This window comes from Pseudomonas sp. PP3 (assembly GCF_905336995.1).
Classification (GTDB): Bacteria; Pseudomonadota; Gammaproteobacteria; order Pseudomonadales; family Pseudomonadaceae; genus Aquipseudomonas; species Aquipseudomonas reinekei.
In genome coordinates this window covers 6,011,165-6,068,162 of sequence record NZ_HG995459.1, presented here as the reverse complement: position 1 = coordinate 6,068,162, position 56,998 = coordinate 6,011,165, and the positions used below count along the sequence as shown (strand labels likewise).

The following is a 56,998-nucleotide window of genomic DNA, read 5'->3' as shown; positions in this document are numbered from 1 at the left end:
CGTGCGGTTGTAGCGGCTGTACTCGTATTGCACCAGCCAGCTCAGGTCGGGGGTCAGTTGCCAGCTCATCGAGGGGGCGAACAACTGGCGATTGCCGCTCACGCCATCGCGGAAGCTGTTCTGGTCCATGTTGCCCATGTTCAGGCGCAGGCTGATGTCCTCGGAAGGGTCGGTGCTGAGGTCGGCGTAAAGGCTGCGCAGATCATCGCTGCCGCCTTGGGCTTCGATGGTTGAGCGACGGCCGAATTCCGGGAGCTTGCTTACCCGGTTGACGATCCCGCCCTGGCTACCACGGCCATACAACACTGCGGCCGGGCCTTTGAGGACATCGATGCGCTCGATGTTATGCAAGTCGCGCATGTACTGGCTGTCGTCGCGAATGCCGTCCAGATAAAAGTCGTTGCTGGCGTCGAAGCCGCGGATGCGCAGGCTGTCGAAGCGGGTGTCGGCGCCGCTGCTGACGTTGGGAATGCCGCTCAGTGCAGTGCCGAGATCATTGGTGCCGTAATCCGCGACGTTAGCGGTTTTAATCGAGTCGATGGCCTGCGGCACATACCGCACCGGCGTGCTGGTACGGGTTGCCGTATTGGTTTCCTTGACGCGCGGGTCATCGGCTTCCACTTCGGCGCTGATGGCGGTGGCAGGCAATGTGGTAGGGGCAGCGTAGGAAAAACCGGCAGACAGCAAGGCAGAAAGCCCCAGGCTATAGGGCGAAATACGAAAAGGGGCAGGCATTGAAGAGCGCATCCGTAGGATTTTTAGGCTATGGCGTTTCGGGCGCTAATGGTAATGCTTGCTATTTGCTTTCGTTAATTGTTCTTGAGTAGTTCCACGGAGTGATTGTTGCCAATTGTGTCTACGTTGACACGAAAGTGGATTGCCAGTGGTTTGGTCTCCAGAAATCACCCGAATCAGTGCGCCAAAATTGACTTGAGAAATGCCACGCGATTGATTGTTTCTGCCACTGCAAGCAAATTCTTAGACGATTTTCGCCTAATTACAGACGATTCATGAAATTGACACATGGTTGAGTGCGCGGCTACGATTCGGCCCAACGCCTGTGGCAAACCGCCATGACTTCAAAACAATAAAAAGGCCCGCCACGAGTAGTCGTGTGCGGGCCTTTTTGTTTGCGGAATGAAAAAAGAGCGCGATAGTGCCGTTTCAGCCGTTCGACACAGCGCGTTTCAACCCGTAATAAGGAAAACAAAATGTTGAACATGCGAATCAGCCTGATCGCTCTGGGGATTTTGAGCGCTACACAGGCCATGGCTAACGACCAGGCCGAATCCAAGGGATTTGTTGAAGACAGCAGCCTTAAAGTGCTGTTGCGCAACGCCTACATGAACCGTGACTACAAGAACGGTAACGACGACAAATCCGAGTGGGGCCAAGCGGCCATCGGTACGTTCTCGTCCGGTTTCACCCAAGGCACCGTCGGTGTGGGTGTGGATGCGTTCGGTCTGTACGCACTCAATCTGGAGCGCAATGAAGGCCGCAGCGGTGCCCAAGGCATCGACTTCTTCAAGCGTGGTTCCAGTGGCGAACCTGCCGACGACTTGTCCAAGGGCGGCGCAGCGGTCAAATTCCGTCTATCCAGCACAACCCTGACCTACGGCGACCAGATGCCGGCCCTGCCGGTGTTGAGCTACGACAACGTGCGTCTGCTGCCGGAAAGCTACACCGGCACCCTGATCACCTCCAAGGAGATCAAGGGCCTGGAGCTGAACGCCGGTCGCTTCACCGCCGAATCGCGTAAAAGCGCGGAAGGCCGTGACAGCGGTGGTTTGAAGTCGATCAACGTGTTGGGCGGCAGCTACCAGTTCACCGAACAGTTCAAGGCTTCCCTGTACGCGTCGGACGTTGAAGACGTGCTGAAGAAGCAATACGTGAACGCCAACTACGTGTTCCCGCTGGCCAAGGATCAATCCCTGACCCTGGACTTCAACGGCTACCGCACCAAGCTCGATAGCGAGTACGTGCGCGAAAACACCATCCCCGGCGAAAGTATCGTCACCGGTGACGACAACAAGATCTGGAGCCTGGCAGCCACCTTCGCCACCGGCCCTCACTCGTTCACGCTCGCGCATCAGCGCAGCACCGGCGACAGCAACCTGGGTTACGCCTATGGCGGCTACCAGAAAGACCAACACCGCGTCGGCGACGGTGGCAACACCATCTACCTGGCCAACTCCTACTGGTCCGACTTCAACGCCGAAGACGAACGCAGCTGGCAACTGGGCTACGGTCTGGACTTCAGCACCTTCGGTGTTCCAGGCCTGAGCTACAACTTCGCCTACGTACGCGGTGACAACATCACCACCTCCACCAGCGAAGGCGGCACCGAGCGCGAAATCTTCAACCAGTTCAAATACGTCGTACAAACCGGCCCGGCCAAAGACCTGAGCATCAAGCTGCGTAGCTCGATCCTGCGCGTGTCGCAGAAGTCGAGCGAGTACAACGTCAGCGGTAACGAAGTGCGCGTGTTTGTGGATTACCCGATCAATATTTTTTGACGATGGGTTGAGCGTTCACGCTTGATAAAAACCCCGACGGGTTCGTAATGCTGTACGTCCTTAACTGAACAGCACTGCGACGGGTTCGGGGTTTTTTGTGCGCGCTTGATGAATAAAGGTGTTTTTGCCGTACCCCTCTTTTGCTCCATTTCATTACTCTATGTAACTAATGATGTTCCCATCCCCATCTTTATCCCCTCCAGCTAACGCCATACATTGAGCTCCAACGCCTCTCCCATCATCCCGACGGGAAGGTCACTGGAGTTTCCCTCATGCCTTTCGTAAGCGTACGCATCACCCGCGATGGCGTTACCACTGAGCAGAAAGCTCAGGTGATCGCCGAGATCACTGAAACACTGGAGCGCGTGCTCAACAAACGCCCTGACCTGACCCACATCGTGATCGAGGAAGTCGACACCGATAACTGGGGTTATGCCGGGATCACCACCACTCAATACCGCAAGCAACTGGCGGAAGAGGGGCAGTCATGACGCCGTCGGTCACCGTCGATTTCGTCTCCGACGTGGTGTGCCCATGGTGCGCACTGGGGGCGACGGCACTGGAGCAGGCGATCGCGAACGTCGCGGGTGAGGTATCGGTTGAGCTGACCTACAAGCCTTTCGAACTGAACCCGACCATGCCCGCCGAAGGCGAGAAAGCGGTCGAGCACTTGATGCGCAAATACGGACGTACCGCCCAGGACGTCGCCAATGGCAAAGCGATGCAGATCGAACGCGGCAATGCCATCGGCTTCAAGTTCGACCTGGAGAAGCGCACCCACTTCTACAACACCTTTGACGCTCACCGGTTGTTGTATTGGGCGCAGGAGGAAGGGCGTCAGGTGGCGCTGAAGAAGATCCTGCTCCGCGCTTACTTCAGCGAAGGCCAGAACCCGAGCGATCAGCCGACGCTGGTGCGGCTGGCAGGAGAAGCCGGGTTGGACGAGGCCCGTGCGCGCGAGGTGTTGGCGTCGGGTGTGTTTGCCGAAGAGGTGCGTGAACTGGAGGCGTTTTACCAACAGCACGGCATCAATTCGGTCCCGGCCATGGTGCTGAACGGTCGTCACCTGGTGTCTGGTTCGCAATCGGTCGAGTACTACGAACAGATGTTGAGACAAATGGCCCAGGCCCCTGCCGAAGCCTGATTCACCCCATTTCAAACCCCACTTTTGTTAGAGGTATTTATCATGAGCAATTCGAAAAAAGTTGTTGTCATCACCGGTGCATCCCAAGGCCTGGGCGATGGCATGGTCAAGGCTTTCCGCGAACTCGGTTACCAGATCGTCGCCACCTCGCGGTCGATCAAGCCTTCCACCGATCCGGACATTCTCACCGTGGCCGGCGACATCGGCGAACCGGAAACCGCCCAACGCGTGATCCGTGAAGCGATCGCCCGCTTCGGCCGCGTCGACACCCTGGTCAACAACGCCGGCATCTTCGTTGCCAAGCCATTCACCGCGTACACCGCCGAAGACTACGCCAACGTGCTGTCGGTGAACCTCAACGGCTTTTTCTACATCACCCAACTGGCCATCAACGAGATGGAAAAACAGGGCAGCGGCCACATCGTCAACATCACCACCAGCCTGGTGGACCATGCCATCGACGGTGTGCCATCGGTCCTGGCATCGTTGACCAAAGGCGGCCTGAACTCGGCGACCAAATCCCTGGCCATCGAATACGCCAAGCGTGGAATTCGGGTGAACGCGGTATCGCCTGGCATCATCAAAACCCCGATGCATGGCGAAGAAACCCACGCCGCACTGGGCGCTCTGCACCCGGTCGGGCACATGGGCGAAATCGATGACATCTCGCAAGCCGTCGTGTACCTGGACAACGCCAAGTTTGTCACTGGCGAAATCCTGCACGTTGATGGCGGGCAGAGCGCCGGTCACTAAGATCCGGTCCTGCAAACCGCAGGAACAACAAAACCCTCGTATTGCTACGAGGGCTTTTGTTTTGGCGGCAGTAAAGGGCCTGGTTGTGATGATCAATTGCGTGATTAGGGTTATTTAAGGAAGTGTCTGACATACAACGTGGTGATCTCTTGTAGATCATTGAGGCTTTTCCATGGCGCGGGGCCACGGAGAAGTCATTGAAGGATTTCAATTGCATCGCGTTCAGATTCGCAGGGGAATGCCGCCCAACCTGCCAAGGGTCGCTTTCGACGTCGACCGCGTGTTCTGCATCTCATTGGATGAGCGCAAGGATCGACGCGAACTCTTTCGGAAAACCGTCACGCGACACCTTTCCAACCCCGTTGAGTTCTACATCGCGCAGCGTTGTGATGACCCTGTCCGGGGTTGCTATGAATCGCATCAAGCACTCGCCGCCATGGCGCTGGCTGAGGGTTGGCAGAGAATTCTGGTCTTTGAAGACGATGCAAAACCCTACACGCTTCGCGCTACTCAAGTGCGATGGGTGAATCGGTTTATTCGCAACAATGATTTTCAGGCACTGCATCTGGGTTACAGCATGGGACGCACCTGGCTGACCTGGTTTCCGTTCATCGCCCGGGGAGAAGTGGTGGCGCTTCACGCTTACATCATCTCGCGCCAAGGCTGCCGGATATTGGCAGAGGCACCGTATCGCGGAACGCCGGTCGATGTCTTGTTCAAGCACCAGATCAAACAACACTGTGTGTTTCCGATGCTCTTCCGTCAGCACGCAGCAACGCACACCGGCAGCGACATCCAAACGGTTGCCACTAACGAGGACGAATGGTGGGAAGGCAATTGGAAAAAACACCGCCGATCGTTGCTCAAGAATATTTGGCGAACGGTGTTCAGGTTGAGGTTCTGAGTTTGAGTCTTGTTGCTGGTGGGGATGGAGAGTCTGTTGAGTGTTGGATTGAACAGGCTCTTATGAACGAGGTGGGATGAAAAGTCCCAGAAACGACAAAGCCCCGCATTGCGGGGCTTTGAATGTGGTGCGGCACCAGGAGTCGAATCGTGAGTCAACTATATGTTTAATATGAAGTTTTGTTATGGGTTTTTAGCTCTCTACCTCTAATTCTATCCCTGTAGAGCGTGGGAATTGGAAGAGGGGCTCCACTCCAATACTTGTTGAATCAGAGTTTATTAACATGCTCGACAGGGACCTTGCACTGAAGTAGGCCTTGTGAGGTACGACCTTAAAGTCGCCATTTTAGGGGCGTCAGCCCAACCTAGGGAAATGCTGCAGCCCCGTGCGGAAGTTTGGCCTACCCTTCTGTTCTGTCCGATAGGTATGTTAGATTTGGCGATATCATAGTGATATTGCACAAGGGAATGAATAAAAATGACAATTAAGGACGTTCTCACAACGCCGCTGGGCGCATGCGACAAAAATCCGAACATCGAATATAGAATCTATATGATTTATTTTACTAGGTTAGAAAATAACTTCTGACTCTATCTTTCAATTTGCCTGGGACATATTAAATGTCGGAATTGGCTGCCCCTCACCCTCATACAGCTGCGCCTACATGGAGTGGGTTCATTTACCAGGGGCATTTAGCTCTCTACCATTCCATAGAATGCTTGCTTAATAAAATGTCGTTTGAATTGCAAATTGATAGCATTGATGATTTTGCGATAATTGAAAATGGCGTTGCAGTTTCTACGCATCAGGTAAAAGCACTGGCAGATAATAAAAGAGCTGCCTATAAGGAGGCTCTCGAAAAAGCTGCGTCCACTTCCAAGTTGTGTGATAAAACTACCAAAAGATATTTTCATACATCCGTACGTCTTGATAATGCCGCTGACTTTATTGGTGATAATGGGCACGTTGTCCAATTTTATACTTACGATGGGCTTCCGTACTGCCATCTTCAAGATGTCGAATTAAAAATAAAATCAAAAATTGAGAAATACTTGGTCTCTGTAGGCTTGCCTTGTAGTGACTTTTTAATAAAGTTAAAGTTCGAAGCTCTGCAAAGCCATATCGCTGCTCAAGTAATATATATACATGCGTGCAATCAGGATGGGTTAATGACCGCCGCCGAGGCTGCGTTCACTCAAACTTTGAAAAGCGCGAAAATTGTTGAGCTACTATGTCTTTCCGCTACCCATGAAGACGACCTTGTATACAAAATGTTCCAGGCACGGATGGCTGTTTGTAAATCGTTGTATGGGTATACCAATACAATGGAAAAAACAGCCGATAAGGCTGTTATCCGAAAAGTTGCGGCTGTTTACGATCAAATTAAAGAATTGGGTGATACTCCATTTACATGGCTTTGGAAGTCGTTATGTTTTGGTTCCTCCACAATGATTGTAAGTGAGAACAGTGTGTATGATTATGTGGATGTGATCTACGATATAGATAGAGCACCACTGAGTGAGCAGAAACCTCCTTACTATAGGTGCTCCGCTGGAGATTTTTATTTGCCGACAGCAATTTCGGCAGACAATGCTCGACGGGAGAGTAGGTTTGCTGAAGATCTCATGGAACAGCTAAAAAGCGATCCAGAATTGATAGATATATTAGTTGAATATCAATGGTTGATCGCAGCCAGAGCAAATATTTTTTCACCCGCCGAGCGCTTTTGTACAGCTACTGGAGCTTCGCGGGATGCGGTAGAAGAAGAGTTTTCGTTGATGGGTAAGGATCGTAATAAAATAACTAAGGCCTTTGATGCAACAATTATTTCAAGGGAAGAAGCGAAGGTGAAGTTGAATGATTAAGGATATTGTTCTACAGGCTGCCTTAAGGCACGAATTTACTTTATTTGACAGCGGCGATGATTCTTACGTTCCGAACGACACCATAGATTACTCGGCAGGAGTAATTTCAGCTAGCCTTGAGGGTATCGGGTATGAGTCTTTAACTTATTTTAGCCAACACAGTGGAGATAGGAAACGATTCCTCGCCGTGGTCGAGTGTACGAATGTTCCATCACCGCAGGTACTGAATAAATTAGTGCTATTACATGCTCCTGAAATTTTTAAGTCTGATCCCGCTTTTGATAAAAACACCGATCTCATTGTGTTGTATAAGTTAAAGCGCCGAGCTGACTTTAATGAAATAGAGGGTAAGGTGTTTGGTATTGAAGAGAATCCATATTACTTTAAAAAATATTTTTTGTATTATAGTGAAGAAGAGCTTAGGTTGTTAGAGGGGCACAGTTTTGACAGCATTTCAGCGGTGGTTATCGATGATAGGATGTTTGCAGATTATCGAGATGAACCGTTGTTGCCCACTATTTATAGTGTCGCGGCAAGAATTTTTATAAAACTTCCTTTTGTAAAGGTTCCGGTTAAGGAAAGCTCGCTGAAGCCGCTTGACATTTATGTAGATGAAGCACTTGCCGAGAAAAAATTGACCGATCTTCATGTCAGAATTTTTAATGTTTCTGCAGCTGGGATTGATGCCGCCAAATTAATCGAGAGTCTGATTCATGAAGAAGTGGAAAATATCCAGTCTTAAGATTGAAAACTTCAAACCATTCGAAAACACATCGATTGATTTTCGAACTGCCTCCATGATTACCTTGGATGGGCCTAATGGTTTTGGGAAAACTAGCATATTTGATGCTTTGGAGCTTTTGTTTACTGGCGTTATACAGCGAATTATAAATACAAATGAAGCAACAGTTGCGAAGCGATCACGCAAAAAACAGTTTGAAGAAAATATATATTGGAACAGAAAAAAAGAAGGCGATATCGCGATTAGAGCGGAGCTCATAAATCAAGACTCAGGGGAGTCAATTTTTCTGGCTCGTGTTGCTAGCGTGGCCGACTTATTGAATCCAGACAATAACGCGCCTGATAATTTTTCTATTTTTAAACTTTACGAAATAAACAGTATCGACTCCAATAGGTTTGGGGAAGATCTTGATTCTAAAGCATTAGAAGATATTCTGGGAGAGAACTTTCTAAAGAACTTCTCTCTATTGAACTATCTTGAGCAGGGGCAGAACAGATATCTTTACTCTACGGATGCTACTGAAAGGAAACGGGGCATTGAACATCTAATTAATACCGATAAGTTGACAGATCAAATATCATATTGCGCTGAATTAGAAAAAATTCTTACGCTATCTTATACTGGGAAGGAGCATACGGATCTTCAGGCGGAGCTGCTTGAGAAAGTTAAGCAGCTTAGTGGTCAATTTCAAGATGCCGAAAATACGGTTGACTTTAAACGCTTGAGTACTGCACTTCCGTCGCCTAGTTGGGATGTTGAGCAGCCGCTATCTGCTGCAAATGATATTGATATTGAAACTCTGATACGTGAATTGCGGGATATATTTAAAGTCTATCAAAATTTTGATGAGGTTTTGATTAGAGAGGCTAATAGTAGAATTGATGAGTTTTTAAAAAGAGAGGCCGATATAAAATTAGCTCTCCAGTTAGGTGCTGAAATAGCTGGATACGAAGAGCTGAAGGTCAAAGACTCGTCAGTAATTGGCTTAGACCATGATATCTTGATATTCAAGAAGCCAGCTTCAGAGATAAAAGAAACAGATCTAGAAAGTCTTAAAAACTCTGTGGATGTGGTTGGTATTAAAAGTCTCATTGAGGCGCGGGATTTAATTCAGACTGATAGTACAGAAAAAAATACTAAGCTTGTAAATTTACTAAATGCTCATGCAGAATTGTTACAGCGACACCAAGAATGTGATGACTTGGAGATGTCCGACTGTCCATTCTGTGGGCTCTCATGGGAGACCTACTCTGCGTTAGAGGAAGCCGCTAAAAATAATGCGGAAAGAATCAGAGCTGAAATAGATGTGTCTGCAAAAAAATTAGAGGAAACAATCAAATCCATACAGGATTCTCTAAACTTTCAGATAGCAGCACTCACGCAGCAACGTGATCTAGTCTCAAAAGATTTCGATAGTGAACTTTTTAAGGCTCTCACAGCAGTGCAAGCTAAGTTTTCTATAATAAGTGAAGTGGTTTCGCAGTTGGTAGGTTATAGTGTATCACAAGAGCTTAAGTTTACGGCTGATGAAGCTGCTTTGCTTTTGCGATATAATGAAACAAAGGACATGATTGCTGCAGTTAAAAAGCCAGAAAGTGATGTTCTTCCTTTGGGTTGGTCATCTATCCTAAAAATGGCTTTCTTAAATACATCAGATATAACCTCGCTAAGTGTCTCGGATTTTGAGAATAAAGAATCCTATCTCAGAATCGCTCATTCAAAGTTCAAAAGCGAAGAATACAAATCTAAAGTGGCAGAGCTTGATAAGCTGAGTGCTAAAATTGCTGCTGGTAAAAAAATAAAAGCAAATATTGTTAAGCTTAGGGGTGAGTTGGATAAAACTGCAAAGCAGTATGCGAAAAAGACTATTGCTGATATAGAATTGTTGTTTCATATTTATAGTGGAAGACTTATACAGAATTATCAGCGTGGTTTGGGTTTGTTTATAATGAGCGGTAAAGGAGACATACTGAAATTCAATACTGCGGAAAAGTCAGATCACGATGCGATTCTATCTATGAGTAGTGGGCAAATAGCCTCGTTAGGCTTGGCGTTCTTTCTAACATTGAATAGAGTGTATGCGCTGAATCCGTTCATATTAATTGACGATCCAGTACAGTCTATGGATGAAATTAATATTGCTTCGTTAAGCGATTTATTAAGGGTTGAGCTTTCCGATCGCCAGATTTTATTGTCAAACCATGAAATGGAAGTGTCAACATATATGCGGTATAAGTTCAAGCGTGCGGGGTTGTCGCAGGCATCTGTTTCTATGTTGCCACAAAATCTGACAGCATAATAATGTGTAAGAAATGTGCCTCAAAGGTTGGTCTTTGAGGTGCATGGCTTAATTATTTTTTGCGCTTTCCCTAAGCGAACTAATATCAAATTTATGGTCAGGCAATAATAATATTTGGTTGAGTTTGATCGAGTTTTTATATTCGTATTTAGAAACCATGCAAGATGTTTTCGCTGCCAAGCCCATGGGTTGTCTATGTGCCAGCGTTTGGCAATCGCTGCTTGAATGGCCTTCGCTTGGCGGAGGTGACGCTGGCGCGTGGAATGCGACCCGGTCAGGACGCCTACAAGGAATAGCTCCATGTCGAATGCCTTGCTCATGCTCGACCACCGATGTAAGCCGAGACCACGTCTGTACGACCGTGCCCCAGTTCATGGCTGATTTGCACACGAGCCTTCTGATCGAGGTGTGGGTCGAGCTGGTAGCAGCTGCCACCGTCGATGGGCGCGGGATGATGGGTGATTTGCTCGTAGCGTTCGCACGCATAGGCTGCCCGCAATTCGTGGAAGCCTTTGAGGTTGTGCTTTTGGAGGATGTCCCGTGCAGGGCGGACAATCCCCTGTTGGAAATCGAGGTAGCTTTCGTCCAGTGCAAGCAGGTTGCGGCTACCGTCTGGCGAGACCTGTTCGGCAAACCTCAGCGCGTCACGGATATGGTCATCTACTGTAACCCAGCGAGGTGCCGACGCGCCTGAGCGACCACCTTTGGTGCCCTCTTGGATGTTAATCCTCCCAAGATGCTCAGCTTCAGATTGCAGGCGCGGAAGGTCGGCCAAGATGGCCTCGCGTAAGCGCATGCCGGTGGCTCTCGCCAACTGAGCGATGGCCGCCGCGCGCGGCATTTGGTGTTTGCAGAGCGCGTCGACGATCTGATTCATGTGTTCGGGGTCTTGGCCTTGTGGCACTGAATGACGAAGACTGGTGCGCCGCATTCCTAACGCCTTGCTCGGGCTCGGCACTTTCACATATTGATCACCGCGAAGCGCGGCCATGGTCCGGTTGACGCTGGACAACCGATTTTGCGCTGTGGCGATGGCTAGCTCACCCAACTCAACTTTTTGACGCAAGTGCCCGGCGTAGTCCAGCAAAGTCTGCCGATCAATCCGCCGCGCATCGTTAAACCCTGGTCCATCCTCCGAACGACACCAGCGTACAAACGCCTGCCATCGATCACTGTGAGCTTTGACCGTGCCGTAATGCCCGCCGCCAAATAGGTCGAGCAACGCCTGCGGTCCGGCGTAACTCAGCTGCCGGCCATATCCAAAATTACGCCCGTCGCGTCTACCTACTAGCGCCATGATCAAATTCCTCTCGAAGCCAAAACATTGAAGCTTTTCCCCACGTCATCCCGCCAAGAATGTTGAGTGTTATCAGGGATCAAGGTCCCTGCGACCTGTGAGGGTTGTCCACTAACGCGGGACTGGCGGGTCTTTACGACCGGGAGCTTGGGCATCTCATGATCTGGCCTCCTGAACACTTCCGAAGACGTGGGCGGGTGGAGGCTGCGCTGGCTGACGAGACCAATGCCGCGAGATCCTAAGTCGGGTGAAGGCAGTGAAGCGATGACCGGGGCATGCCTGACTGTCAGTCAGGTGCAGTCCATTCCGTGGGCTGCGGCACCATCATCTGCATCGCTGTTGCTGGCGACTTCGGTGTTTGTCACGCCGATTGTCACTAGGGGGAATGCCGCAAAGCCTTGTACGAGTTGGGCTGCAGCAGTGGTACAAGCGCCCGTCTCTTTCCGGGAGAAAGAGACGGGCGCAGGTTGGCGCAAGGAAATGGCCAAGCGGATAGGTTGCTGCAAGGCAGCTATGAAAGGGGGAAGTTGCCGCAGTGGGCACACTGGTAAAAGTAGGCATCCATCACATCGCTGTGACCGTGCGAGCCGCCGGACGCTAATCGCACTTTGGGAGAACCACCACGGTGTGGCGTAGCCTTAAAGATTCTGGCTACCTGGGTTGCTGTCAACGACAGCGCTTGCCCGATCTTTTCTACGCCTGTGGATAATTTGGGTCAAGGCTCGAGTTTTCGGGAATTCTGCGGCTGTGGATGAAATTATCCACCGGTGGAAATCAGTGGTTTTCCACAGACAGTTGCGTGGGCTTTAGATTTTTTTAAGTGAGGTCCATCCAAGCAGGGCGGCTTTGCAGCCCTGCTTGGATGGACCCGCGTGGACAAGCGGATCGCTGAGATATGAAGACCGAGCGCTTACTCAGTTGCGCCACGTTTTGCTTTTAGGCGAGTGACGTTCGCTCCTGTCTGGTTCGCGAATTCGTGTGGAGTGACATGCTCCTGCCGGTTGGCCTCCAGGTACCGGCTCCACCAGTTCATGATCAGCCTGCGCTCCTCGATGAACTCGGCCTTGTGGATGTAAGCGGCGCGGACGTTGTTGCGCTCTTTGTGGCTCATCTGCCGTTCAATGGCTGTCTCCGACCACAATCCTGACTCGATCAGTGCGCTGCAGGCCATCGAACGAAACCCATGCCCGCAGATATCGGTTTTGGTGTCGTATCCCATCGTCCGAAGCGCGTTGTTCACGGTATTTTCGGACATGGGCTTCCAGGGTTTGGCATCCCCTGCGAAGACCAATGCGAATTTGCCTGTGAGTGCATGGATTTTTTCGAGTAGCGTCACTGCTTGCGGCGATAAGGGTACTAAATGGATATCCCCTGCCATCTTCGTACCCCTTGTGGAAAAGGGTACTCCTTCCAGCGCGGGGCGAGTGTCCGGTATCTCCCAGGTTCCGCGCTTGAGGTCGAACTCGCTCCAGCGTGCGAAACGCAGCTCGCTGGATCGTACAAATACATGCAGCGACAGCATCACCGTCAGACGTGTAAGTGCCCGGCCTTTATAGGTGTCGATCCGCTCCTGCAGTTCCGGCAGTCGCGATAAGGGTAGAGCGGGGCGATGCACCACCCGCGGGGCCTTGATCGAGCCTTCGAGATCGTAAGCAGGGTTTATGGTGATAAGCCGCAGGCGCTTTGCCTCACGCATGATGCTCTGCAGGTAGTTTTGTACCCTTAAAGCAACGTCTATCGTTCCGCGCTTCTTGATCGCTTCCAAGGGCTGCATGAGGTCATGGGTGTCGAGGTCGACAATGGCGCGAGCGCCGATCAGCGGGAACACGTGGGTTTTGAGGCGGCTCATCACAGTCTTGGAGTGGCCTGGTGCCCACTTGGCCGACATTTCCGTGTGCCAGTCCAGGGCAACGCTTTCAAAGGTTCTGCCTTTGATCACGGCTTCCGCCTTGGCTTGGTGCTTGGTCTCTATGGGATCAATGCCATCCGCCAGCATTCGCTTGACGTCCAAGCGCTTGCGGCGCGCATCGGCGAGGCCAATGACGGGGTAGTTGCCGAACGAGGTCAGTCCTTCGCGTCCGTCAGGTTTGACGTAACGGAGCCGCCAGCCTTTGCGGCCATTGGGTTGGACTAGGAGATAGAGGCCATCGCCGTCGAAAAGCTTGTAGGCGCGGTCTGTAGGTTTTGCCAAGCGGCAAGCTGCGTCGGAGAGCGGAGCTGTGGTGCGCGACATAAGGGTACTCCCTTTTATCGAAGTGACCTGTATCCCAAACTCTACCCTTAAAACGGTTGGAATCCACCAGTTTCTGACGGAAACCGATGGAACGCCAAAACGAAAAAACCCGCCAGAAGGCGGGTTTTTCGGGGGTTCCAGAGATTTTGAAAGCCTTCTCTGGAACCTTGGATGGTGCCGGCACCAGGAATCGAACCCGGGACCTACTGATTACAAGTCAGTTGCTCTACCATCTGAGCTATACCGGCGTGTCAGGGCGACGATTATAGCGATTGGGCAGGTTCTGTAAACCCCTGAATTCTGACTATTTTTGCGCGAGCCTCTGGTGCGCAATTCTGGCGCTCGTTGGTTCTCATCGCGCGTTGTAAAACGTCGTCCCCGGCGGGATGTCTTTGTTGACGAATGACATGGCGCCGATAGTGACGTTGTCGCCGATCGTCAGGGTGTCGGCGATGATGCAGCTGTTGGCGCCGACGCTGACATTGTCTCCAATCACCAGCTCATAACGGTCCAGGCCCAAGGTCTTGATGCCGATGGTGGTGTTTTGCCGAATGAAAAAATTGCGGCCGATTTTGACGTTGCCGGTGATTACTACGCCGGGCAAATGACCGATGCGAAAGCCCGGGCCGATCTGGGCATCGATGCTGATGTCTACGCCGTACTTGAGGTTGAGTTTTCGTTCCAGGCGTTTGGCGTAGCGGCGTGCAAAACTGTTTCCGGAGTAGAAGTACTGGGCCAGCCGGAACATGAACAAGTAGCGCAGGGTATTGTTCTTGCGCGTTCGCTTGAGGATGTTGCTGATCAGGCCTGTGCGGCTGCCGCGTTTTTTCTTGTTGGAGACTTCCGACTGCCAGTGCTCTATCAAGGTGTCGAGATTCAAAACGTGGCCCCTGCTGAATCATTGTCAGTGAAGCCGCCGATAGTAGCTGGTTGCTATTAGGGTGCCTATCGATGCCGCCCGATTCGCTTGTTTATTCAAAGGCTGAAGATCCTGTGCATATGCTGCTGACACTGCCTCGATTTTGGCGGTTATGTCCTTTTGATTGAATGCTTATGCACAACGGGATTTCGGATGCACGGGATTTGTGGAGGTTTTGTGGATTCGTTCTCATCTGTGCGCAAATCCCTGTTTTTCGGGTTATTTATCCGCCTGTACGAAAATTGAACAGTTTGGTTTCACGGCTGAAACAGCTGTAAATATTGGATCCACGATAATTTCATCAACAGAGTTATCCACAGGTTGGCGCTTGTTAAGAGCGTTCAGCCAGCAGCAGTAAATTACGCGGGGTCAGTGGGCTTTCACAAAAGGTTCCGAGGCGAACGGCATATCCCTGCTCCATGAGGAAGAGCGCGCGATCGAGGACCAGCCACAGTTCCAATGGACGTCGGAAAAGTCCGCGTACCAGCTCCAGGTTGCGCACGTGCGCCAGGCGCAGCCAGCCAGCTTTTTCGCGTGCCGGCCAGTCTTGCGCAGCGATTGTGGATAAGTCTTTGAGTCCGGCCAAATGATGGCAGTAATCGGCGAACGATTTGTCCAGCCAGGCACTGGGCAAGGACGGAGTCGGCAGGTATTCGTCAATGCCACGCAGGTCCCGCTGCAGCAGATCGAATCCCAGGCGCCGGGCCATGGACGTGTCGCGCTGACGTCGCACGCGAGCGCCGGCGGTGACGGTTTCGCTCATGGGCAGCGCCAGGTCATCGAGCGACAGTTGCAGGCCGGAACCTTGGGCGGCAGCGGACATTGGCGCGTAGTGGGTCAGACTGATCCGGTTGTAGCAGCAAGGCGCGAGGGCGAGTTGCTTGCAACCTGCCGCACTGGCCAGGCGCATGAGTTGCACATGCAGATCGCCGCAGGCGTGGAGGGCGACGGGCGTGTGTGAAGCCTTTAGCAACGAGGCTGCGGTGGCAGCGAGCACGTCCTGTTCAACATGTAACGCATGCAGTTGATGGCGTTGGCTGAGGGCCTGGCCGCTGGCAACCAGCGCCGGGTCATATTCCACGCAGGTCAGCTGTTGGCCGGTTTGCAACAAGCGGCGGCCCAGATGGCCTTTGCCCGCGCACCAATCCAGCCAATGCCCGGGAGCATCGGCAAATTGCAAACGGCTGGCGAAGGCTTCGATCTGTTGCCACTTGCGGCCCGGCACGTCGACATTCAGTCGATGGCCCGCCTTGGCCAGTGCATGGGCGGGCAATTCATCCACGTCAGCCAATGCAACGGACAGTTTTGCCAATGATGCAAAAGGCTCTGGTGCGTTCAGTAGAGCGGGGTGGTTGTGTGCATTTTCCGCATCTTCCAGTGACCGCCGACGTAGCCAGGCAGCCAGTTCCGGGTGGGACATTTCCCACGGGAGCTGAAGATGTGTGAACGGTCGAGGTTTCCAGAGCGCCTCATTTTCTGTCAGAAACGAATCCAGCGCCGTGAAGCGGGCGAGCAGGGCCTCGCCCGTCAGTACATGGGAATCAACGGCCTTGGCAGGCATCGACGCGCAGCCAGCGCTCTAGCAGCTTGAAGCCGCGCACCAGCACGTAAGCCATCACCAGATAGAACATGCCGGCGGCGAAGAAGATTTCTACTGGCAGGTAGGTCCGGGCAATGATGGTGCGAGCCATGCCGGTCAGTTCCAGCAAGGTCACGGTGCTCGCCAGGGCGCTGGCCTTGAGCATCAGGATCACTTCGTTGCTATAGGCCGGCAGGCCGATGCGCGCGGCGCGTGGCAGGATGATGTAGATCAGCGCCTTGGTCTTGGACATGCCCAGCGCTCGCGCGGCTTCGATCTCGCCCGGTGGAATCGCCTGGATCGCGCCGCGCAGGATCTCGGCGATGTAGGCCGCGGTGTGCAGGGTCATGGTCGCCGTGGCGCACCAGAAAGGATCGCGCAGGTAAGGCCACATTGAGCTGTTGCGGATTGCGTCGAACTGCGCCAGGCCGTAGTAGACCAGGAACAGTTGAACCAGCAACGGTGTGCCGCGGAAAAAGAAGATGTAGCCGTAGGGAAACGCCCGTACCCACCACAAGCGCGAAGAACGGGCGATGCCCAGCGGGATTGCCAGCAGCAGGCCGGCAATCACTGCGATGGCCACCAGCTCCAGGGTCAGGGTTGCGCCCTGGGCCAGTTTTGGCAGCCACTTGATGATGACTTCCCAGTTCATTGAGTGCTCCTTGCGAAGCCGCGAGCGGCGCGTTTTTCCAGGAAATGCATGCCGGTCATCGCCAGAACCGTCAGGCCCAGGTACATGAAGGCGGCGACCATATAGAAGGTGAACGGTTGTTTGGAGACGGTCACGCCGATCTGCGCGTGACGCATGATTTCTTCCAGGCCGATCACCGATACCAGCGCGGTGTCTTTCATCAGGATCATGAACAGGTTGCCCAGGCCGGGCAGGGCGATGCGCCACATCTGCGGCATGATCAACTTGGTGAAGATCCGCCATTTCGACAGGCCCAACGCTACGCCGGCCTCACGATGGCCCTTGGGAATGGCGAGGATCGCGCCACGAAACACTTCCGTGGCATAAGCGCCGAAGCACAGGCCCAGTGCGATCACGCCAGCGGCGAAGGCGTTGAGTTCAAGATCGGGGTTGCCGAAGAACTCGCCCAGGGCACGCATCAAATTGACCGTGCCGAAGTAGATCAACAGCACCCAGAGCAATTCCGGGATGCCGCGAACCAGCGTCGAATAAGTGCCGCCAAGCCATTGCAGCGGCTTGTACGGGGAAGTCTTGGCCAAGGCGCCGAGCAGACCGAGCACCAGCCCCAGGCACAGGGCCGAGAGAGCCAGTTTCACAGTCATCAGCGCGCCAGCGGCGAGCGCCGGGCCGAATCCGTAGAGGTCGATAATCATGGATTTCTTTTCAAATCGCGGCAGGCAATGCCGGGGACCGACGCCGTCAGGAGGCGGCGTCGGTCCGGCAGGTCAGAATCAATAGATGCTGAACGGGAAGTACTTGTCGTTGATCTTCTTGTAAGTGCCGTCAGCAACGATTTCTTTCAGCGCGACGTTTAGCTTCTCGCGGATTGGATCGTTTTTACGCACGGCGATACCGATCTTGTCGCTTTCTTCTACCGGGTCACCCTTGAACTCATAGGATTTGCCGGCATCGCTTTTCAGCCACTCATAGTTGACGTATTTGTCGGCGAGGATGCCGTCCAGACGACCGGAAGTCAGGTCGAGGTAGGCGTTTTCCTGAGTGTCGTAGAGCTTGATGGTGATGTCGTCACCATAAGTGTCTTCGAGGAAAGTACCGGCCAGGGTCGCGCGCTGTGCGCCGATCACTTTGCCCTTCAGCGCAGCTTTGTCGGTTTTGAAGTCGACGCTTTTCGGCGCGATGAATTGCAGCTTGTTGGAGTAGTACGGGTCGGTGAAGTCCACCGCTTGCTTGCGCTCGTCCGTGATCGACATCGAGGAGATCAGGAAGTCGAACTTCTTGGCGTTGAGGGCCGGGATGATGCCGTCCCAGTCAGAGGTGACGACGGTGCACTCGACTTTCATCTTGGCGCACAGGGCGTCGCCGATCTCTTTGTCGAAGCCGACGACGTTGCCACTGGCATCTTTGTTATTGAACGGCGGGTAAGCCGCTTCGATGCCCATCTTCAGGGTTTCGGCCATGGCACCGGCGCTGAACGCCAGGGTGACGGCGGCAGCCAGGAAGACCTTTTTGTAGTTCTGCATGTGGGTAGCTCCGTTAGCGGTTGCTGGACATGAATTGTTTGCAGCGCGCCGAAAGCGGGTTTTCAAACACCTGCTGTGGCGATCCTTGCTCTTCTACCAGGCCCTGGTGGAGGAACACCACTTCGCTGGAGACCTGACGGGCGAAGCCCATTTCGTGGGTCACGAGCAACATGGTGCGGCCTTCTTCGGCCAGTGCGCGGATGACATTAAGTACTTCCTGGACCATTTCCGGGTCAAGCGCGGAGGTCGGCTCGTCGAACAGGATGACCTTGGGCTGCATGGCCAGGGTGCGGGCGATGGCCGCGCGTTGTTGCTGCCCACCGGATAGCTGGGCCGGATAGGCGTGGCGCTTGTCAGCGATGCCGACCTTGGCCAGCAGGGCTTCGGCGACTTCGATGGCTTCGGCCTTGCTCTGGCCGAGTACGCGACGCGGGGCTTCGATGATGTTGTCGAGCACGCTCATGTGCGGCCATAGATTAAAGTTTTGAAACACAAAACCAATCTCGCTGCGCAGGCGGTTGATCTGCTTGCTGTCGGCGGCAACCAGTTCACCGTTCTTCGCGGCCTTGAGCTTGAGTTCTTCGCCGGCCACCAGGATTTGTCCCTGATGCGGGTTTTCCAGCAGGTTGATGCAGCGCAGGAACGTGGACTTGCCGGAGCCGGAAGAACCCAGGATCGAGATCACATCGCCGTCGCGGGCGGTCAGCGAAATGCCCTTGAGCACCTCCAGCGAGCCGTAGCGTTTGTGCAAGTTACGGATTTCAAGCGCGGGCGTGGCCTCAGCCATGTGCGTTCCTCATTGTGTATTCGCTCCTGCTGTTGGTCGCCTTCCTGGCGAGGCGGCCAAGCTAGCATAGCGTTTCAAAGGCAGCCAACAGCACTACGGGCAGTAAACGGGTGGCGTGTGGCAGGTTGTCGCATCGGCACAGCAGACTGTCGCCCCATCAACAACCGAACAGACGTTTGAACCTGGATTACAAGCAAAAAGCACAGCGGCTTTCGCAAAAAGGGCGCGATGTTGCCAGCTTTGGCGGGGGGTGGGAAGCGCTAACCGGCCAAACGCACTTTTATTGTGCGCTGAGCATTTTTGGGGTGTGTTTCTGGTGCCTTGAATCGTCCTTAAAGTGGGGCGCAGGGTAACATTCTGGCGAATTGCCATTAATCTCAATGACTTGCGATGACTGTCCGGTCAGGACATGAGCCCCCGTTACAGAAGGTTTTGAAACATTTTGGCGCATTTATTGCGTGCAGATTCCGGAACGCCCTGTTTGTTTCTTTTTACAAGAGAGAGGCTTCACGGGCTGCACGCATTCGCTTTTCCTTTACAAAGGTAGTTTCAATGAGCAGTACCCAAAGCTCTAACGGCCTCGAACAGGGGCTTAAACCGCGTCATGTGACCATGCTGTCGATCGCCGGTGTTATCGGCGCCGGCCTGTTCGTTGGCTCGGGTCACGCTATCGCTGCTGCAGGCCCGGCCGTGCTGCTGGCCTACGCCGCCGCCGGCATGCTGGTGGTGCTGGTGATGCGCATGCTCGGTGAAATGGCTGTTGCCTCGCCGGACACGGGTTCGTTTTCGACCTACGCCGACCGAGCGATCGGTCACTGGGCCGGTTTCACCATCGGCTGGCTGTACTGGTGGTTCTGGGTGCTGGTCATCCCGTTGGAAGCCAACGCTGCCGCAACCATCCTGCATGCCTGGTTCCCTGGCGTAGATATCTGGGCCTTCGCCCTGGTCATCACAATGTTGCTGACCGTGACCAACCTGTTCAGCGTGAAGAACTACGGTGAATTCGAATTCTGGTTCGCCCTGATCAAAGTCCTGGCGATCATCGGTTTCATTGTACTGGGCGTCATGGCGATCTTCGGTTTCCTGCCAGGCAGCCAAGTCAGCGGCGTTTCCCATCTGTTCGACACCCAGGGCTTCCTGCCAAATGGCATGGGCGCGGTGTTGGGTGCCATTCTGACCACCATGTTCTCTTTCATGGGTACCGAAATCGTGACCATCGCGGCCGCGGAATCGAAAGACCCTGGCAAGCAAATCTCCAAGGCCACCAATTCGGTGATCTGGCGGATCGGCTTGTTCTACCTCGTATCGATCTTCATCGTTGTGGCCCTGGTGCCATGGAACGATCCGATTCTGGCCAGCGTCGGTTCCTACCAGACCGTTCTTGAGCGCATGGGCATCCCGAACGCCAAAATGATCGTCGACATCGTCGTCCTGGTCGCCGTGACCAGCTGCCTGAACTCGGCGCTCTACACGTCGTCGCGTATGTTGTTCTCCCTGGGCAAGCGCGGCGATGCGCCAGCCGTTTCCACGCGCACCAACAAAAGTGGCACGCCTTACTGGGCGGTTATGCTGTCCACGGGTGCCGCATTCCTGGCCACATTCGCCAACTATGTAGCCCCGGCGGCGGTGTTCGAGTTCCTGTTGGCCAGCTCCGGCGCCATTGCACTGCTTGTGTACCTGGTGATCGCGATCTCGCAACTGCGCATGCGCAAGCAGCGCATGGCTCGCGGCGAAAAGATCGTCTTCAGCATGTGGCTGTTCCCGGGCCTGACCTACGCAGTGATCGTCTTCATCGTCGCGGCCCTGACCATCATGTTGTTCCAGGACGCCCACCGGGTGGAAATCCTCGCGACCGGCCTGCTCAGTGTCCTGGTGGTTGCTTCCGGTTTGCTGGTGGCTCGCCGTCGCAAGCAGCAGAAAGCAGGTGCGGTGGTACTGAACTGATCCGTACCGCATGACGCAAAACGGCCGCTGTCAGGGATGACAAGCGGCCGTTTTTGTTTGTGACTTCGTTCGGTTCAACCGGGGTGTACCCAGTCTTCTACACGTAAGCCTGGAACCCGCTCAAATTCCCGCAGGTTATTCGTTACTACGATGAACCCGCGTGAGCGCGCGTGCCCGGCAATCATTTGGTCGTAGGGGCCGATGGGGGTTCCAGCCTTCGCCAGCTCGGATCGAATCATCCCGGTATGCGCGGCGGCTTCATTGTCGAAGGGCAAAACTTCAAGGCGCGCCGCGAAGCCTTCGATCACGGAAAGGTTCTTTTCCGGTGCTGCTGACTTTTCGGCACCGTAGATCAACTCCATTAGAGTCACAGCACTGATGCACAACTGTCCGTCATGGCGGTTGAAGGCTTCTCTTACAAATTGCGGTTTATTCTTTATGGTGAAAATGCAGATGTTGGTATCGAGCATGAATTTGATCATCAAAACGACTCACGCTCCTGATCGGTGGGTTGGTCACGATCAGTCATGAAATCCGGACATACGCTTTCCCCGTCGAACCAGCTATCCCATGTTTCGTCTGCGGGGGTAATGATGCGGGCCCGGCCGATGGCAACTACGTTGACCCGTTTTACGTCGCTTGGCATTGCTACAGCTTTGGGAAGGCGAACAGCCTGGCTTCGATTGCTCATGAAAAGAGTGGTCTGTTCCATATTGCCTCCTGTGCTAATGCGGGTGGGGTAAGTCCAAAGAGTAGATTTTATTATGGATATGTCAATGGGATATACGTATCGGGTGGGGGGTCGGATACTCTGGTTTATCACGCAACAAGAAACGGCCGCTGTCAGTGATGACAAGCGGCCGTTTTTATTCGAGTCGTAACCCTTACTCGGTTTTTTCCACCGGCGCGTCCTGCGACTCACGGTAGACATCCAGCGCAGCACCGAAGTCAGCAATGAACTGCGGCTCGCTCAGCCATGCCTGGGCGGTCTCGCGGTCCATGCCGTCGGCCCACATGCGGTAGTCGATCAGCATGTCGGCGGCCAGATGGGTGGCGGCCATGCCTTCGTCATCGGCGTTTTCCATGTCCAGCAGTTCTGGATGGTCGACGATGATGAAGGCGAGGTTGGTCAGCAAGACCGAGAGCATTTCGCTGCGGCTGACGGCTTCCGCGTCGCGCATTTTGCTGAACATCGCCAAGGTGTACTCCGGAATCGGCTCGCCGATTTCGCCCAGGTCATCGTCCAGTGCGGCGGGTTTGCGGCCGTGGATATTGATTTGTTTAGCTTTGGCTTTTGCACGCTTGGCGCGTTTCTGTTGCTTGTTCAGGGAGGCCATGGGAGCTCAGTTCGGTTTCTGTTGGGTTTGCGCGGCGATAGCGTCGGACGCTGCCACGTAGTCGGCCTGGAAGGCCGCTGATTCAATCCACGCCAAGGCGCCGGCTTCGTCGGTTTCTGTGGACCATTGGCGATACTCGATCAGCGCCGCCAGGATGAAATCCATCGCGCCTTCTTCGCCCTCCTGTTCGTAGACCAGTTCCAGCAACGGGTCCTCGAGGAAAGCCGTGCACATGGCTTGCTGGCTGGTTTTCTCGGCGTCGATCATTTTCTTGAACAGTTCGGTCAGGTCGACCGACTCGAAGTCGATGCGGTCATCATTGGGGTCGAGTTCGACCGGCGCGGCAGCGCGTTGGGTGCGGTTCTGCTTGGCCTTGGCCTTGGCGCGGGAGGCGCGTTTTTGCTGCTTGTTGGCGGAGGCCATGGATGTTGTTCCGTTATGCGTTAATTGGGGTGGCTACGCGGTACTGCCCGCCCGGGTGTGTCAGGGGGCAGCTCGCCGTTTTGCAGCCAGGACAATGCAATGGGCCATAGTGTGGCTTGGTATGCGCTGCGAAAAAAGGCGAAATGTCCAACTTCTGTTTCGCCGATGTCTTCGGGCGTGATGCGCAGGTGTGTCCTGGTGCTGCCGGTGAAGTAGGCGAGCAGGCGTTCGATGGCCGCAATAGTGCCGTAGGGATCGTCGCTGATGCTGATCGCCAGGGTATTCGCGGTCACGCTGGCGAAGGGCAGGTGACCGTTGATTATCCGACCGCTGGGACGCGTTTCGTAGCGGGCGGTGGGCGTGCTCCAGTCGCGGACCACACCGGCGGGCGTGTCTTCCAGCCAGCCAAGGCGTTTGCCGGGAAAGTAACCACAGATCTTTGTCACCAAAGGCATCACCACGTGCCACTTGCCAAACATGCGCCAGCGATGGGCGGGTGCGTAGTCGCGCCAGTAAGCGAATTGCGCGCCGACCGTCACCAGGCGCCGGATGAGTTGTCCAGAGGCTCCCAGGCCCGCTGCACAGCCGCCAAAGCTGTGGCCGACCACATCAATGGGCTGATCGGGAAACTCCTGCTGCGCACGCTGGAGCATCGCCTCGAAATCCAGTGCGCCCCAGTCGGTCCACGAGGCTTGTAACCCTTTGATCGACGCCGGACGTGATTCGCCGATCCCTCGGTAATCGTAGGTCATGACATCGAAGCCGTGAGCGAACAGGTAATCGGCGAAACGCGAGTAGTGTCGGCAGCGGACCGAGGTCGCGGCATTGATGATGACGACCGGGCGAGTGGAGTCCGCAGCCGCATGCCGCCAGGCGAATCCACCCAGGATGAAGCCATCGGCAGCGGGTTGCCTGAAGGGCTCGGCAAGCGCATCACTCGTTAACGGAAGCTCGATTTGAGTGGGAGCAAGTGGTGGTGTTTCCTGCCAATTCATCGGCGCCAGACCTTTGCGGGTAGTTGCCAACGATAGTCTTCACGCAGCCGATGAACAATCCACCGGACATCATCACGGTTTTTGCCCGAGCCGCTCTTCCAGAGCTGCCCGCTCTCGATCCAGTTCCGCGCGCAACTCTTCCTCGCTCGGCAGTACCAACTGATATTTGCTGGCAAACAATTGTTCGTTGCCCTCCAGCACCGAGTAGCGCACCACGGACTCATCTTTCTGTGCGCAGAGAATGATGCCAACGGTGGGGCCGTCTTCATCTGCGCGCTTTAAGTCGTCGTACATTCGCACGTACATGTCCATTTGCCCCACATCCTGATGGGTCAGTTCACCGCGCTTGATATCGAAGATGACGAAGCACTTGAGCAGGTAGTTGTAGAACACCAGATCGATGTAGAAGTCCTTGCTGTCAGTGCTGATGCGCTGTTGACGCGCGATGAAGGCAAATCCTTTGCCCAGTTCGAGCAGGAAGCCCTGAAGCTGCTCGATCAGCGCCTGCTCTATTTTGCTTTCTTGAAGTCTGCCCGCGTTGGGCAAGCCAAGAAACTCCAGCACCACCGGATCGCGGATGAAATCCCGAGGGCTGGCTTTCATGTTCTGAATGTTGGTAGCGGCCTCCTGCTTGACGCTGCCGCGATCGCGGCTTGCCAGCAGGCGCTCGTAGTAGAGCGTGTTGATCTGGCGTTCCAGCGCGCGGCTTGACCAGTTTTGGGTAGCTGATTCGTTCATGTACCAGAGACGAGCACTGTCGTTGTCGACCCGAAGCAGACGGCGGTAGTGGGTCCAGCTCAATTCGTGACGCAGTGCGTCACGAATTGGGAACGCTTGATAGAACAGGCGCATGTAGCGAAGGTTGGAGGCGTCAAAGCCCTTGCCAAACTCCGCTGTCAGCACCTCTGCCAGGGTCGACAGCAATTGTTTTCCGTAACCCGCCCGCCGAGCCCCTCCCTGCTCGAACTCGACAATATGCCGACCGATCTGCCAGCAGGTTTGCACTTGAATGGTGTCGACCGCACGCAACACTTTTTGACGTGCCTGGCGGATCAATGCGCCAAGATTGCCAAGTAGTGAAGCGAGTTGTGGGTCTGGGGTGTCGCCGGGTTTGAGAGCGCTCATGAAGTCTTCCGCGTCGCGTTGAACACGCAGAAGAGAATCGCAAAAGGCCTGGGCCAGCGATGCCGGCCGACGCTGAGAAGCCGGCAAGAAATACCGGTTTTTCTCGCAGGACCGGGCGTATATCAAGTCAGATCCGAGGAGTGATTCTCGTAGTACGTTTCGTACTCAAACCAAGACTGATACAAAACCTGCCAATTGACTGAGGTTGTCACCTGCTTCAGCCCTGAAGTCGCAACGGGTCGTCTGTGATGACAGCGGGGGAAGAAAATACCGATTGTCTCTCCGGCGATGCGGCAGCTCCTCCAGCCATTTCCGTTAACGCAGGCGGAGCGTTCCGACAGGTTTGAGAGACTGCCAAGAGGGGGGGCGGGGGATTGAAGGTGTCGCCTGGCGTTTCGATGTTCTGGAACGGGCTTCATTAAATCGCAGGCATAAAAAAACCCTGAATCTTGCGATTCAGGGTTTTCGGTATTTGGTGCCCAGAGACGGAATCGAACCGCCGACACGGGGATTTTCAATCCCCTGCTCTACCGACTGAGCTATCTGGGCAACGGGGCGCATTAAACTGGTTTTTCAGGGGGTCGTCAAGCAAGTTTTCAAAAAAATTTTAATTATTACCGTCGCTTACGATCCAACCCCCGATTTAGCGGGGTTACTCCGACGGCGGCACGTAGCCTTCGGCCTTGGCGTATTCCTCGCCGGAAAAGAACTTATCCATCTCGCCCTGAAGATATTTGCGATCTTCGGCGTTCATCATGTTCAGGCGTTTTTCGTTGATCAGCAGGGTCTGGTGTTTTTGCCAGTCAGCCCAGGCCTTTGCCGAGACGTGGTCAAAAATGTCCTGGCCTTTGGCGCCCGGGAACGGAGCGCGCTCCAGGCCTGGCAATTCTTCTTGGTACTTGCGGCACATGATGGTGCGGGTCATGACGACTCTCCTGCGTTCAATACGGCGGCCGCGCGTTCGAGCAAGGTTTTGACCGGGGCGGCAAGGCCCAGGCGCGGCGGGGTGGCGAGGTTATACCAGAGCCAGTCGGCCTCGGCCACGTGATGGCCGGCTTCCTGGACTTGGACCAGCCAGGGTTCGATGGACAATTGGAAATGGCTGAAAGTGTGCACCAGGCTCGGCAGCGATTGCTGCGTGCCCAGTTCCAGCGAGTGTTGCGAAGCCAGGTGTTGCAGGTCATCGAGGTCGTCGAGTTCCGGCAGGCTCCATAAACCGCCCCACAAGCCCGTGGAAGGGCGACGGTAAAGCAGGATCGCACCTTCGCCGTTGGCGAGCATCGGCATCAGCGTGCGTTTCTGCGGGATGGCTTTGCGCGGCTTGGGAATCGGGTAGCGTGTTTCCAGGCCGAGCATGTGCGCTTCGCAACCTTTCTCCAGCGGACACAGCAGGCAGCTGGGTTTACTGCGGGTGCAGAGCGTCGCGCCCAGGTCCATCATCGCCTGGGTGTACGCGTTGACCCGATCATGGGGCGTAAAGCGCTCAGCGTTCGCCCAGAGCTGTTTGGCGACCTTCGGCTCGCCGGGGTAGCCCTCTTGCGCGGTAAAGCGCGCCAGCACGCGTTTGACGTTGCCGTCGAGAATCGGCGCGCGCAGGCCCATGCTGATGCTGGCGATCGCGCCGGCGGTGGACAGGCCGATGCCCGGCAGGTCAGTGAGCTTTTCCACATCCCGGGGAAATTCGCCGCCGTACTGCTCGACGACGATCTTCGCGGTCTTCTGCAGATTGCGCGCGCGGGTGTAGTAACCCAGGCCGGTCCACAGGTGCAGCACTTCGTCTTCCGGCGCAGTGGCCAAGGCTTCGACCGTCGGCAGCGAAGCCATGAACCGGTCGAAGTAATTGAGCACAGTGCTGACCTGAGTCTGCTGCAGCATGATTTCCGAGACCCACACCCGATACGGGTTGATGTCCTGTTGCCAGGGCAAATCATGCCGGCCATGGCGGTCGAACCATTCCAGCACCGCCGTTGAAAACTGCTCGGCTCTCATCGCTTGAACAGCCCCTTGAGCGCGTCTTTGAGTTCCGGGCTGACTTTGTCGCCCAGCTTCTCGTCGATTTTTTCGCTGATGCGTTCGCCCGCCAGTTTGCTCGCGACCTGGCCCATGCGTTCGTTGTCGAGTCGGCAAGCCTTGGCGCCCAGCTCCAGCGGGCCACGGCAACGCAGCGGCCACTCGATGCCGACGAATTTCTCGCCCACCTGACAGGCCGGGTCCGGCATGGCGCTGGTGTCGCCTTCGACAACGATGCCCACGCGGTAATCCATGCCCAGCACCCGCAGATCGACATCACCGTCACCGTTGACGGTCATGCCCGGGATGCGCACTTTCAGGTCCGGGTTGCTGGCCACGCCGTTACGGAAATTGAGGTTGCCCTTGAGCTCCTGGAACGGTGTGTCCTTGCCCCGCGGCTCGCCGCTGAGGGTTTTGCGATTGAGCGTGGCGATGCCTTTGCACAGTTGCTGCTCGAGGTTGGCATTGAGCAATACGCCGTTGTTGATGACGAAACTGGCGTTGCCGTTGAGGGTTTCGATCAGCGCTTTCTGGCTGTTGCCGGTGCCGGTCAGGGTGCTGTTGAGCGTGACCAGACCTTTGACCGGTGGTTCTTTACCCTGGCTTTCGAGGATTTTTTCCACCGGTACGCGGCTGATCTGCGTCTGCATGTTCAGCACAGGCGCCTGCTGGCGCACATCGAGGGTGCCCTTGGCGTCGAAGTTACCTTCGTACAGATCGCCGCGCAGGCTTGTCAGTGTCAGCAGGCCCCCCTGGCCGTTGGCCTTGAGTACCGCGTTGCGGATCGGCAGTTTTTCCAGGGTCAACTGGCCGAAGGTCAGGTCGGCGTCCACATCCAGTTTGCTCAGGCGTTCTACGGGCAGCAGACGCTCGCTGCTCCAGGCCTCTTTGGTCGGCGATTGCGGCAGCGGTGTGCTGCCGGCGCCCGCCATTGCATCGGCTTCGGTACTGGCGACTTCGGCCTGACGCACTTGCTTGGCGCTGTTGGCTTCGGCCGACTTCGGCGCCAGGTAGCGGTCGACGTTGAAGGTGTCGGCCTTGAGGGTGGCGCGCAGCGATTGCTTGGCGAAGTCCTCGACAGCGATGCGGCCGCTGAAGGTGCTGTCGTCGAGTTTGAGGTTGATGTCGTCAAGCGTGAGGCTGGAGGGCGTGCCCGCGAGACGGGTTGCCAGTTCCACTTTGCTCAGGCTGCCCTCGGCCATGACGGGGAGTTTCTGGCCGATGCTGTCGACGAATTTTGCCAGGTCGAACTGGGCGATCGACAGGCCGCCGCTGACCTGCGGGGTCTTGTCGAGATCGTTGACCTTCAACTCTCCCAGTGCACGCAGCTGATTGGCGGAGATCTTGATGCCGGTCCACTCGGCAACGTTGGCGGCCCGGTCCAGCAGCAACTGGCCCTGGGCGGCGAAGGTCATGGTCTTGCCTTGCAGCGGATCACCAGCGACCTCACCGGACAGCTTCATGTCTTCGAGTTTGTAGCGCTGCAAGGCGCGCTCGAAACGCAGCTCGCCGTTGAGTTCGGTGCGCACCCGCAAAACCGGCTGGTTGGTTCCGAGGAATGCGGTGAGTTTGACCGGAATGTTGGTGGAGTCATGCACCGGGCCGGTGCTCAGCTGGATGCTTTCGGCGCTGAATTGCTTGCCGGTTTTTTCGTCGTTGTATTCGACGCGGGCGTTGTTGACGGTCAGGCTGTCGATGTCCAGGCGAATCGGCTGGGCCGGTTTTTCTACCTGGGTGGCGGTTTGCGTCTCGGCTTCGCCAGGGGTTGCCGGCGGGGAGTCCGGGGTCGCCGGTTTCGCCACTTTGCCGATGTCTTCCCAATTGCCGTGACCATCCTTGTCGCGGGTCAGGCGCAGGTTGAGGCCTTCAACGCGCACGTCGCTCATCTGCACTTCGCGGCGCAGCAGCGGCAGTACGCGGACCGACAGGCCAAGCATCTGCAGGTCGGCAAACGGCTCGGTAGGCTTGGCCAGGGTCGCGACACCGGCGTCGTGCAGTTCCAGGCCCAGCCATGGGAACAGGCTCCAGCCGATATCGCCATTGAGCGTCAGCTCGATGTGGGCCTTGTCGCGGGCAATCTGGCGAATCTCGTCTTTGTAGTCGTTGGGATCGAAGAGGTGGGTCAGGGCAAAGCCCAGCGCCACAATGATCAGCAACAGCCCGAGAAGTACCAGACCCAGGATTTTGCCGAACGCTTTCATGGGCGAGTCCTTGTAGTTAGTCGAATTCAAAATTTAGCCGGGGAGTATAGCGCTCCGAGAGAGACGACCGGTCAGCGATCACTCGGACAGGGTATCGAGTGGCATGTTCATTTCGCAGCCCGGCGATGATCGGTGGGGTGGTTTATGCGTGTCAGAGATCGGATAACGTACAAAAACTGATATCACTTTGGTTTTTCTGTCACGTGCAAATGGTAACCTTCGCCCGTTCGTCGGTCCTTCTGCGACTTGATGCCGCACCAAAATGGAGCTTCACCTAAAAAAACAGTCATGCGTGCGCATAAAGGCTGGGGGTGAAGAGCGGCTGACGAACCATTCTAATAATTGGGGGATACACAATGACCACGAGTATCGCGGCGGACGGCTATGCCGACCAGCCCGCGTTCCTGTCCAAGGAACGCATCATCGCCAAGCCCGGATTCAACCGTTGGCTGGTACCACCGGCCGCTCTGGCCATCCACCTGTGCATCGGCATGGCCTACGGCTTCTCGGTGTTCTGGTTGCCACTGTCCAAGGCGCTGGGCATCACCAAACCGATGGCCTGCGCTCCAGACATGAGCTTCATCGCTCAAGTCTTTTCTTCGCAATGCGACTGGCCGATCTCGATGCTCGGCTGGATCTACACCCTGTTCTTCATCTTCCTGGGTTGCTCGGCAGCCATCTGGGGCGGCTGGCTGGAACATGCCGGACCACGCAAGGCCGGTGTTGTATCGGCACTGTGCTGGTGTGGCGGTCTGCTGATTTCGGCACTGGGCATCTACACGCACCAGATCTGGCTGATGTGGATCGGCTCCGGGGTCATCGGCGGTATCGGCCTGGGCCTGGGTTACATCTCGCCGGTGTCGACCCTGATCAAGTGGTTCCCGGACAAGCGCGGCATGGCGACCGGCATGGCGATCATGGGCTTCGGCGGCGGTGCGATGGTCGGTGCACCGTTGGCGACTGCCCTGATGAGCCACTTCGGTTCGCCAGAAGGCGTTGGCGTATGGCAGAGCTTCGTGGCAATGGCCGCGATCTACTTCGTGTTCATGATCGGTGGCGCACTGTCTTACCGCGTTCCGCCGACCGGCTGGAAGCCTGAAGGCTGGACCGCTCCGGCGAAAAAAGCCTCGAACGCGATGATCACCAACCGTCACGTGCATGTGAACGTGGCCTGGAAAACCCCGCAATTCCGTCTGGTGTGGCTGGTGCTGTGCCTGAACGTTTCGGCCGGTATCGGCATCCTGGGCATGGCTTCGCCGCTGTTGCAGGAAGTGTTCGGCGGCAAATTGCTGGGCAATGACCTGCCGTTCGGTCAGCTGGATGCGGGGCAACTGGCCTCGATCGCAGCGATCGCCGCCGGTTTCACCGGCCTGCTGAGCCTGTTCAACATCGGTGGCCGGTTCTTCTGGGCATCGTTCTCGGACTACCTGGGTCGCAAAAACACCTACTTCGTGTTCTTCGCCCTGGGCTTTGCGCTGTACGCATTGATTCCGAACCTGGGTCACCTGGGCAACGTCGCCCTGTTCGTGGCTGCGTTCTGCATCATCCTGTCGATGTACGGCGGCGGTTTTGCCACCGTTCCTGCGTATCTCGCGGACCTGTTCGGTACGCAAATGGTCGGCGCGATCCACGGTCGTCTGCTGACCGCATGGGCTGCGGCGGGTGTGTTGGGTCCGGTACTGGTGAACTACCTGCGTGAGTATCAGCTGAGCATCGGCGTTGAGCGTGCGGCAGCGTACGACATCACCTTGTACATCCTCGCCGGCCTGCTGGTGCTGGGTTTCATCTGCAACCTGCTGGTGCGTCCGGTGGCTGACAAGTACTTCATGACCGACGCTGAACTGGCTGCCGAACAGGCGCTGGGCCACGACAAAGGCGCTGACGCCAGCACTTCGCTGGAGTGGAAAGCTGCGCCGGGCTCCAAGCCTCTGGCGATTGCTGCCTGGCTGGCGGTGGGTATTCCGTTGGCGTGGGGTGTGTGGGTGACTCTGCAGAAGACGGCAGTACTGTTTCACTAACACCGACCTCCTGGAGGAGCCGGCTTGCTGGCGATGAACGATCACGCGGTATGCTTGCAAAACCGCGGCGTCTGGATCGCCAGCAAGCCGGCTCCTACGGGGTTAAAAGCCGTGCGTTCGCAATGAGCGCCGACTTGTACTGACATGTACAGCCTCGACAGCACGGGTTTCTGTCCGTCAGCGATATCACCTCCCGTGTTTCTGTTTCGCGCCCGCGCCCCTATAATGGTTGCCTTTTTCGCCCAATGATTTTGCGGAGCTGGTGATGGCCGAACGTATGGCGTCTGTCGAGCGCGACACTCTGGAAACCCAGATCAAAGCCTCGATCAACCTTGATGGCACCGGAAAGGCCCGATTCGATATCGGTGTTCCTTTTCTTGAGCACATGCTGGACCAGATCGCCCGTCACGGGCTGATCGACCTGGATATTGTCAGCAAGGGCGACCTGCATATCGATGACCACCACACCGTGGAAGACGTCGGTATCACTCTCGGCCAGGCTTTCACCAAAGCCATCGGCGACAAGAAAGGCATCCGCCGCTACGGCCACGCCTACGTGCCGCTCGATGAAGCTCTGTCGCGCGTCGTGATCGACTTCTCTGGCCGTCCAGGCCTGCAGATGCACGTTCCGTACACCCGCGCCACCGTCGGCGGCTTCGACGTTGATCTGTTCCAGGAGTTCTTCCAGGGCTTCGTCAACCACGCCAACGTCACCCTGCACATCGACAACCTGCGCGGGCACAACACCCACCACCAGATCGAAACCGTGTTCAAGGCTTTCGGCCGCGCCCTGCGCATGGCCGTTGAGCTCGATGACCGCATGGCCGGGCAAATGCCTTCGACCAAGGGCGTTTTGTAATGCAGACAGTCGCGGTAATCGATTACGGCATGGGCAACCTGCACTCGGTGGCCAAGGCCCTCGAGCACGTCGGTGCCGGCAAGGTGTTGATCACCAGCGATGCCAACGTAATTCGCGAAGCCGACCGGGTGGTTTTCCCTGGCGTTGGCGCGATTCGCGATTGCATGGCGGAGATCCGTCGCCTCGGTTTCGATACGCTGGTGCGTGAAGTCAGTCAGGACCGTCCGTTCCTTGGCATCTGTGTCGGCATGCAAGCCTTGCTCGACACCAGCGAAGAGAACGACGGTGTCGATTGCATCGGCCTGTTCCCGGGCGCGGTGAAGTTCTTCGGCAAAGACCTGCATGAAGACGGCGAACACCTGAAAGTGCCGCACATGGGCTGGAACGAAGTGAAGCAGAAGGTCAGTCACCCGCTGTGGCACGACATTCCGGACATGGCGCGTTTCTACTTCGTGCACAGCTACTACATCGCCGCCGCCAACGCGCGTCAGGTGGTGGGTGGCGGTCACTACGGTGTCGATTTCGCCGCAGCGCTGGCCGATGGCTCGCGTTTCGCCGTGCAGTTCCACCCGGAGAAAAGCCATACCCATGGCCTGCAATTGCTGCAGAACTTCGCTGCGTGGGACGGTCGCTGGTAAATGGCCGTCAAGAAATCCAGACCGCCGATCCTGACCCTCACTCCCGAGCAGGAGAACGAGGCCAACAGCAAGATCAAGCGTTTCATGGAAGACCGCTTTGAACTCGACCTCGGTTCGTTCGAGGCGGCTGAGATTCTTGAGCTGTTTACCCGTGAAATTGCTCCGCACTATTACAACAGGGCGATTTTCGATGTGCAGACGCACCTCAAAGAGAGGTTCGAAAGCATCGAAAGCGACCTGTGGGCGCTCGAGAAAAACTGATTTTCGAGCAAAGCTGAACATTCGAATTTGAAGGTTTGCCAGATGCTGATTATTCCCGCTATCGATCTTAAAGACGGTGCCTGTGTTCGTCTGCGCCAGGGCCGCATGGAAGATTCCACAGTGTTCTCCGATGACCCGGTGAGCATGGCTGCCAAGTGGGTGGAGGGCGGTTGCCGTCGTCTGCATCTGGTCGACTTGAACGGCGCGTTCGAAGGCCAGCCGGTCAACGGCGAAGTGGTCACCGCGATCGCCAAGCGCTACCCGAACCTGCCGATCCAGATCGGCGGCGGTATCCGTTCCCTGGAAACCATCGAGCACTACGTCAAGGCTGGCGTGAGCTACGTGATCATCGGCACCAAAGCCGTGAAAGATCCGGCCTTCGTCGCCGAAGCCTGCCGTGCTTTCCCGGGCAAAGTGATCGTCGGTCTTGATGCCAAGGACGGTTTCGTCGCCACCGACGGCTGGGCTGAAATCAGCACCATCCAGGTGATCGACCTGGCCAAACAATTTGAAGCCGACGGCGTATCCGCCATTGTTTATACCGACATCGCCAAAGACGGCATGATGCAGGGCTGCAATGTGCCGTTCACCGCTGCGCTGGCCGCTGCCACATCGATCCCGGTGATCGCTTCCGGTGGCATCCACAATCTGGGTGACATCAAGACCCTGCTCGACGCCAAGGCGCCAGGCATCATCGGTGCGATCACAGGCCGGGCGATCTACGAAGGCACCCTCGACGTCGCTGAAGCGCAAGCTTTCTGCGATTCGTACAAAGGCTGAGGACTGACCATGGCGCTGGCCAAACGCATCATCCCTTGCCTGGACGTGGACAACGGCCGGGTGGTCAAGGGTGTGAAATTCGAAAACATCCGCGACGCCGGTGACCCGGTGGAAATTGCCCGTCGTTATGACGAGCAGGGTGCCGACGAAATTACCTTTCTCGACATCACCGCCAGCGTCGACGGTCGCGATACCACGCTGCATACCGTCGAGCGCATGGCCAGCCAGGTATTCATCCCGCTGACCGTGGGCGGTGGCGTACGCACCGTGCAAGACATCCGCAACCTGCTCAATGCCGGCGCGGACAAGGTGTCGATCAACACCGCAGCGGTGTTCAACCCGGAGTTCGTCGGCGAAGCCGCGCAGCATTTCGGCTCGCAGTGCATCGTTGTTGCCATCGATGCAAAGAAAGTTTCCGGTCCGGGCGAAACCCCGCGCTGGGAAATCTTCACCCACGGCGGTCGCAAACCGACCGGCCTCGACGCGGTCGAGTGGGCGAAGAAAATGGAAGGCCTCGGTGCCGGTGAAATCCTCCTGACCAGCATGGACCAGGACGGCATGAAAAACGGCTTCGACCTGGGCGTGACCCGCGCCATCAGCGATGCGCTGGGCATTCCGGTGATCGCGTCCGGCGGTGTCGGCAACCTGCAGCATCTGGCCGACGGCATCCTCGAAGGTCACGCCAGCGCAGTGCTGGCGGCGAGTATTTTCCACTTCGGCGAATACACCGTGCAGGAAGCCAAGGCCTACATGGCCCATCGCGGAATCGTGATGCGCTAAACAAACCGATGCAGGCCAGTAGACATCATGGCGAGCTCAAGGCACTCTTGGGCACGCCATGGATTTCGGTAGCCAGACATGTTTAAACGTCTTCTTTTTGCCCTCGCCAGCGCTTCTCTGTTGTTCGTCAGTGCGGCGCACGCCGCAGACAGGCCCGACACCGATGTGGTGTTGCTGACGGAAAACTTCCCTCCGTATAACATGGCGAAGAACGGCAAGAACTTCGCCCAGGGCGAGAACATCGATGGCATCGCCACGGACATCGTCCGCGAAATATTCAAGCGTGCCGACATCACCTATAGCCTGACCCTGCGCTTTCCTTGGGAGCGAGTGTACAAACTCGCCCTGGAAAACCCCGGTTACGGTGCCTTCGTGATGGCGCGGTTGCCCGACCGCGAGAGACTCTTCAAGTGGGTCGGGCCGATCGGTCCGGACGACTGGATCATGCTGGCCAAGGCTGACAGCAAAATCACCCTCGAAAATCTGGATGACGCGCGCAAGTACAAGATCGGTGCGTACAAGGGCGACGCCATTGCCATGACCCTGACCAAGCAAGGTTTGAAGCCGGTATTGGTCCTGCGCGATCAGGACAATGCGAAGAAGCTGGTCAGCGGCCAGATTGATCTGTGGGCCACTGGCGATCCCGCCGGGCGCTACCTGGCGCGTCAGGAAGGCGTGAGCGGGCTCAAGACTGTATTGCGCTTCAACAGCGCCGAGCTGTACCTGGCGTTGAACAAGGATGTACCGGACGAAACGGTTGCCAAGCTGCAGGCGGCGCTGGATCAGCTGCGCAAGGAAGGCGTGGTGGACGACATCATGGCGAAGTATCTCTAACCCCCGCAGCGGCACAAAACCTCTGTGGGAGTGAGCAAGATCGCTCCCACAGGTTTTTTATCGGTAAACCCCATCCTTGCCATGCGCCGCCGTCGCCCGATTGCTGCGCACGCTGATCATCTGCTTGATGTCGATCCACTCAATCCCTTGAGCCTTCAGCTTCGGCAGCTCACGCTCCAGTACCGCCAGCGTCTGCGGGTATGGATGCCCGATCATCACCGCCGAACCCTGTTTGTGCGCCAGGCTGATGGCTGTCTGCAGCTGAGTGAAGATCGCCGCTTCAGTGCGCTCATCATCGAGGAACACATCTCGCGACACGCTCGCCAGATCAATCTTCTGTGCCTGCTGCGCCGCCACGGTTTGCGCACTGGTGCGGCTGTCGACGAAAAACTTATGACGACGCTGCAAGTCCGCCATCAACCAGGCCATGGCGGCGGGTTGCGCGGTCATGCGGCTGCCCATGTGGTTGTTTATGCCGGCGGTGTAGGGGACCCTTTTGAACGCCGCGTTCAGGCGTTTCTCAAGTTCTTCGATGGGAAGCTCGGGATGCCAGGCAAACGGCCCGGTGGCCGGGTCCATGGGCATATGCAGGATGACGATTTTGCCAGCGCGATGGGCTTCGCGGGCGAATTCGGTGGCGTGGGGTGTGTCGGGCATGATCGCCGTAGTTACCGGGCCGGGCAGGGCCAGCACGCGGCGATCCCGGGGCAGGCTCTGCCCCAGGTCATCGATGATCAAGCTTATATAAGCCTTTTGCGGCGCTGCTGCGACGGGGGTGGCGTGAACCACGCCCGCCAGACAGCACATCAGAGCCAGGGCTAACCGCAGAAACATCTCAGCGGCCGGACGTGATGCTCAGCCCTTTGAGCAAGCTCAGGGCCTGGGCCAGCTGGTAATCGTCGTCCTGTGGCATCGGCTTGGCTTTGCCGCCGGAGCTGCTTGGCTTGTCGGCGCCGCCGTTGCCATTGCCCAGGTGACCTTGCAGATCAGCTTCCTTGAAGTACTCGCTGTCTTGCTCGCTGGTGATCTTGGCCTTGCGTACTTCGATGTCCGGCACGATGCCCTGGGCCTGGATCGAGCGACCATTCGGCGTGTAGTACAGCGCCGTGGTGATTTTCAGGGCGCGATCATTGTTCAGCGGCAGCACGGTTTGCACCGAGCCTTTTCCGAAACTTGGCGTGCCCATGATCACTGCACGCTTCTGATCCTGCAGAGCGCCGGCGACGATTTCCGACGCCGAGGCGCTGCCGCCGTTGATCAGCGTAACCATTGGCACGGCTTCGCTTTCGTCCTTGCCCGTGGCGTTGAAGCGCAGCTCGGAGTTGGCGATCCGGCCTTTGGTGTAAACGATCAGGCCCTTGGTGATGAAGTGGTCAACCACTTCAACCGCCGATTGCAGCACGCCGCCCGGGTTGTTGCGCAGGTCGAGAATGATGCCCTTGAGCTTCTTGCCGTTGTCCTTGCGCAGCTTGGCCAGGGCCTTGGAGACCTCTTCGCCGGTCTTGACCTGGAACTGGGTGATGCGGATGTAGCCGTAGCCGGACTCCAGCAACTGGCTCTTCACGCTCTTCACTTGGATGATGGCGCGGGCCAGGGTCACGTCGAACGGCGTGCCGCCGTCGCGTACCAGGGTCAGGGTGATTTTCTCGCCGATCTTTCCACGCATCTTGTCCACGGCTTCGGTCATGCTCTGGCCGCGGGTCGGCTGGCCGTTGATCTTGACGATGAAGTCGCCGGCCTGGATGCCTGCCTTGGAGGCCGGAGTGTCGTCGATGGGCGACACTACTTTGATGAACCCGTCTTCGGCACCGACTTCAATGCCCAGGCCGCCGAACTCGCCGCTGGTGCTTTCCTGCAGCTCAGCGAAGTCTTCAGGCCCCAGGTAGGCGGAGTGCGGGTCAAGGTTGCTGAGCATGCCCTTGATCGCGTTTTCCAGCAGGGTCTTGTCGTCTACCGGTTCGACATAAGCGGCTTTGATCCGATCCATGACCTCGGCAAAGGTGCGCAACTCTTCCAGCGGCAATGGCGCCTTGGTGGTCGCAGCAGTGCCCGCAGGCGCGACCGCCGGGGCCGGTTGAGCGGCAAACGCCAGAGGCGCGCCGATCACCAGGGCGATCGTCAGGGCCAGCGAGGTAAGGCGGGACAAATGCAGCATGTCGAACTAACTCCTGAATTGGATGGCGCGCTTATCCTTGCGCGCGACACCATTGTGCCGGGTCACTCGGGTGACCCTGCTGACGAATCGCAAAATACAACGCCGGTGTGTCTTGTCCGCCACTGCTACCGACAGTGGAAATCGATTCACCGGCTTTTACCACGTCACCCGCAGACTTGAGCAGTGTCTGGTTGTGACCATAAAGACTCAAAAAACCGTTGCCGTGGTCGAGAATCACCAGCAGCCCGGCGCCGCGCAACCAGTCGGCGAACACCACGCGCCCGCCATGCACCGCATGCACGGTGCTGCCGGCTGAAGCGCCGATCATCACGCCGTCCCACTTGGTCCGGGCATCGTCGCCACGGCTTTCACCGAAGCGTGCCACCAGTCGACCATCGACAGGCCAGGGAAGTTTGCCGCGAGTTGACGCAAATGCACCGCCGAAGGTTTCGCCGGAGCTTGAAACCAATGCGCCAGGTGATGATTTAACCGGTTTGCGTGGGGCGTCAGTCTCATCTGCTTGAGCCTGGGCCTCACGTAAACGCTTTTTTTCGGCTTCCTGCTGGGCAATCAGCGCTTTTTGTCGCGCTTCTTCTGCCTCACGGGCCTGGCGAGCCAAGGTTTCTTCAATGGTTTTAAGGACTTTAGACAGGTCTGCCTGATCCTGCTCGCGGGCTGCCAGTTTCTGGTCGCGGGCCTTCACGTCTGCATTGAGCTTGGCCAGGACTTGCTGGCGCTCCTGGCGGACTTTGTCGAGTTCTTCGCGCTGGGTGTCCAGGCTGCTTTTCTGTACCAGCAACTGCGCTTGCTGCATGGCGATGTCTTTTTCGACATTGGCCAGTTGGCGCAGGGTTTCGTTGAAGTTCTTCAACTGCTCCATGCGGGCCTGGCTCAGGTAATCGTAATAGGTGAGGGTGCGGGCGAACTTCTCGGGATTCTGCTGGTTGAGCAGCAGCTTGAGGTATTCCTGACGGCCGTTCTGGTAGGCCGCACGGGCCTGGATGGCGATCAGTCGCTGTTGTTCAGTGCGCGCGCTCTGGAGTTTTTTTTTCTCCGCATCGAGCCGCTGCAGCTCGGATTCACTTTTCTTCAGCTCTTTTTGCAGGGCGTCGACCTGCTTCTCGAGCTTGCCCATTTCGGTCTCGGTGCCCTTGAGGTCTTTTTGCACACCGGATTTTTCTTCCTGTAACTTGCCCAGCAGTTTCTTCAGCTCGGCAATGTCCTGACGCGTGGCGTCCAACTGTTGTTGGGTTTGCGTGCGCTCGTCAGCGAAGGCCGGTTGGAGCAGGCAAGTCAGAGCAAGGGCTATCAGGACGCGAAGCATAGAGGCGGGCGACACCAGGGAAAGGGACGGCCTAGTATGCCCGCCATGGACGGCAAAAAAAATGCCCATTTCTGACTGTGTGATAACTGGAGGGGGATGTGGGGGGATTTTGTCTTCAAAACCACCACAAACACTGTAGGAGCTGGCTTGCCAGCGATGGCGGAGGATCAGTCAGCATAGATGCTGACTGTCAAATTGCTATCGCTGGCAAGCCAGCTCCTACAAGGGTATTTCAGTGCTTGTGCGGCCGGGTTAAACCAGAATCGAAGTCCCGGTCATTTCCGCCGGTTGTTCCAGGCCCAGCAGCTTGAGCATGGTCGGCGCCACGTCCGCCAGCACGCCGCCTTCGCGGACCTTGAGGTCGCGCTTGCCGACATAGATGAACGGCACCGGTTCAGTGGTGTGCGCGGTATGGGCCTGGCCGGTGGTGGCGTCGGACATTTGCTCGACGTTGCCGTGGTCGGCGGTGATCAGCGCTTCGCCGCCGACTTTTTCCAGCGCCTCGACGATACGGCCGACGCACTGGTCCAGGCATTCAACGGCCTTCACCGCCGCGTCGAACACGCCGCTGTGGCCGACCATGTCGCCGTTGGCGTAGTTGACCACGATCACGTCGTAGCGCTGGTTTTCAATGGCATCGACGATGCGGTCGGTGACTTCCGGCGCGCTCATTTCCGGCTGCAAGTCATAAGTGGCGACTTTCGGCGACGGGATGAGGATGCGTTCTTCGCCCGGGAACGGTTCTTCACGGCCGCCGGAGAAGAAGAAGGTCACGTGCGCATACTTCTCGGTTTCAGCAATACGCAGCTGGGTCTTGCCGTTTTTCGCCAGGTAATCGCCCAGCACGTTTTCCAGGCTGCCGGCGGCGAAAGCCGAGGGTGCAGGAATGCTCGCCGCGTATTGAGTCAGCATGACGAAGCCGGCCAGTTTTGGTTGGCGGCTGCGTTCGAATTCCTTGAAGTCGTCTTCGACGAACACGCGGGTCAGTTCGCGGGCGCGGTCGGCGCGGAAGTTCATGAACACCACGGCGTCGCCGTCTTCGACTTTTACCGGTTCGCCAATCGAAGTGGCTTTGACGAATTCGTCGCTCTCGCCACGCTCGTAAGCGGCTTGCAGGCCTTCCTGGGCGGTGGCGGCGTTGAATTCGCCGTTACCGTCGACGATCAGGTTGTAGGCTTGGGACACGCGGTCCCAACGGTTGTCACGGTCCATGGCGAAGTAGCGACCGATCAGGCTGGCGATGCGGCCTTTGCCCAGGGCCTGGAACGTGGCGTCGAGCAGTTCGATCGACGACTCTGCGCTTTTCGGCGGGGTGTCGCGACCATCGAGGAACGCGTGCAGGTAGATTTTTTCGGCGCCACGCTTGGCGGCCAGTTCAGCCATGGCGACCAGGTGATCCTGGTGACTGTGCACGCCGCCATCGGACAGCAGGCCCATGAAGTGCACGGCTTTGCCGGCAGCAACGGCTTTATCCACCGCCGCGCAGATGGTCGGGTTCTCGAAGAACTCGCCGTCGCGGATCGACTTGGTGACGCGAGTGAAATCCTGATACACCACGCGGCCTGCGCCGAGGTTCATGTGGCCGACTTCGGAGTTGCCCATCTGGCCGTCCGGCAGGCCGACGTCCATGCCGCTGCCCGAGATCAGGCCATTTGGCACGGTGGCCCACAAGCGGTCCAGCACAGGCTTCTTCGCGGCAAAGATCGCGTTGGATTCGGGGTTATCGCTGTGACCGAAGCCGTCGAGAATCATCAGGACCAAAGGTTTAGGCGTGGTAGTCATGGAATCCACTCGTGGCTGAGGTAAAAGGGGTAATGGAAAAAGGGAGTCGCAGTTTAAAGCGAAGTTCCGGCCACGTCACCGCCGGACGGGGTTTGGCCCACCATAGTGGCTGTGTATACTGGCCGACATTTTAACGCCCTGGAACCTCCTTCGATGGTTGCTCACCTGATTGAATTTGCCACTAACCACTACATTCTCGTCGGTATCTTCGTCGTACTGCTGGCCGCGCTGATTGCTTATCAGATGCAAGGCGGCGGCCGTAGCCTGAGCACCGGTGAACTGACCGGGCTGGTCAACAAAGACGCGGGCGTGGTGATCGACATCCGTCCGGCAAAAGACTTTGCCGCCGGTCACATTGTCGGTGCGTTGAACATTCCGCACGACAAACTGACCGCCCGCGTTGGCGAGCTGGAAAAGCACAAGGCCAAGACCATCATCCTGGTCGACGCCATGGGCCAGACCGCAGGTACTCACGCTCGCGAGCTGATGAAGGCCGGTTTCACCGCCGCCAAGCTGTCCGGTGGTGTTTCCAGCTGGAAAGCCGACAATCTGCCGCTGGTGAAGTGATATGAGCAACGTCGTCGTCTACTCCAGCGATTACTGCCCTTATTGCTCCCGAGCCAAGTATCTGCTTGAGAACAAAGGCGTGGCCTTCGAAGAGATCAAGGTCGATGGCAAGCCGCAGGTGCGTGCCGCTATGGCTCAGAAGGCCGGACGTACATCCGTGCCACAGATCTGGATCGGCAGCACCCACGTTGGCGGTTGTGATGATTTGTTTGCCCTGGAGCGCGCTGGCAAGCTCGACGCACTGCTCAAGGCCTGAATTCCATACCCTATAAAAGCCCAAGATCAGAAAGGATCTGAGATGACTGACCAACAGAACACTGCAGCTAGCGAAGAAGAAAACGCACCGCAATTCTCCTTGCAGCGCATCTACGTACGTGACTTGTCCTTCGAAGCCCCGAAAAGCCCGGCGATCTTTCGCCAGCAGTGGGAGCCGAGTGTCGGTCTGGATCTGAACACCCGCCAGAAGGCTCTGGAAAGCGACTTCCACGAAGTCGTGCTGACCTTGTCGGTGACCGTGAAGAACGGTGACGAAGTGGCGTTCATCGCCGAAGTGCAACAGGCCGGTATCTTCCTGATCAAGAACCTGGACGACGCTTCGATGAGCCACACCCTGGGTGCTTTCTGCCCGAACATCCTGTTCCCGTACGCTCGCGAAACCCTGGACAGCCTGGTGACCCGTGGTTCGTTCCCGGCGCTGATGCTGGCCCCGGTGAACTTCGACGCACTGTATGCGCAAGAGCTGCAACGCATGCAGGCAGCGGGTGAGACGCCAACCGTTCAATAAACGGTTTTGCAACACCCATGTGGGAGCGAGCCTGCTCGCGAAGAGGGAGTGTCAGATAACTTCAATGTTGTCTGACACACCGCTTTCGCGAGCAGGCTCGCTCCCACATTTGTTTCGGGGTGTTATTTGAAGTCGTTCTGGCGCCAGGCTTCGTACACGGCCACTGCGACAGTGTTCGACAGGTTCAGGCTGCGGCAGCCTTCCCGCATCGGCAGGCGCAGGCGCTGTTCGGCGGGCAGGGCGTCCAGCACTTCGGCGGGCAGGCCACGGCTTTCCGGGCCGAACAGAAACGCATCGCCCGGGACGAAGCTGGCATCGTGGAATGGCCGTGAACCCTTGGTGGTGAACGCGAACACCCGTGGCTGACCGAGGCTTTCCAGGCAGCTGGCGAGATCCGCGTGGCGCTGCAGGGTGGCATACTCGTGGTAATCGAGGCCGGCCCGGCGCAGGCGCTTGTCGTCCATCTCGAAGCCCAGCGGTTCGATCAAATGCAGGTGGCAGCCACTGTTGGCGCACAGCCTGATAACGTTGCCGGTATTCGGCGGAATTTCTGGTTGGAAGAGGATGACGTGAAACATGCACGGCTCCGAAGGTAAAGATGAGCGGCATTCTACGCCGCAAGCCGACTCTCGTTCGAAACTATTCCCGCGGGTGATGATGTCGCTGGCCATTGTCGGGGTGATGGTGGGGCTGATGATCGGTCGCCTGACTACGCCCGACCCCGGCGTACTGCAGCAAATCGAAGTGGCAAGTGACGGGCTGGTGGTGTGGTTCAACAACGAACCCAAGACCCACGGCGAAATCGTCGATGGCAGCGTTGCGTTATTGTTCGAGGCTGAAGGCAAGGCTCAGCAAGGTCAGCTCAAACTCAACGACAAGAGCGTGAACTGGCGAGTGCGGTTGAGTGATGGAGGATTGTTGCTGACGGTGGTGGCAGCCCGGCCACTGCAAGGTGAGTGGGTCGGTAGTGAGGTCGATGGCCGCTGGCGGCTGGAGATCCATCTCCGGGAGCAATAAAAGAGGGAATCCCCGGCCTGCCTGTACCAAGGTCCCCAAAACGGGAGGGTTCGCGCATTGCGTCGTGAACCCGGTGTAAAGAGGGAATCCCCGGCCTGCCTGTACCAAGGACCCCAAAACTGGATGGGCTCGTCGCTTGTGCGGTGTGAGCCCGATGTAAAGAGGGGAATCCCCGGCCTGCCTGTACCAAGGTCCCCGAAACTGGGTAGGTGAACTGATTCACTTGAAAGGGGTATTGCAGGGCGCGTGCCAGGTTTTAATATTTGGTCATTAATAAGCACATCAGAACGACGAAAGCCCCGTAGAACGGGGCTTTCGTGTTTTTGCAGACGGGTTTTTCTTGCGGTTTAGGGCGGGCCGATGGATCAGATACTGTGCGCGATTGCGGTTCACGGTGCATTCAGTCGGTGCATACCATCTCTAAAAAAGCATCGCGGGCAAGCCTGCTCCCACAGGATGGGTACAGAACCTGTGGGAGCGGGCTTGCCCGCGATGGGATGTAACGGTCAGCGCAAAGTTAAAGGCTGTTCAGCCCTCATCCCCCTCATCATCATCCCCACCATCCACTTTCATCCCCAATTCCTTGATCTTGCGCGTCAGGGTATTGCGGCCCCAACCCAGCAAAACCGCGGCATCGCGGCGGCGGCCGGCGGTGTGCTTGAGGGCGGTTTCAATCATGATTCGCTCGAAGGCCGGGACGGCGCTGTCCAGCAGGCTCGACTGGCCGCGTGCCAGCGCTTGGTCGGCCCACTGGCGCAATGCCTGCTCCCAGTTGGTGACGGGCGCGGAGTCCTGCGGCAGGCTCAGCAGCTCGGGCGGCAAGTCGCCAATGTGCACTTCGCGACCCGAAGCCATCACCGTGATCCAGCGGCAAGTGTTCTCCAGCTGACGCACGTTGCCCGGCCACGGCAGGTTTTTCAGGTATTCCTCGGTTTCGCTTTTCAGCAGCTTCGGCTCTACGGCCAATTCTTGCGCGGCGCGGCTGAGGAAGTGCTTGGCCAGGGTCGGGATGTCTTCGCGACGGTCCGACAGGCGCGGGATATGGATGCGGATCACATTGAGGCGATGGAACAAGTCCTCACGGAATTTCCCGGCGTGCACCAGGGTTTCCAGATTCTGGTGAGTCGCGGCGATGATGCGCACATCAACCTTGACTGGCACGTGGCCGCCAACGCGATAGAACTCGCCATCAGCCAGTACGCGCAGCAAGCGGGTCTGGGTGTCGGCCGGCATGTCACCGATTTCATCGAGGAACAGCGTGCCGCCGTCAGCCTGCTCGAAACGTCCGCGCCGCAGGTTGGCAGCGCCGGTGAACGCGCCTTTCTCGTGGCCGAACAGTTCGGATTCCATCAGGTCTTTCGGGATCGCCGCCATGTTCAACGCAATGAACGGCGACGCCGCGCGAGGGCTGTGGCGGTGCAGGGCGTGGGCCACCAGCTCTTTACCGGTACCCGACTCGCCGTTGATCAGCACGGTGATATTGGAGTGGCTCAAGCGCCCGATGGCGCGAAACACTTCCTGCATCGCAGGCGCTTCGCCGATGATTTCCGGGGTGCGGGTCAGGGTCGGAACGACTTCCAGGCCTTGTTGTTCCTGGGCATGCTGGTTGGCGCGCTTGACCAGGGAAACCGCTTCGTCGACATCGAACGGCTTGGGCAGGTATTCGAAAGCGCCACCCTGATAGGACGCGACTGCGCTGTCCAGATCGGAGTGCGCGGTCATGATGATCACCGGCAGCCGCGGGTGCTGTTCGCGAATCCGCGCCAGAAGGTCCAGGCCGCTGGCGCCGGGCATGCGGATGTCGGAGATGATCACGTCCGGCTGCTGGCGCGCCAGGCGGCTCATCACGCCATCGGCGCTGTCGAAGCTCTGCGTGGTCATGCCTTCCTGTTGCAAGGCTTTTTCCAGGACCCAACGGATAGAACGGTCGTCATCGACGATCCACACGGTTTCACTACGGCTCATGTCGATGTGGCTCCTTGTTCCAGTGGCAGAAAGATCGAGAAGGTGGTGTGGCCGGGGTGGCTGTCACACTCGATCAGGCCCTGGTGCTGGCTGATGATGTTCTGGGTAATGGCCAGGCCGAGTCCGGTACCGTCCGGACGTCCGCTGACCATGGGGAAGAAAATGGTTTCCTGAAGTTCCGCAGGAATGCCCGGACCGTTGTCGATGATCTCGATCTTGGTCACGAGGCGATGGCGCACGTGGCCGATGGTGAACTGGCGCATGGCGCGGGTGCGCAGGCTGATGCGGCCCAGGCGCAGCTCGTTCTGGCTGCTGATGGCCTGCATCGCGTTGCGCACGATGTTCAGGACGGCCTGGATCATTTGCTCACGATCGATCAGGACGTCGGGGATGCTTGGGTCGTAGTCGCGCACCAAAGTAATGCAGCCCTGGCTTTCCGCTTCGACCAGGTGGCAAACACGCTCCAGCACTTCATGGACGTTGCACATGGCCAGCGACGGCAGCTTGTTGGAGCCGAGCATACGGTCGACCAAGTTACGCAGGCGGTCGGCTTCCTCAATGATCACGTTGGTGTAATCGCGCAGGCTTTCTTCCGGCAGTTCACGGGCCAGCAATTGCGCCGCGCCACGAATGCCGCCCAGCGGATTCTTGATCTCATGGGCCAGGCCGCGCACCAGCATCTTGCTGGTTTCCTGCTTCGACAACTGGGCCTCTTCCTTGGTGATCCGTAGCAAGCGATCCCGGGGGTGGACTTCAAGCAGTAGCAGGGTGTCGCCGTTGCTCAGGATCGGCGTGACCGCGTAATCGACCGTCAGTGTCTGGCCGGTGAGGGCGGTGAGCATCGCTTCGCGCTTGGTGAACGGGTGCGCCTGCTGGACCGCTTGGCGCAAGGAATTGAGCGCTTCGGTGGATTCAGTGAACAACTCGCTGATGAACTGCCCATGGCTGCGCTGACCGCTAATGGCCAAAAGCATTTCCGCCGCTGGGTTCATGTACTCAAGGCGCAATTCGGCATCGAGCAAGATGGTCGCGGTGGTGAGGTTGTCGAGTAGCAAACGGTGGAGTGCGTCGCTAATGGTCATCGGGACCTCTTTTAGGGCAAAGCATGCGCAAGAAAAAAGCGCTGACGCGAGGAAAATGCAAAAACCAAACCAAGGCTCCGAAAAGAAGCGTTGGAAGCCTGAAACGGGCGTTTGACGCTCGATTGCGTGGCGCTCTGCCACCTTCGGCGGGTAGTTTCGAACCAAAATGGGTTGGAATCTGGCGAAGGTGCAACCAATCGCACCAATATAGTGCGCAAAGCTGAACGGCGTTAGAAGAACCGCAGAAACGGATTTTTTTCTTCGGCGGGTTTATCGGCGAGCGGGCATTCCGGCCGTTGGCCGTAATCGGTAAGCACACAGGGCTTGACCTTGCGCTTCTGCGACAGGGACATGCGCAGCATGTGAAATGGCTGATTGGCGGTGCGTTCGACGGTTCGGCCTTGTTCGTCGAGAACTTCCACGGACAGCTGATGGGTGCCGCGATCGATATTGCTCAGCGGGAATACCGGGCTGATGCCGGGCTCAGCCGTGGGCTGACCATCAAGCAACAACCGGTAGCGATGGCCTCTTTGCAGGCCTGGCTCGCTGGTGATGCTGACGATGATTTCACCTGCAGTGCTGCGTACCGTGGCATCAGGCTCCGGGACCAGAATTCGCAGCAGGTCGTAGTGGAACAGAGGTTTGTGCTCGGCTTTCTTGGCGCTGTGGACCGTTACGGAGGCGGTGCTGGACATTCGATTGCCGGTTGCCAGCGGTACGCGCTTGGCATCGCCGGGTTTGGGCTGATCGGTGAAAACCCGATTACCCTGTGCATCGATGTACGTAAAAACCTCCGCCGATGCGGGCTGGGCCAACAGCAGGGCGATCAGCAGCCAGACCTTCAAGGCTTGTGCACCCGTTGCACGGTGAACGTCACACTAGGGCTTTGCTGGACCACGGTATCGCCGTCGATCACCTGAACCGCCAGGCTGTGCAAGCCCCGGTCGATGTTCACCAGCTGCAGGATCGGCACATTGCCCGGTTGGCCGTAGGGTTGGTCGTCCAATACCAGTCTGAACAGGTGCGGGCCTTGCAGGCGTGGTTTGATCAGCACGTTGACGGTGAAGGTGCCGTTGTTGGCGCGCAGGGCTTCGGTGGTCGGCAGGCCGGTAAGCTCGAGCACCTCGTAGGCACCGTTGGCCTGTTCGCGGGTATTGGGTTGGGCAGGGGGCTTGGGCGCTGCCTGAGGCTCAACACTGTTGAGCGGTGGCAACTCGACCGGTTGCGCCCGCACGCCATCGGGCGGTTGGTTGCTGTACGCGGTGTTGCCGTTGGCGTCCGTGTACTTGTAGATCTGCGCTGCGGCGGGCAGGGCCATCAGCAGCAGAATGAGGAGAAAACCACGACCCATAAAATCGACCGGATACGAAACGTTGGGTTGCAGCATAGGTCAGGGTTGGTGGTACACCCAAGTCGCTAAACATTTGGGCATGATTTGCGGGGTGTCCCTGACACTACAAATCCCCTTGTAGGAGCCGGCTTGCTGCGGGGGGTTATCAAAAGACCATAAAAAAGGCCTCCCGAAGGAGGCCTTTCTTGTCACGCCGCTTGCGCAGGCGCTACCGGATTAGCAGCTGTAGTACAGCTCGTATTCCAGTGGGTGTACGAAGGTGCGTACTTTGATTTCTTCTTCGCTTTTCAGGGCGATGTAGGCGTCGATGAAGTCGTCGGAGAACACGCCGCCTTTGGTCAGGAACGCACGACCTTTGTCCAGCTCTTCCAGGGCTTCTTTCAGGCTGCCGCAAACTTGTGGGATTTCTTTCGCCTCTTCAGGCGGCAGGTCGTACAGGTTTTTGTCAGCTGCGTCGCCAGGGTGGATCTTGTTCTGGATGCCGTCCAGGCCAGCCATCAGCAGTGCTGCGAAAGCCAGGTATGGGTTGGCAGCCGGATCCGGGAAGCGTGCTTCGATACGGCGGGCTTTCGGGCTCGACACGTAAGGAATACGGATCGAAGCCGAGCGGTTACGGGCCGAGTAGGCCAGCATTACTGGGGCTTCGAAGCCTGGAACCAGACGCTTGTAGGAGTTGGTCGCCGGGTTGGTGAAGCCGTTCAGGGCCTTACCGTGCTTGATGATGCCGCCGATGAAGTACAGAGCGGTATCGGACAGGCCAGCATAGCCTTCGCCTGCGAAGGTGTTCTTGCCATCTTTCCAGATGGACATGTGAACGTGCATACCCGAGCCGTTGTCGCCGTACAGCGGCTTAGGCATGAAGGTAGCGGTGCGACCGTAGGCGTCAGCAACGTTGTGCACAACGTACTTCAGGGTCTGGGTTTCGTCGGCTTTCTTCACCAGGGTGTTGAACTTGACGCCGATTTCGTTCTGGCCGGCAGTTGCCACTTCGTGGTGGTGAACTTCGACGGTCAGGCCCATTTCTTCCAGTGCGTTGCACATGGAGGTACGGATTTCGTGGTCGTGGTCGAACGGTGGAACCGGGAAGTAGCCGCCTTTGACGCCTGGACGGTGGCCCTTGTTGCCGCCTTCGATGTCCTGGTCGGACATCCAGGAACCCTGTTCGGAGTAGATCTTGAACATGGAGCCGGAGATGTCGGACTTGAATTTCACCTGGTCGAAGATGAAGAACTCAGGCTCTGGACCGGCGAATACAGTGTCACCGATACCGGTGGCTTTCAGGTGCTCTTCAGCACGCTTGGCGATCGCACGTGGGTCGCGGTCGTAGCCTTGCATGCTCGAAGGTTCGATGATGTCGCAGACCAGGATCAGGGTCGGCTCTTCGGTGAACGGGTCCAGAACAGCGGTGGAGTCGTCCGGCAGCAGGATCATGTCGGAGGCTTCGATGCCTTTCCAGCCAGCGATGGAGGAACCGTCGAACATCTTGCCGACTTCGAAGAAGTCTTCATCCAGCGCGTCGCGAGCCGGCATGGTCACGTGGTGCTGAGTGCCTTTGGTGTCCGTGAACCGCAGATCAATCCACTTGACGTCATGATCTTTGATGAGTTGAACCGACTTCGACATAGTGTCCTCCGGGTGGCTTAGGGCTGGTAGTGGATGCCCTTAAATGTTTGTGATGCCGGCGCGAATACTCTGCCAAGGCAACCTGCCTCACAAGGGAGCAAATTGCATGCCAGTGCCCCAGCATGGGTTTTTTGCCCCAATTTCACGCTTATAGAGGCCCGAGACGCATAAAAGCCGGAATTAGCGCCCCTTAATGTAGCGCTAAAGTCGCGCAGTGACCTGTTTTGGTGCGTGCAAAACCTTCTGCACATTAACTGGTTAAACCTTGAGCAATTTCCGCTATAATCCGCGCCCCCCTTTTTCGGCAGGCCCTGCGCGCGCTGTTTCCATGAAATTAATCGTAAAAGTCTTCCCCGAGATCACCATCAAGAGCCGCCCGGTACGGATGCGTTTCATCCGCCAATTGGCCAAGAACATCCGTGCCGTGCTCCGCGATCTGGACCCGGCTGTGGTGGTGAACGGCGTGTGGGACAACCTCGAGCTGGAAACCCGCGTCAGCGACCCCAAGGCCCTGAAAGAGATGGGCGAGCGCCTGAGCTGCATGCCGGGCATCGCACACTTCCTGCAAATCGACGAGTACCCGCTGGGGGATTTCGACGACATCGTTGAGAAGTGCAAACAGCATTACGGCGATGCGCTGGCCGGGAAGATTTTTTCGGTGCGTTGCAAACGCGCCGGCAAGCACCCATTCAGCTCCATAGACATCGAGAAATATGTCGGCAGCCAGTTGCGCCGTCAGTGCGGTGCCGCCGGGATCGACCTGAAAAAGCCTGAAATCGAAGTCCGCATCGAAGTTCGCGACCAACGGTTGTTTGTCATCCACAGTCAGCACAATGGCATCGGCGGTTATCCGCTGGGCGCGCTGGAACAGACGCTGGTGTTGATGTCCGGTGGTTTCGATTCCACCGTCGCGGCTTACCAGATCATGCGACGCGGCCTGATGGCGCATTTCTGCTTCTTTAATCTGGGCGGACGAGCCCATGAACTGGGCGTTATGGAAGTCGCGCATTTCATCTGGAAGAAGTACGGCAGCTCCCAACGCGTGTTATTTGTCAGTGTGCCGTTCGAGGAAGTGCTGGGAGAAATTCTCGGCAAAGTCGATAACAGTCATATGGGCGTAGTATTGAAGCGTATGATGTTGCGCGCTTCTTCCCAAATTGCCGATCGACTGCACATTGAGGCATTGGTGACCGGTGAGGCGATCTCCCAGGTGTCGAGCCAGACATTGCCGAACCTGAACGTGATCGACTGCGTGACCGACAAACTGGTCTTGCGTCCGCTCATCGCCAGCCACAAGCAGGACATCATCGACCTGGCCAACGAGATCGGCACCGCCGATTTCGCCCGGCACATGCCGGAATACTGCGGCGTCATCTCGGTCAATCCGAAGACCGCAGCCAAGCGCCATCGCGTCGAGCATGAAGAGAAAGAATTCGATATGGCGGTACTCGAGCGCGCGCTCGAAAACGCCAAACTGGTGCCGATCGATCGCGTGATCGATGAATTGGGCCAGGATGTTCAAATTGAAGAAGTCAGCGAAGCGCTGGCCGGTCAGATCGTCATCGATATCCGTCATCCGGATGCCGCTGAAGACGACCCGCTGGACCTCGCTGGCATCGAGGTACAAACGATGCCGTTTTATGCACTGAACGCTCGTTTCAAGGAACTGGACCCTACTCGCCAGTACCTGCTTTATTGCGACAAAGGCGTTATGAGTCGCCTGCATGCCCACCATTTGCTCAGTGAGGGGCATGCCAATGTGCGCGTTTATCGACCGAGCTAAGTGCCCGGGGCTGTTTGCCTGTGGCTTGCGTCACCGGCCCCCCGACGCCGCCGTCAAGCTGTAACGGCAAGGCCTGACTCTACTGTAAATCGCTGCCAAGACTTGTCAGCGCACCGAATCCTCTGATCGAGATACACAAGTGATCGAAAATCTACGCAACATCGCCATCATTGCTCACGTTGACCATGGTAAAACCACCCTGGTAGACAAACTCCTGCGTCAATCCGGCACTCTGGAGCGCAACGAGCTCAACGACGAGCGCGTGATGGACTCCAACGACCAGGAAAAAGAGCGCGGTATTACCATTCTGGCGAAAAACACCGCCATCAACTGGAACGGCTACCACATCAACATCGTGGACACCCCGGGCCACGCCGACTTCGGCGGCGAAGTTGAACGCGTAATGTCGATGGTTGACTCCGTTCTGCTGCTGGTTGACGCTCAAGACGGCCCTATGCCGCAAACCCGCTTCGTGACCAAGAAGGCTTTCGAAGCCGGCCTGCGTCCGATCGTGTGCATCAACAAGGTTGACCGTCCAGGCGCGCGTCCGGACTGGGTTCTGGACCAGATCTTCGACCTGTTCGACAACCTGGGTGCCACCGAAGAACAGCTGGACTTCAAAGTCGTCTACGCCTCGGCCCTGAACGGTATTGCCGGTCTGGACCACAACGAAATGGCTGAAGACATGACCCCGCTGTACCAGTCGATCGTCGACAACGTACCAGCGCCGGCTGTTGACCGTGACGGTCCGTTCCAGATGCAGATCTCCGCACTGGACTACAACAGCTTCCTGGGTGTGATCGGTGTTGGCCGTATCGCCCGTGGTCGCATCAAGCCAAACTCCCCGGTTGTCGCTATCGGCGCCGACGGCAAGAAGCGTAACGGTCGTATCCTGAAGCTGATGGGTCACCACGGTCTGCACCGTGTAGACGTTGATGAAGCGGCTGCAGGCGACATCGTGTGCATCAGCGGTATGGACTCGCTGTTCATCTCCGACACCCTGTGCCACCCGGACACCGTTGAAGCGATGAAGCCGTTGACCGTCGACGAGCCAACCGTTTCCATGACCTTCCAGGTAAACGACTCGCCATTCTGCGGCAAAGAAGGCAAGTTCGTGACTTCCCGTAACATCAAGGAACGTCTGGACAAAGAGCTGCTGTACAACGTTGCACTGCGCGTTGAAGAAGGCGACTCGGCTGACAAGTTCAAGGTTTCCGGCCGTGGCGAACTGCACCTCTCGGTACTGATCGAAACCATGCGTCGCGAAGGCTTCGAAATGGCTGTAGGCCGTCCGGAAGTGATCATCCGTCTGGTTGACGGCGTGAAGCACGAACCGTTCGAAAACGTCACCATCGACCTGCCGGAAGAATCCCAGGGCAAGGTGATGGAAGAGATGGGCCTGCGTAAAGGCGACCTGACCAACATGGTGCCGGATGGCAAAGGCCGTGTTCGTCTGGAATACAACATCCCTGCTCGTGGCCTGATTGGTTTCCGTAACCAGTTCCTGACCCTGACCAACGGTGCTGGCATCCTGACCTCGATCTTCGACCGTTACGACGTGATGAAGTCCGGCGACATGTCCGGCCGTCAGAACGGCGTTCTGGTTTCGGTTGAAACCGGCAAGGCACTGACCTACTCCCTGGAAACCCTGCAGGCGCGTGGCAAGCTGTTCGTAGAACACGGTCAGGAAATCTACAACGGTCAGATCGTTGGTCTGAACAGCCGTGACAATGACCTGGGCGTTAACCCTACCAAGGGCAAGAAGCTCGACAACATGCGTGCTTCGGGTAAAGACGAAACCATCGCTCTGGTTCCACCTGTTCGCTTCACCCTGGAACAGGCTCTGGAATTCATCCAGGACGACGAGCTGTGTGAAGTGACGCCTAAGTCCATCCGTCTTCGCAAGAAGATCCTGGACGAAAGCGAGCGTACCCGCGCTGCCAAGAAAGCCAAGGCATAAGATTTAGCCCAGGCTGAACGAAAACTCCCCCGGTCGAAAGGCCGGGGGCGTTTTTGTTTGTCTGGGGTTTGTGCAGTGCTTGTGCGGGGCCCATCGCCGGCAAGCCGGCTCCTGCAAGGTTTCGCGTCGTACATAAAATCTGTGTACGGCAACAATCACTGTAGGAGCTGGCTTGCCAGCGATGACGGCCGATCAGCCGCCGAAAATTTCAGGGAATATCAGAACCGCTCGATCGAACGCGAACTCTGCTCGCGCACCACTTCCTTCGGCTTGTACGCGCAATACCCCGGCCGTGGACCGATTTTCGGGTGGTTGCGGCAAGTATCGGGGCGCTTTTCATAAATAGTGCACAGGCGGCTCTTACGATCCAGGTACAGGCAATCGTTGTTGCTCATGCGCTGGAGAGTGAAGATTCCCGACTTCTGGTTGAAGCGCTCGACCAGGCCTTCCTTTTGCAAGCGCTTGGCGATGTTCTTCGGCGGATCCCCCAGCTCGAATTCATCGACCACGCCGATACGGATCAGATCCTTGATCTTGACCTCGACCGGCAGGGTGCAGCAGCTGGACATGCACGAACCGCACATCGGGGCAGAATATTTTGCCCAGGTATCGAGTCGGTCGATCTCCGCGGCGGCGATCAGGTTGGGCTTCATCATCGGTTGTTACCAGCGTGTGCATCAGGGCGCGCGATCATACCGGGACTGGTGGATTTTTGAACAACCTTTCGCCAGATTTTTTCTTTGGTGTGCGGCAACCCTCTAATCCGGCACGGCCCCTGCATTGATTCCGGTTCACGACAATGTATTGCTGACGCTATTCGCACTTACAGGAAAAACTGCCGAACCAGAGCCTCTACCGCCTGTCAGACCGACTAGGCTCAGACAACTCCAAGCTCGCTCGAGGTCCTATCGATGACTCAAGAACCACTTGTTCGCGAAGCAGAGGTGGCCGCATTCCGCGACGCCGTCTTGACCAAACTCACCTATGCGGTGGGCAAAGACCCGGATCACGCCTTCGACCATGACTGGTTCGAGGCCATTGCCCTGGCGGCGCGCGATCACATGGTCGAGCACTGGATGGACCACACGCGGCAGATTTACCGCAAAGGCCAGAAGCGCGTTTACTACCTCTCCCTGGAATTTCTCATTGGCCGCTTGCTCTACGACAGCCTGAGCAACCTTGGCCTGCTCGACGTCGCGCGCGAGGCCCTGACCGAGCTCGGTGTCGACCTAGAGCGCATCCGTCTGCTGGAGCCCGATGCCGCGCTGGGCAATGGTGGCCTCGGACGCCTGGCGGCGTGCTTCATGGAAAGCATGTCGACCCTGGGCATTGCCGGTCATGGCTACGGCATTCGTTATGAGCACGGCTTGTTCCGACAGGCCATTGTCGACGGCTGGCAACAGGAGCAAACCGAACACTGGCTGGATTTCGGCAACCCCTGGGAATTCGAGCGTCCCGAGGTGGTTTATCCGATCGGCTTCGGCGGTGGCGTCGAGACCGTGACCGATGAGGCCGGCAAGTCCAGGCAAGTCTGGCACCCGGCGGAAACCGTGCGGGCGATTGCCTACGACACACCCGTCGTCGGCTGGCGCGGGGCGAGCGTGAACACCCTGCGTTTGTGGCGGGCACGGGCCATGGAAGACTTGCACCTGGAACGCTTCAACGCCGGTGATCACCTGGGCGCAGTGGCCGAAGTGGCGCGGGCCGAGAGTATCTCCCGCGTGCTTTACCCGGCGGACAGCACCGAAGCCGGCCAGGAACTGCGCTTGCGTCAGGAATACTTCTTTGTCGCCGCGTCCCTGCAGGATTTGCTGCGCCGCCATCGCAACATGCACACCTCGGTGCTGACCCTGGGCGATCACGCGGCGATCCAGCTCAATGACACTCACCCGTCGATTGCCGTGGCTGAACTGATGCGCCAATTGGTAGACGTCTACGACGTGGCGTGGGATGCCGCGTGGCAGGTCACCGTCGATACGCTTTCGTATACCAACCACACCTTGCTGCCCGAAGCGCTGGAAACCTGGCCGGTGGGGTTGATGGAGCGCATGCTGCCACGGCACATGCAGATCATTTACCTGATCAACGCCCAGCACATCGATTCGCTGCGCGCCAAAGGCATTCACGATTTCGACGTCCTGCGCGCAGTGTCGCTGATCGAAGAAGACAATGGCCGCCGGGTGCGCATGGGTAATTTGGCGTTCCTCGGCTCCCACAGCGTCAACGGCGTATCCGGGTTGCACACGCAACTGATGCGCAAAACCGTGTTCTCCGAGCTGCACAAGCTCTACCCGGAGCGGATCAACAACAAAACCAACGGCATTACCTTCCGCCGCTGGCTCTATCAGGCCAACTCTGAGCTGACCTCGATGCTGGTCGACGCGCTCGGCCCGGATCTTCTGGATAATCCCGAAGCGCGATTGCTCGATCTGGAGCCGTTTGCCGAGAAGACCGCGTTCCGCAAGGCGTTCGCCGAGCAGCGATTGCACAGCAAGAAAGCCTTGGCGTATCTCATTCATGAGCGACTGGGCGTGGCGGTCAATCCGGCGGCGATGTTCGACGTGCAGGTCAAACGGATCCACGAGTACAAGCGCCAGTTACTCAATTTGATGCACACCGTGGCGTTGTACCAGGCGATCCGCGCCGAGCCGGAAATCGATTGGGTGCCACGGGTGAAAATCTTCGCCGGTAAAGCGGCGGCCAGTTATCACCAGGCCAAGCTGATCATCAAGCTGACCAACGACATCGCCCGGGTGGTCAACAACGACCCGACCGTGCGTGGCTTGCTCAAAGTGGTGTTCCTGCCCAACTACAACGTCAGCCTCGCGGAGAGCATCATTCCGGCGGCGGATTTGTCCGAGCAGATCTCCACCGCCGGTTTCGAGGCGTCCGGCACCAGCAACATGAAATTCGGCCTCAACGGTGCGCTGACCATCGGCACGCTGGACGGCGCCAACGTGGAAATGTGCGAACGCATCGGTGCCGAGCACATGTTTATCTTCGGTCTCAGCGCGCAGCAGGTCGAAGCGCGCAAGCAGAACCATGAGTTCAGCGCAGTGCCGGACATAGCCGCGTCTCATCGACTCAACGATGTACTCCAAGCGATCCGTGGCGGGGTGTTCTCGCCGGATGATCCGTCGCGCTACACCGGGCTGATCGATTCGCTGGTGGATTACGACCGTTTCCTGGTCTGCGCCGACTTCGATTCCTACTGGAGCGCGCAAATGCGGGTCGAAGCCCATTGGCATGATTCCAACGAGTGGTGGCGTTCGGCTGTGTTGAACACTTCGCGCATGGGCTGGTTCTCGTCTGACCGGACGATTCGTGAGTACGCGACGGATATCTGGAAGGCGTTGGACTGACATTTTTGCTTAAGGCCCGGTGCTTACCGGGCCTGATCGATATACTGAGGGCGGTTCTGCCGTCAGGATTCAGAAACACCGCAATCCCTGTGGGAGCGAGCTTGCTCGCGATGACGTCGCTACATTCAGCATTGATGTTGAATGTAAGTCCGCTATCGCGAGCAAGCTCGCTCCCACAGGTTTTTGTGGTTTCACACTAGACTGATCCTGACACTGAATAGCCGGACACGCCCCGCCATGGGGGCCGCTTAGGGATATCGACCATGCAATGGATGTTGATGCTGATTGGCCTGGTGCTGGGCTGGATACTCGACGAGTCGTTCAGCGATGCGCTGCTGGGCGCGCTGCTTGGCCTGGCAATCGGCCAGGCCATTCGCCTTGGCCGTTTGGCTGTGCAGGCCGATGCGCAAGGGCGCTTGCTTGAACAGGCGCAGGTTGCGTTGCATGCCGTCGAACAACGGCTGGCGGTACTGGAGGTGTCCGGCGTCAAGGTGCCCGAGGCCAGTGAACCGGTCATCAGCGAAGCCGCTCCCGCCCCCGACATTATGGTCGCGCAAACCCCCACTGAACTGGTCTGGGAGCTGCCGCCGGAACTCGAAGCCGTCCCCGGCGCAGCCAACGAAACCCGTCCTGCGCCATCGTTCGATGCCTGGAAACCGGCGCCGGTCGCCCGCGAGCCGCAGTCGCCTGCGGCACCCCAAGGCCCTGGCTTTATCGAACGCGCCATTAATGGCGCCCGTGCCTGGTTGTTCGGTGGCAACACCGTGCTGCGGGTCGGCGTGGTGCTGTTGTTTCTCGGTCTGGCGTTCCTGCTGCGTTACGCGACTG

At 57.1% G+C, this 56,998-nt stretch carries 53 protein-coding genes and 2 tRNA genes (2 of these 55 cut by a window edge); 24 read left to right on the top strand and 31 right to left on the bottom strand.

The window, feature by feature from the left end; genetic code table 11:
• Positions 1–735, bottom strand: partial view of a TonB-dependent siderophore receptor gene (locus KHO07_RS27450; RefSeq protein WP_212626032.1) — the 5' end (the start) only. It extends 1,359 nt beyond the left edge of the window; 735 of the gene's 2,094 nt are visible here — the first part of the coding sequence; it begins with the start codon at positions 733–735; its stop codon lies off the left edge, out of view.
• A gap of 476 nt (positions 736–1,211) precedes the next feature.
• On the opposite strand from KHO07_RS27450, the gene KHO07_RS27445 reads away from it, so the two are divergent.
• The 8 genes from KHO07_RS27445 to KHO07_RS27410 all read left to right on the top strand — a co-directional run bounded on the left by KHO07_RS27445 (position 1,212) and on the right by KHO07_RS27410 (position 10,223).
• On the top strand, positions 1,212–2,516 hold the full coding sequence (locus tag KHO07_RS27445; protein WP_150735914.1) for an OprD family porin: 1,305 nt from the start codon (positions 1,212–1,214) through the stop codon (positions 2,514–2,516).
• 272 nt (positions 2,517–2,788) lie between these two features.
• Entirely contained in the window at positions 2,789–3,007 is a 219-nt protein-coding gene (locus tag KHO07_RS27440) for a 4-oxalocrotonate tautomerase family protein (RefSeq protein ID WP_056852134.1), read from the top strand.
• Entirely contained in the window at positions 3,004–3,660 is a 657-nt protein-coding gene (locus tag KHO07_RS27435) for a DsbA family oxidoreductase (RefSeq protein WP_212626031.1), read from the top strand. The genes KHO07_RS27440 and KHO07_RS27435 overlap by 4 nt, the downstream gene beginning before the upstream one ends.
• A gap of 42 nt (positions 3,661–3,702) precedes the next feature.
• The gene (locus tag KHO07_RS27430; RefSeq protein ID WP_150735908.1) at positions 3,703–4,413 is read left to right on the top strand and encodes an SDR family oxidoreductase; all 711 of its coding nucleotides are present in this window, start codon (positions 3,703–3,705) and stop codon (positions 4,411–4,413) included.
• A gap of 250 nt (positions 4,414–4,663) precedes the next feature.
• Entirely contained in the window at positions 4,664–5,317 is a 654-nt protein-coding gene (locus KHO07_RS27425; protein ID WP_212627699.1) for a hypothetical protein, read from the top strand.
• A 620-nt stretch (positions 5,318–5,937) separates the two neighbouring features.
• Entirely contained in the window at positions 5,938–7,182 is a 1,245-nt protein-coding gene (locus tag KHO07_RS27420; protein ID WP_212626030.1) for an ABC-three component system protein, read from the top strand.
• Positions 7,175–7,924, top strand: coding sequence for an ABC-three component system middle component 1 (locus tag KHO07_RS27415; RefSeq protein ID WP_212626029.1), 750 nt, complete (start codon positions 7,175–7,177; stop codon positions 7,922–7,924). The genes KHO07_RS27420 and KHO07_RS27415 overlap by 8 nt, the downstream gene beginning before the upstream one ends.
• The gene (locus KHO07_RS27410; protein WP_212626028.1) at positions 7,896–10,223 is read left to right on the top strand and encodes an AAA family ATPase; all 2,328 of its coding nucleotides are present in this window, start codon (positions 7,896–7,898) and stop codon (positions 10,221–10,223) included. Before KHO07_RS27415 ends, KHO07_RS27410 begins: the two co-directional genes overlap by 29 nt.
• 316 nt (positions 10,224–10,539) lie before the next feature.
• Here the strand turns inward: KHO07_RS27410 and KHO07_RS27405 are convergent, their stop codons facing one another.
• The 9 genes from KHO07_RS27405 to KHO07_RS27365 form a co-directional block, all read right to left on the bottom strand.
• Positions 10,540–11,520, bottom strand: a complete 981-nt coding sequence (locus KHO07_RS27405) for an integrase domain-containing protein (RefSeq protein WP_169880158.1) — start codon at positions 11,518–11,520, stop codon at positions 10,540–10,542.
• 910 nt (positions 11,521–12,430) lie between these two features.
• Positions 12,431–13,753 (bottom strand): integrase arm-type DNA-binding domain-containing protein, encoded by a 1,323-nt coding sequence (locus KHO07_RS27400; protein WP_212626027.1) that lies wholly within the window; start codon positions 13,751–13,753, stop codon positions 12,431–12,433.
• Positions 13,754–13,925: 172 nt separating this feature from the next.
• Positions 13,926–14,001: transfer RNA gene (locus KHO07_RS27395), tRNA-Thr, on the bottom strand.
• 104 nt (positions 14,002–14,105) lie between these two features.
• Entirely contained in the window at positions 14,106–14,633 is a 528-nt protein-coding gene (locus KHO07_RS27390; protein WP_150735482.1) for a serine acetyltransferase, read from the bottom strand.
• 370 nt (positions 14,634–15,003) lie between these two features.
• Entirely contained in the window at positions 15,004–16,233 is a 1,230-nt protein-coding gene (locus tag KHO07_RS27385) for a methyltransferase (RefSeq protein WP_212626026.1), read from the bottom strand.
• Entirely contained in the window at positions 16,214–16,903 is a 690-nt protein-coding gene (locus KHO07_RS27380; protein WP_150735484.1) for an ABC transporter permease, read from the bottom strand. The genes KHO07_RS27385 and KHO07_RS27380 overlap by 20 nt, the downstream gene beginning before the upstream one ends.
• Positions 16,900–17,595 (bottom strand): ABC transporter permease, encoded by a 696-nt coding sequence (locus KHO07_RS27375; protein WP_007972786.1) that lies wholly within the window; start codon positions 17,593–17,595, stop codon positions 16,900–16,902. The genes KHO07_RS27380 and KHO07_RS27375 overlap by 4 nt, the downstream gene beginning before the upstream one ends.
• Positions 17,596–17,673: 78 nt before the next feature.
• A complete protein-coding gene (locus tag KHO07_RS27370) occupies positions 17,674–18,423 on the bottom strand; it encodes an ABC transporter substrate-binding protein (RefSeq protein ID WP_150735485.1) in 750 nt (249 codons plus the stop codon).
• Positions 18,424–18,436: 13 nt separating this feature from the next.
• Positions 18,437–19,210 (bottom strand): ABC transporter ATP-binding protein, encoded by a 774-nt coding sequence (locus KHO07_RS27365; protein ID WP_150735486.1) that lies wholly within the window; start codon positions 19,208–19,210, stop codon positions 18,437–18,439.
• Positions 19,211–19,762: 552 nt separating this feature from the next.
• On the opposite strand from KHO07_RS27365, the gene gabP reads away from it, so the two are divergent.
• Positions 19,763–21,154, top strand: coding sequence for a GABA permease (gene gabP / locus KHO07_RS27360; RefSeq protein ID WP_150735487.1), 1,392 nt, complete (start codon positions 19,763–19,765; stop codon positions 21,152–21,154).
• Positions 21,155–21,228: 74 nt separating this feature from the next.
• On the opposite strand, the gene vapC is transcribed toward gabP, so the two are convergent.
• From vapC to KHO07_RS27310, 10 genes are all read right to left on the bottom strand, one after another.
• A complete protein-coding gene (gene vapC, locus KHO07_RS27355; protein WP_212626025.1) occupies positions 21,229–21,636 on the bottom strand; it encodes a tRNA(fMet)-specific endonuclease VapC in 408 nt (135 codons plus the stop codon).
• A complete protein-coding gene (gene vapB / locus KHO07_RS27350) occupies positions 21,636–21,866 on the bottom strand; it encodes a type II toxin-antitoxin system VapB family antitoxin (protein ID WP_212626024.1) in 231 nt (76 codons plus the stop codon). Before vapB ends, vapC begins: the two co-directional genes overlap by 1 nt.
• Positions 21,867–22,038: 172 nt before the next feature.
• Positions 22,039–22,491, bottom strand: a complete 453-nt coding sequence (locus KHO07_RS27345) for a hypothetical protein (protein ID WP_212626023.1) — start codon at positions 22,489–22,491, stop codon at positions 22,039–22,041.
• Between the two features lie 6 nt (positions 22,492–22,497).
• Positions 22,498–22,914 carry a hypothetical protein gene (locus KHO07_RS27340; RefSeq protein WP_150735491.1) on the bottom strand — a complete coding sequence of 139 codons (417 nt, stop codon included), beginning with the start codon at positions 22,912–22,914 and terminating at the stop codon, positions 22,498–22,500.
• A 20-nt stretch (positions 22,915–22,934) separates the two neighbouring features.
• Complete coding sequence (locus KHO07_RS27335) at positions 22,935–23,909, bottom strand: alpha/beta fold hydrolase (RefSeq protein ID WP_212626022.1); 975 nt, start codon at positions 23,907–23,909, stop codon at positions 22,935–22,937.
• Between the two features lie 72 nt (positions 23,910–23,981).
• Entirely contained in the window at positions 23,982–25,034 is a 1,053-nt protein-coding gene (locus tag KHO07_RS27330) for a PDDEXK nuclease domain-containing protein (protein ID WP_212626021.1), read from the bottom strand.
• Between the two features lie 473 nt (positions 25,035–25,507).
• A tRNA-Phe gene (locus tag KHO07_RS27325) sits at positions 25,508–25,583 on the bottom strand.
• A 103-nt stretch (positions 25,584–25,686) separates the two neighbouring features.
• Positions 25,687–25,959 carry an oxidative damage protection protein gene (locus KHO07_RS27320; RefSeq protein ID WP_075947164.1) on the bottom strand — a complete coding sequence of 91 codons (273 nt, stop codon included), beginning with the start codon at positions 25,957–25,959 and terminating at the stop codon, positions 25,687–25,689.
• Positions 25,956–27,023, bottom strand: a complete 1,068-nt coding sequence (gene mutY, locus KHO07_RS27315; protein ID WP_212626020.1) for an A/G-specific adenine glycosylase — start codon at positions 27,021–27,023, stop codon at positions 25,956–25,958. Before mutY ends, KHO07_RS27320 begins: the two co-directional genes overlap by 4 nt.
• On the bottom strand, positions 27,020–29,245 hold the full coding sequence (locus KHO07_RS27310; RefSeq protein WP_212626019.1) for an AsmA family protein: 2,226 nt from the start codon (positions 29,243–29,245) through the stop codon (positions 27,020–27,022). Before KHO07_RS27310 ends, mutY begins: the two co-directional genes overlap by 4 nt.
• A 356-nt stretch (positions 29,246–29,601) precedes the next feature.
• On the opposite strand from KHO07_RS27310, the gene KHO07_RS27305 reads away from it, so the two are divergent.
• From KHO07_RS27305 to KHO07_RS27275, 7 genes are all read left to right on the top strand, one after another.
• Positions 29,602–31,263: an OFA family MFS transporter gene (locus tag KHO07_RS27305; RefSeq protein ID WP_150735496.1), complete on the top strand. Its 1,662-nt coding sequence runs from the start codon at positions 29,602–29,604 to the stop codon at positions 31,261–31,263.
• A 265-nt stretch (positions 31,264–31,528) separates the two neighbouring features.
• Positions 31,529–32,122: an imidazoleglycerol-phosphate dehydratase HisB gene (hisB, locus tag KHO07_RS27300; RefSeq protein WP_007939452.1), complete on the top strand. Its 594-nt coding sequence runs from the start codon at positions 31,529–31,531 to the stop codon at positions 32,120–32,122.
• Complete coding sequence (gene hisH / locus KHO07_RS27295; protein WP_150735497.1) at positions 32,122–32,760, top strand: imidazole glycerol phosphate synthase subunit HisH; 639 nt, start codon at positions 32,122–32,124, stop codon at positions 32,758–32,760. Before hisB ends, hisH begins: the two co-directional genes overlap by 1 nt.
• Positions 32,761–33,021, top strand: coding sequence for a DUF2164 domain-containing protein (locus KHO07_RS27290; protein ID WP_150735498.1), 261 nt, complete (start codon positions 32,761–32,763; stop codon positions 33,019–33,021).
• A 42-nt stretch (positions 33,022–33,063) separates the two neighbouring features.
• Positions 33,064–33,801, top strand: a complete 738-nt coding sequence (gene hisA / locus KHO07_RS27285) for a 1-(5-phosphoribosyl)-5-[(5-phosphoribosylamino)methylideneamino]imidazole-4-carboxamide isomerase (protein WP_015093076.1) — start codon at positions 33,064–33,066, stop codon at positions 33,799–33,801.
• Positions 33,802–33,810: 9 nt separating this feature from the next.
• Entirely contained in the window at positions 33,811–34,581 is a 771-nt protein-coding gene (gene hisF, locus KHO07_RS27280; protein ID WP_007897430.1) for an imidazole glycerol phosphate synthase subunit HisF, read from the top strand.
• 78 nt (positions 34,582–34,659) lie between these two features.
• Entirely contained in the window at positions 34,660–35,415 is a 756-nt protein-coding gene (locus KHO07_RS27275) for an ABC transporter substrate-binding protein (RefSeq protein ID WP_212626018.1), read from the top strand.
• A 57-nt stretch (positions 35,416–35,472) separates the two neighbouring features.
• On the opposite strand, the gene KHO07_RS27270 is transcribed toward KHO07_RS27275, so the two are convergent.
• The 4 genes from KHO07_RS27270 to gpmI form a co-directional block, all read right to left on the bottom strand.
• Positions 35,473–36,249, bottom strand: coding sequence for a divergent polysaccharide deacetylase family protein (locus KHO07_RS27270; RefSeq protein WP_150735500.1), 777 nt, complete (start codon positions 36,247–36,249; stop codon positions 35,473–35,475).
• Between the two features lies 1 nt (position 36,250).
• Complete coding sequence (locus tag KHO07_RS27265) at positions 36,251–37,570, bottom strand: S41 family peptidase (protein WP_150735501.1); 1,320 nt, start codon at positions 37,568–37,570, stop codon at positions 36,251–36,253.
• A gap of 31 nt (positions 37,571–37,601) precedes the next feature.
• Positions 37,602–38,894, bottom strand: a complete 1,293-nt coding sequence (locus tag KHO07_RS27260; RefSeq protein ID WP_150735502.1) for a murein hydrolase activator EnvC — start codon at positions 38,892–38,894, stop codon at positions 37,602–37,604.
• A gap of 252 nt (positions 38,895–39,146) precedes the next feature.
• Positions 39,147–40,676: a 2,3-bisphosphoglycerate-independent phosphoglycerate mutase gene (gene gpmI / locus KHO07_RS27255; RefSeq protein WP_212626017.1), complete on the bottom strand. Its 1,530-nt coding sequence runs from the start codon at positions 40,674–40,676 to the stop codon at positions 39,147–39,149.
• A 153-nt stretch (positions 40,677–40,829) separates the two neighbouring features.
• Here gpmI and KHO07_RS27250 point away from each other — a divergent pair, with 153 nt between their 5' ends.
• Genes KHO07_RS27250 through secB form a run of 3 tightly spaced genes read left to right on the top strand, consistent with a single transcriptional unit; the run spans position 40,830 to position 42,027 of the window.
• Positions 40,830–41,243, top strand: a complete 414-nt coding sequence (locus tag KHO07_RS27250) for a rhodanese-like domain-containing protein (protein ID WP_056852206.1) — start codon at positions 40,830–40,832, stop codon at positions 41,241–41,243.
• Position 41,244: 1 nt separating this feature from the next.
• On the top strand, positions 41,245–41,499 hold the full coding sequence (grxC, locus tag KHO07_RS27245) for a glutaredoxin 3 (protein WP_008058538.1): 255 nt from the start codon (positions 41,245–41,247) through the stop codon (positions 41,497–41,499).
• Positions 41,500–41,541: 42 nt separating this feature from the next.
• Positions 41,542–42,027, top strand: a complete 486-nt coding sequence (gene secB, locus KHO07_RS27240) for a protein-export chaperone SecB (RefSeq protein WP_056852207.1) — start codon at positions 41,542–41,544, stop codon at positions 42,025–42,027.
• Positions 42,028–42,149: 122 nt separating this feature from the next.
• Here the strand turns inward: secB and KHO07_RS27235 are convergent, their stop codons facing one another.
• Complete coding sequence (locus KHO07_RS27235) at positions 42,150–42,605, bottom strand: tRNA (cytidine(34)-2'-O)-methyltransferase (RefSeq protein WP_075947176.1); 456 nt, start codon at positions 42,603–42,605, stop codon at positions 42,150–42,152.
• Between KHO07_RS27235 and KHO07_RS27230 the strand changes: the two genes are divergently transcribed.
• On the top strand, positions 42,604–43,044 hold the full coding sequence (locus tag KHO07_RS27230) for a hypothetical protein (protein ID WP_212626016.1): 441 nt from the start codon (positions 42,604–42,606) through the stop codon (positions 43,042–43,044). The genes KHO07_RS27235 and KHO07_RS27230 overlap by 2 nt on opposite strands.
• 528 nt (positions 43,045–43,572) lie before the next feature.
• Here the strand turns inward: KHO07_RS27230 and ntrC are convergent.
• From ntrC to glnA, 5 genes are all read right to left on the bottom strand, one after another.
• Positions 43,573–45,009 (bottom strand): nitrogen regulation protein NR(I), encoded by a 1,437-nt coding sequence (gene ntrC / locus KHO07_RS27225; protein ID WP_060544064.1) that lies wholly within the window; start codon positions 45,007–45,009, stop codon positions 43,573–43,575.
• Positions 45,006–46,091 carry a nitrogen regulation protein NR(II) gene (glnL, locus tag KHO07_RS27220; protein WP_056852211.1) on the bottom strand — a complete coding sequence of 362 codons (1,086 nt, stop codon included), beginning with the start codon at positions 46,089–46,091 and terminating at the stop codon, positions 45,006–45,008. Before glnL ends, ntrC begins: the two co-directional genes overlap by 4 nt.
• A gap of 230 nt (positions 46,092–46,321) precedes the next feature.
• Positions 46,322–46,936, bottom strand: coding sequence for a DUF4124 domain-containing protein (locus tag KHO07_RS27215; RefSeq protein ID WP_212626015.1), 615 nt, complete (start codon positions 46,934–46,936; stop codon positions 46,322–46,324).
• The gene (locus KHO07_RS27210; RefSeq protein ID WP_150735506.1) at positions 46,933–47,442 is read right to left on the bottom strand and encodes a DUF4124 domain-containing protein; all 510 of its coding nucleotides are present in this window, start codon (positions 47,440–47,442) and stop codon (positions 46,933–46,935) included. Before KHO07_RS27210 ends, KHO07_RS27215 begins: the two co-directional genes overlap by 4 nt.
• 216 nt (positions 47,443–47,658) lie before the next feature.
• Complete coding sequence (glnA, locus tag KHO07_RS27205) at positions 47,659–49,065, bottom strand: type I glutamate--ammonia ligase (protein ID WP_075947181.1); 1,407 nt, start codon at positions 49,063–49,065, stop codon at positions 47,659–47,661.
• Positions 49,066–49,393: 328 nt separating this feature from the next.
• Between glnA and thiI the strand changes: the two genes are divergently transcribed.
• Together thiI and typA are read left to right on the top strand one after the other, a co-directional pair.
• Positions 49,394–50,848: a tRNA uracil 4-sulfurtransferase ThiI gene (gene thiI / locus KHO07_RS27200; RefSeq protein ID WP_075947182.1), complete on the top strand. Its 1,455-nt coding sequence runs from the start codon at positions 49,394–49,396 to the stop codon at positions 50,846–50,848.
• A 139-nt stretch (positions 50,849–50,987) separates the two neighbouring features.
• A complete protein-coding gene (typA, locus tag KHO07_RS27195) occupies positions 50,988–52,808 on the top strand; it encodes a translational GTPase TypA (RefSeq protein ID WP_034148560.1) in 1,821 nt (606 codons plus the stop codon).
• 218 nt (positions 52,809–53,026) lie between these two features.
• On the opposite strand, the gene KHO07_RS27190 is transcribed toward typA, so the two are convergent.
• Positions 53,027–53,464 carry a YkgJ family cysteine cluster protein gene (locus tag KHO07_RS27190; RefSeq protein WP_150735507.1) on the bottom strand — a complete coding sequence of 146 codons (438 nt, stop codon included), beginning with the start codon at positions 53,462–53,464 and terminating at the stop codon, positions 53,027–53,029.
• A gap of 255 nt (positions 53,465–53,719) precedes the next feature.
• On the opposite strand from KHO07_RS27190, the gene KHO07_RS27185 reads away from it, so the two are divergent.
• Positions 53,720–56,170, top strand: coding sequence for a glycogen/starch/alpha-glucan phosphorylase (locus KHO07_RS27185; RefSeq protein ID WP_212626014.1), 2,451 nt, complete (start codon positions 53,720–53,722; stop codon positions 56,168–56,170).
• Positions 56,171–56,433: 263 nt separating this feature from the next.
• Positions 56,434–56,998, top strand: the 5' portion of a protein-coding gene (locus KHO07_RS27180) for a DUF2339 domain-containing protein (RefSeq protein WP_212626013.1). Its footprint extends 2,645 nt past the window's final position; the window shows 565 of its 3,210 coding nt (coding positions 1–565); the start codon lies at positions 56,434–56,436; its stop codon lies beyond the right edge, outside the window.

What these genes read in the sequence shown, in the direction of transcription:
- KHO07_RS27400 (WP_212626027.1), bottom strand. Translation starts at nt 13,753, where the DNA reads ATGTCGCGCACCACAGCTCCGCTCTCCGACGCAGCTTGCCGCTTGGCA.
- KHO07_RS27320 (WP_075947164.1), bottom strand. Translation starts at nt 25,959, where the DNA reads ATGACCCGCACCATCATGTGCCGCAAGTACCAAGAAGAATTGCCAGGC.
- vapC (WP_212626025.1), bottom strand. Translation starts at nt 21,636, where the DNA reads ATGATCAAATTCATGCTCGATACCAACATCTGCATTTTCACCATAAAG.
- KHO07_RS27270 (WP_150735500.1), bottom strand. Translation starts at nt 36,249, where the DNA reads ATGTTTCTGCGGTTAGCCCTGGCTCTGATGTGCTGTCTGGCGGGCGTG.
- KHO07_RS27410 (WP_212626028.1), top strand. Translation starts at nt 7,896, where the DNA reads ATGAAGAAGTGGAAAATATCCAGTCTTAAGATTGAAAACTTCAAACCA.
- KHO07_RS27230 (WP_212626016.1), top strand. Translation starts at nt 42,604, where the DNA reads ATGCACGGCTCCGAAGGTAAAGATGAGCGGCATTCTACGCCGCAAGCC.
- KHO07_RS27430 (WP_150735908.1), top strand. Translation starts at nt 3,703, where the DNA reads ATGAGCAATTCGAAAAAAGTTGTTGTCATCACCGGTGCATCCCAAGGC.
- KHO07_RS27265 (WP_150735501.1), bottom strand. Translation starts at nt 37,570, where the DNA reads ATGCTGCATTTGTCCCGCCTTACCTCGCTGGCCCTGACGATCGCCCTG.
- KHO07_RS27335 (WP_212626022.1), bottom strand. Translation starts at nt 23,909, where the DNA reads ATGAATTGGCAGGAAACACCACCACTTGCTCCCACTCAAATCGAGCTT.
- hisA (WP_015093076.1), top strand. Translation starts at nt 33,064, where the DNA reads ATGCTGATTATTCCCGCTATCGATCTTAAAGACGGTGCCTGTGTTCGT.
- KHO07_RS27250 (WP_056852206.1), top strand. Translation starts at nt 40,830, where the DNA reads ATGGTTGCTCACCTGATTGAATTTGCCACTAACCACTACATTCTCGTC.
- KHO07_RS27420 (WP_212626030.1), top strand. Translation starts at nt 5,938, where the DNA reads ATGTCGGAATTGGCTGCCCCTCACCCTCATACAGCTGCGCCTACATGG.
- KHO07_RS27260 (WP_150735502.1), bottom strand. Translation starts at nt 38,894, where the DNA reads ATGCTTCGCGTCCTGATAGCCCTTGCTCTGACTTGCCTGCTCCAACCG.
- KHO07_RS27365 (WP_150735486.1), bottom strand. Translation starts at nt 19,210, where the DNA reads ATGGCTGAGGCCACGCCCGCGCTTGAAATCCGTAACTTGCACAAACGC.
- KHO07_RS27345 (WP_212626023.1), bottom strand. Translation starts at nt 22,491, where the DNA reads ATGGCCTCCCTGAACAAGCAACAGAAACGCGCCAAGCGTGCAAAAGCC.
- thiI (WP_075947182.1), top strand. Translation starts at nt 49,394, where the DNA reads ATGAAATTAATCGTAAAAGTCTTCCCCGAGATCACCATCAAGAGCCGC.
- hisF (WP_007897430.1), top strand. Translation starts at nt 33,811, where the DNA reads ATGGCGCTGGCCAAACGCATCATCCCTTGCCTGGACGTGGACAACGGC.
- KHO07_RS27290 (WP_150735498.1), top strand. Translation starts at nt 32,761, where the DNA reads ATGGCCGTCAAGAAATCCAGACCGCCGATCCTGACCCTCACTCCCGAG.
- KHO07_RS27185 (WP_212626014.1), top strand. Translation starts at nt 53,720, where the DNA reads ATGACTCAAGAACCACTTGTTCGCGAAGCAGAGGTGGCCGCATTCCGC.
- KHO07_RS27305 (WP_150735496.1), top strand. Translation starts at nt 29,602, where the DNA reads ATGACCACGAGTATCGCGGCGGACGGCTATGCCGACCAGCCCGCGTTC.
- KHO07_RS27190 (WP_150735507.1), bottom strand. Translation starts at nt 53,464, where the DNA reads ATGATGAAGCCCAACCTGATCGCCGCCGCGGAGATCGACCGACTCGAT.
- KHO07_RS27330 (WP_212626021.1), bottom strand. Translation starts at nt 25,034, where the DNA reads ATGAGCGCTCTCAAACCCGGCGACACCCCAGACCCACAACTCGCTTCA.
- glnL (WP_056852211.1), bottom strand. Translation starts at nt 46,091, where the DNA reads ATGACCATTAGCGACGCACTCCACCGTTTGCTACTCGACAACCTCACC.
- KHO07_RS27375 (WP_007972786.1), bottom strand. Translation starts at nt 17,595, where the DNA reads ATGATTATCGACCTCTACGGATTCGGCCCGGCGCTCGCCGCTGGCGCG.
- ntrC (WP_060544064.1), bottom strand. Translation starts at nt 45,009, where the DNA reads ATGAGCCGTAGTGAAACCGTGTGGATCGTCGATGACGACCGTTCTATC.
- KHO07_RS27380 (WP_150735484.1), bottom strand. Translation starts at nt 16,903, where the DNA reads ATGAACTGGGAAGTCATCATCAAGTGGCTGCCAAAACTGGCCCAGGGC.
- KHO07_RS27235 (WP_075947176.1), bottom strand. Translation starts at nt 42,605, where the DNA reads ATGTTTCACGTCATCCTCTTCCAACCAGAAATTCCGCCGAATACCGGC.
- gabP (WP_150735487.1), top strand. Translation starts at nt 19,763, where the DNA reads ATGAGCAGTACCCAAAGCTCTAACGGCCTCGAACAGGGGCTTAAACCG.
- KHO07_RS27310 (WP_212626019.1), bottom strand. Translation starts at nt 29,245, where the DNA reads ATGAAAGCGTTCGGCAAAATCCTGGGTCTGGTACTTCTCGGGCTGTTG.
- gpmI (WP_212626017.1), bottom strand. Translation starts at nt 40,676, where the DNA reads ATGACTACCACGCCTAAACCTTTGGTCCTGATGATTCTCGACGGCTTC.
- secB (WP_056852207.1), top strand. Translation starts at nt 41,542, where the DNA reads ATGACTGACCAACAGAACACTGCAGCTAGCGAAGAAGAAAACGCACCG.
- KHO07_RS27275 (WP_212626018.1), top strand. Translation starts at nt 34,660, where the DNA reads ATGTTTAAACGTCTTCTTTTTGCCCTCGCCAGCGCTTCTCTGTTGTTC.
- KHO07_RS27445 (WP_150735914.1), top strand. Translation starts at nt 1,212, where the DNA reads ATGTTGAACATGCGAATCAGCCTGATCGCTCTGGGGATTTTGAGCGCT.
- mutY (WP_212626020.1), bottom strand. Translation starts at nt 27,023, where the DNA reads ATGAGAGCCGAGCAGTTTTCAACGGCGGTGCTGGAATGGTTCGACCGC.
- KHO07_RS27405 (WP_169880158.1), bottom strand. Translation starts at nt 11,520, where the DNA reads ATGGCGCTAGTAGGTAGACGCGACGGGCGTAATTTTGGATATGGCCGG.
- KHO07_RS27440 (WP_056852134.1), top strand. Translation starts at nt 2,789, where the DNA reads ATGCCTTTCGTAAGCGTACGCATCACCCGCGATGGCGTTACCACTGAG.
- KHO07_RS27435 (WP_212626031.1), top strand. Translation starts at nt 3,004, where the DNA reads ATGACGCCGTCGGTCACCGTCGATTTCGTCTCCGACGTGGTGTGCCCA.
- hisB (WP_007939452.1), top strand. Translation starts at nt 31,529, where the DNA reads ATGGCCGAACGTATGGCGTCTGTCGAGCGCGACACTCTGGAAACCCAG.
- vapB (WP_212626024.1), bottom strand. Translation starts at nt 21,866, where the DNA reads ATGGAACAGACCACTCTTTTCATGAGCAATCGAAGCCAGGCTGTTCGC.
- KHO07_RS27340 (WP_150735491.1), bottom strand. Translation starts at nt 22,914, where the DNA reads ATGGCCTCCGCCAACAAGCAGCAAAAACGCGCCTCCCGCGCCAAGGCC.
- hisH (WP_150735497.1), top strand. Translation starts at nt 32,122, where the DNA reads ATGCAGACAGTCGCGGTAATCGATTACGGCATGGGCAACCTGCACTCG.
- grxC (WP_008058538.1), top strand. Translation starts at nt 41,245, where the DNA reads ATGAGCAACGTCGTCGTCTACTCCAGCGATTACTGCCCTTATTGCTCC.
- KHO07_RS27210 (WP_150735506.1), bottom strand. Translation starts at nt 47,442, where the DNA reads ATGGGTCGTGGTTTTCTCCTCATTCTGCTGCTGATGGCCCTGCCCGCC.
- KHO07_RS27370 (WP_150735485.1), bottom strand. Translation starts at nt 18,423, where the DNA reads ATGCAGAACTACAAAAAGGTCTTCCTGGCTGCCGCCGTCACCCTGGCG.
- glnA (WP_075947181.1), bottom strand. Translation starts at nt 49,065, where the DNA reads ATGTCGAAGTCGGTTCAACTCATCAAAGATCATGACGTCAAGTGGATT.
- KHO07_RS27385 (WP_212626026.1), bottom strand. Translation starts at nt 16,233, where the DNA reads ATGCCTGCCAAGGCCGTTGATTCCCATGTACTGACGGGCGAGGCCCTG.
- KHO07_RS27415 (WP_212626029.1), top strand. Translation starts at nt 7,175, where the DNA reads ATGATTAAGGATATTGTTCTACAGGCTGCCTTAAGGCACGAATTTACT.